Here is a 54964-nt window from a genome sequence, read left to right as displayed (position 1 = left end):
AAAGCCCGGACAACGGCGTCTCGCGCGCCCACCGCAATCCTGGCTCGATCTCCACGCACTGCGCCGCACTAATCTCCCGATACGCGATCCCAGCATCACGTAGCACCGCTAGCGCGGGCTGCGCCAACTCGACGTCATACTCGCTGCGAAATAGCTGCAGATACCCCTGACTGCGCCCGTAATCAAACGGATAGCGCCCACGAAACTCCTGCAGACAGGAGCGGCTGTAATAAGCAATCCTCTGCATGCGCTGCTTGTTCACGCGAAACCGCTCGAGGTCGCACTCACGCAACCAGCGCGCAATCCAACGCCATTGCGCAGGATCGAACGTCGGCCTGAAGATCAGCGGCGAGGTTGGCTTGAACAGGTATTTGAGCATCTTCGCCGGCATCCCCGGCGCCGCCCACGGCGTCACATAGCCCGGCGCAATCACGCCGGCATTGCCGAAACTGGTCTCGAGCGCCACATCGGGCTCGCGCTCGATCACCGTGACCTTGCACCCATGGCCTGCGAGATAAAAAGCAGTGGCGACGCCGATCACGCCTCCGCCAAGAACAATCGTTTTCATGTTTGTGGAATGCGCATCAGGATGCCGCGCCCGGATCTGCGGCTGCAGCGGCGAGCGCCTTACCCTTCGTCTCAGGCAGACACAGGGCCGCTGCAATCACGAGCAGATAGCCTGAGCCGGCAACAAGGCCCATCGCATTGACGAGCGTCATCGATTGCGAAAGCATGCCGACGAGAATCGGAAAGAACGAGCCGACGCCGCGTCCAAGGTTGTAGCAAAAGCCCTGACCCGAGCCACGAATCTCATTCGGATACAGCTCGGACAGATACGCGCCCACGCCGGCAAAAATCCCTTGCACCACCACGCCGAGTGGAAAGCCGAGCAGCAGCATCGTGCTATTGGTGATGGGCAACATGGTGTAGACCATGCCGAGCACGAACGAGCCGATCGCAAACAGGATGAACGACGCGCGCCGGCCGATCCTGTCGCACAGGATCGCCCCGACGATATACCCGGTGAACGAGCCGACGATCAGCACGATCAGATAGCCGCTGGTATTGAACACGGACAGATGCCGCACGGTCTTCAGATAGGTCGGCAGCCAGGTGGTGATCGCGTAGTAGCCGCCCAGCATGCCGCTGCATAGCGCGCTGCCGAGCAGCGTGGTCTTCAGATGCGGAAAGTAAAAGATCTGCAGGAAGTGAGACGTGTCGACACCGGTGTCGCGGGCACGGCGGGTAGCGAGAAAGATCTCCGGGTCGCTCACGTTACGGCGCACGTAGACGATCCACAGCGCCGGCAGGATGCCAACCCAGAAGCAGGCGCGCCAGGCCGTTTGCTCCGGTAACACGGCGAACGATACCCAGTAGACGATTGCCGCTGCGGCCCAGCCGAACGACCAGCTGCTCTGCACGGTGCCGACCGCCTTCGCACGATGCTGCGGCGAGCGGATCGTCTCGGCCATCATGACGGTCACCACCGACCATTCCCCGCCGAAGCCGATGCCCTGCAGCGTGCGCGTGGTCAGCAGTTGCCAGAACGAATGGGTGAAACCCGACAGGCAGGTGAAAAGCGCGAATGTGGCGATGGTCCATTGCAGCACACGTACGCGTCCGTAGCGATCGGAGAGAATGCCAGCGAGCCAGCCGCCGATCGCCGAGGAGATGAGCGAGCTGGTCGCGATCATCCCCGCTTCGCTCTTGGTCATACCCCAGGTAACGATCAGCGTCGGGATCAGAAACGAGTAGATCATGAAGTCAAACGCATCGACGGCATAACCGCCGAAGCCCGCGTAGAGCGTGCGGCGCTCGCGCGTCGTCAACTCCGTGAACCACTGAAATGACGCCATCCCGTCTCCTGAGCCCCTGATTCTGTTGCCTGCGGTTCGCGGTTGCACGCTGGTGCGCCCGTATTTTACGGTGCACAAAGGCGAGCGGACCAGTCCGGACAAAAAACCCGCACGGCGGGCGCAGGCATCTGGGCTGACGTTGTTTCAACTGGTCAGGAGTCAATTTCAGATCCTTACTGGTTCCTACTTTGTAACCCACCGGGTATTTCCCCCCGGTACACTGCGCCCCGGCGCTGTTGGTTTTACGCCGCCCATCCGTCCAACGGCGAAAGCGCCCCTTACCAATACACTCAATGGATTTCACTGCGAAAGTTCGCTTACGTGCGACCGGCCCGAGCAAGCCTCGTCCGCCCCAATGTGTACCGAATGGTGAGTTCGCGACGCGCCGTGGCTTCCTGAAAGGCTCGGCGAGCGTGCTGCTGATGTCAGGATTCGGAAGCGCATTGCTGTCGGCGTGCGGTGGCGGCGGTCTGTCGTCGGATGCGGCGGATGCGCCGCGGCTGGCGTCGGCGGACAACTTTCGCGATGTCGGCGGTGCAGCCGGCGACTATCAAACGGTGGACGGTCGCCAGGTGCGCCTTGGTGTGTTTTACCGCTCGAACACGTTGACCCTGAGCACGGCGGACAAGGCCGTGATCGACACGCTCAGGATTGCGAACGTCTACGATCTGCGCACGCCCGGCGAGGTTGCCCGGGCTCAGGACGTGATGCCTGCCGGCGCGGCTTATCAGAACATCAATGTGACGGGCGAGGCCGATGCGGTCGTCCCACCGGCAGACCTGTCGGGGAGCGCCATCGCCGTGATGCAGAGCGCAGAGCGTGCGTATGTCACCGGCACGGCTCAGCGGGCCGCGTATGGCGCACTGCTCACGCAACTGGCGAATAATCCGGGCGCACAACTGTTCCATTCCACAGCGGGTAAGGACCGCGCCGGTTGGGTTGCAGCGCTTCTGCTGAGCATTGCGAATGTGCCGCTCGACGTGATCGTGCAGGATTATCTTCTGACGAATACTTACTCGGCCGTCTCGATCAACGCGCAAATCGCTGCGGTTCAGGCGCAAAGCGGCGCGGCGACGGCCGCGCTCGACGCGCCACTGTTCAGCGTGCAGGAGAGCTTTTTACAGGCGGGCTTCGATCAGGTGCAGGCGAGCTACGGCACGATGTCGAGCTATCTGACCGTCGGACTCGGACTGTCTCAGACGACCATCGAGACGTTGCACGACCGGCTGGTCATCTAAACCGAAGGCACAAAAAAAGCGGCCCGCCCGGGCAACAGCTGGGCGGACCGAACAGGGGGCTATCGAGGAAGCCCGCGCTGACTATACGTGCGCGGCTTACCGTCGGGACCACCTGGTAAGTTCGTGTAAGTACGTACGGCCGCCGCAGATGCAGCTTTTATCGCCCCGACCGTACTAATGACAGCGGTGACATTGGCCTCAGACTTCGCCTTGGCTAATCGGCAACGCGATCCGCACGCACAAACCGCCCTGCGGATGGTTATAGACGTCGCAGCGTCCACCGCGATCGTGTGCGAGCCGCGCGACGATCGCCAGCCCCAGGCCACAGTGTCCTTCGCCTCCGCGCGCGGCATCGAGCCGCACAAACGGCTTCATTGCAGCGGCGATCCGATCGTCGGGAATCCCCTCCCCGTGATCGCGCACACTCACCACCCAGTGCCCGTTATCGCGTGCCGTCGAAATATCGACAGGGGGCGCGCCGTGTTCGAGTGCGTTGTCGACGAGGTTCGTCACGAGCCGGTCGAGCAGGGTGCGCGGCAGCGTGAACTGCGGGCCGGCGCGCAAGTCGAGATTGAACAGCGGGGCTTCGGCGGGATAGGCGTCGGCGTCTTCCGTTGGATCTCCGTGGCTCGCATGGTCCCCGTGGCCTGTGACGCCGCTCATCTCGGCGGCGCTGGCGGTCTCCGCGATATCCACGCTCGAAAACTGCTCGCGCAGGAAGGCTTCGACTTCGACGGGCTGACCGGCATCCGCAGACTGGCCGGCGAATTCGAGAAACTGCTGGACGATATTGGTCAGCGAGTCGACATCGCGGATCAACCCAGCCCGTTCGCTTTCCGCGACGAGCACGCTCGCCCGCAGCTTGAGCCGCGTTAGCGGCGCCTTCAGGTCGTGCGCGACACCGGCCAGCATCACCGCCTGATCGTCGCCGGCCTCGTTGAGGCGCCGCATCATGTCGTTGAATGAACCGATCAGGTCGCGCAGTTCGCGTGGCCCCTGCACATTCACCGGCTCGGGGCGCCCGCCTGCACCGAACGCACGCGCGGCGAGCGCGACCCGCGATAGCGGCCGCTGCATCTGCCACACGGCGAGCAGCGACAGAATCAGCGCGGCAACCAGCATCGACACCGTTTCGACGATAAAGCGCGGACGCGCCGGAATGTCGACAGGCACGACCACCCACATCGACTTGCCAGGATAGCGAATCCACAGACGCTGTGGCGTCGCATCGTCGACCTCGATCTGCGTGCCGACCGGCAAGCGGGCTCGCAAATGCTGGCTGAGTTCGACGAACTGCCGCGCGGTGGGCGGCTGCAAATGGATCGTGGAAGGCATGTTCCACGTCGGCACCAGATGCACGCGCATCGCCGGTGCGAGATCGGCGCCCTGCACGGGCTCGCCGTTGGCCGCCTGCAGCATCAAGAGAATGCCGCGTGCGAATCCGTCCACCTCGTGGTGAGGCGGCTGCATTACGATCAGTACGAACCAGCTGGCCTGAATTGCCAACAATACCGCCGTCGAGAGCAACGCCATTCTGCCGAATAGCGTGTTCAACGGGTTTTTCATGAAGCCGCCGCACCCTCGATCGAGAAGGGGGTTCCGTCCGCATCCGGCACGAACACATAACCCTTGCCGCGCACCGTCTGGACATAGCACGGGCTCGACGGGTCGTCTTCGATCACGCGGCGCAAGCGCCAGATCGGCACGTCGAGGCTGCGATCGCGAAACGCGAGGTTGTCGCGATGGACCAGATCGTGGATCAGCACGCGCGAGAGCACTTTGTACGGATTGTTGACGAAGATCTTCAGCAGCGCGAATTCACTGTCGCGCAGCGCGAGCCGTGTGCCCTCGCGCGACAGGGTGCGGGTCGCGAAGTCGAGTTCGAACGGCCCGAAGTGATACGGCTTGCGGGCTTCGGGCGCGCTGGTGGTCGAAGGTCCGCGCCGGCGCAACACCGTCTGGATGCGGGCCAGCAGTTCACGCGGATCGAACGGCTTCGTCAGATAGTCGTCCGCACCGAGTGACAGACCCACGATGCGGTCCGCCACGGTGCCGCGCGCTGTGACGAAGATCACCGGAATGTCGTCGCCGGCTGCGCGCAACGCAGTGAGCGCGCGCAGACCGTCGGTGTTCGGCATCATGATGTCGAGCACAACGACCGATGGCCGCTCTCTTTCGAGGCGGCGTTGCAAGTGCGTGCCGTCGTGGAGCACGGAAGCGTCGAACCCGTTCGATTGCAGAAAGCGGCAAAGCAGATCGCGTACGACCGGGTCGTCGTCGACGATAAGGACCTGTGGATTCATTTCGAAATTTTAGACCGACGCGTGTGGCAAACGGATCACTGTTTTCTTACCAACACTTACCTGCCGGCGCGCGGCGCTAGAGAAGTCCTTCCGGCCCTCTTGGAAAGCCTTGTCCGGCAAGGCAAGACGGTCGAAATACAGCGCTGGCACCGGCAATATTAATTGCGGATCGAGGGACGCATCAAGCCGGTTTTGCTTACCGTATTTCCTGAGTGGAAAGAATTGGCGCGCATTCGGAACCCCTCGTAAGAACCGTGGAAAAGCGCGCGTTCCTTCGTGCATCGTGAGTTCCTTCGCAGCGTGATGATTCGCTCTGTAGTCCATCGCCGCCGTGCTTCGTTGGCCTGAAGGTCAGTTCTCCCCTCAGTGTCCCCGATGTGCGGTAACCGAATCCGCACCCAAGTGATACGCGAGGTACATCATGACCGTCCAGAACAATCTCCGCCCCACCACCTTTCCGCCCGTGCAGCGCGAGCGGCCGACGCCGACCTCGGAGGGCGCGGCCAAACCCGAAGGGCTGCCGGCCGAACCCACGTCGCCGGCTCTGCCGGGCGGCCTGATCGGCAACAACGTCAACACGACCGCCTGACCTGACGAGGCTCACCGTGCCGACTCTCACTGTTTTCAAGCGGTGTGTGCGTGCCGCAAGCTGGCTGGCGCTGGGTGCGATGCTGCTGCCGCTCGACGGTTGCGGTGTCGCTGCGCTGCCGTGCCGCCTGACGGCCGCAACGCTGGATATCCTGCCGGCGGTGGGGCATGCCGCGGCCGAGCCGTTCAACGCATGCGCAGCGGCGATTGACTGAGCCATGAGCGCCCGACTGTCTACCCGTCAATGGCTCGGTACGCTGGCGCCGTTGGCGGTTTCGATGCTGCTGGGCCAGGCGGCACCTGCTGCGCATGCGGATCCCGCGGCGCGCGGTGTGGCTTCGTCGACGGCAGCGGTAGCGACAGCGTCAACTTCAGCCTCCGCGTCGAGGCACAGCGGCGGGGACGAGCACAAGCGTTCCATGGATGCGCCGTTCGCGTTTCGCGGCATTCCGCTTGGCATCACGCTCGACGAATTCCGCGCGGGTTCGACCGTGCGCGCGACACCCGTCGGCAGCGTGCCCGTTTGCGAGACAGACATGCTGGCCGAAGCGCTCGGCATGAGTCTGAAGACGAGCGAGAGCCTCACGGTGGCGTGTCGCTGGGCGCACCGGACGGCCGACCACTGGCAGGTCTCGCAGGCCGTGGTGGATGGCGCGCTGGCACAGGATCATGTGCTGCGGTTCGCGCGTGTCAACGGCCAGACAGCGCTGCGTCTGTACGAGATTTCGTTCGTCGTCGACGAGGTCACGGCCAGCGATCTGCGTGAGGCGCTGGCAAGCCGCTACGGAGCGCCGCAGCTCGTCACGAAGAACACGTCGGCAGCCGGCGGTGCGGTTCCTGTGTACCTATGGGAAAACGCCGTGAGCTCGATCACCTTGTGCTTTTTGCCGTCCACGCACAACGGCACGCTCACCTATCTGCTGAAAGATCCCGATGCGTGGGTGAAGTCGCTCGTACGCCAATGGCAGGCGAGCAGTCCCGAAGCGGGTTGAGGCGCGACACGCGTGTCGAGACCGAGTTGATTCATTTTTCTCCGGTGGAGGAACCTCTATGACCACCCTACGCCTCATCGCCGCGCTGACCGCAGCGCTGGGTATGGCCGCCTGTGCGAGCCACCAGGATTCGATCGTCGACACGCCGATGTTGCCGCCGCTCGTCAGCGCGCCGCTCAACATCAACACGCAAGGCGCGATTTATCAGGCTGGCTCGTCGCTCTTGCTCTACGAAACGCCGCGTGCGCAGCATGTGGGCGATGTGCTGACGATTCGTCTGTCCGAGTCTTATAACGGCAACAGCAGCGCCAATACAACGGCGAGCCGAACCAGCGACATTACTGCGACTGCTGCCGATCAATCGACCAGCGCGGCTGCACGGCTCGCGCGCCTGTTCAATATCGGCTCGGCGTCGACGGACTTCAAGGGAGCAGGCGCCATGACCGACACCAATGGGATGACCGGTACGCTGGCTGTGACGGTGATCGCAACGATGCCGACCGGCAATCTGATGGTGTCCGGTGAGAAGCTGATTGCGATGAACGGCAATCACGACCGCCTGAGGCTGTCCGGTATCGTCAATCCGAAGGACATCGAAGCCGGCAATTATGTTTCGTCAGGCAAGGTGGCGAATGCGAAGATCGAACAGGCAGGCCAGGGCATTGTGAGCGATTCGACGACCGTGGGCTGGCTGCAGCGGATGTTCCTGAGCGTGCTGACGTTCTGAGTCATTTCGTGAGACCGTTTGGCGATTTGCGCCAAACGGTCCAGGCGCGCCGCAGGCGTGAGCCCATGTAGCGCTTCTTTGGGACTTGCCTGTCGCAGTGTTACGCGTCGACGAACGGCTGCGCGGCCCGCTCCGCCGCGCCGATTTCTCCATCCGGCACGAACACGTAGCCGCGACCCCACACCGTCTGCACATAGCGCGGCTCGGACGGATCGACTTCGATCAGACGTCGCAGCCGCCAGATCGAGACATCGAGGCTGCGGTTACGATGCGCCTCGGTGTTGCCATGCAGCTTTTCCAGCAATTGCGCACGGGTGAGCACCGTCATCGCATGGGTGACGAACACCTTGAGCATCGCAAATTCGCTCGAGCGCAGCGGAATGCGTTCGCCGTCGCGGCGTAACTCGCGCGCTGGAAAATTCACCTCGAAACGGCCAAAGCGATACGGCGCGCGATTTTCCGGCGCACCGGGCGCGATCGTGCCGCGGCGGCGTAAGACCGTGCGGATACGCGCGACCAGCTCGCTCGGCTCGAACGGCTTGCCGAGATAATCGTCCGCGCCGAGCTCGAGTCCGATCACCCGGTCGATCACGTCGGCGCGCGCGGTCAGCAGGATCACAGGAATATCGTCGCCGGCCAGGCGCAGCGCGCGTAGCGCACTGATACCGTCCATCTCCGGCATCATGATGTCGAGCACGACCAGCGCGGGCCGCTCGTTCTCGAGCGCGCGTTGCAAGGCGATGCCATGCTCGAGAACGGTTACCGAGAAGCCGCGTCCTTGCAGATATTCGCGCACGATGTCGCGCACGACGGGGTCGTCGTCAACGACCAGAATGGATTGGTTCATTCGGCAATCTTAAGAGATACGCCGGAGCGCTGATAGCGCGCAATGCTTTCAAAACCTTTCCCGGGTAATTGGAAGCAATCGTCTGCGTGATTTTGCGGGCGCGGCGTGCGTCTTGCGGGTTTTGCAGATGCAGCGTGCGTTCTGCAGGGCGCGAGGGAACTCAGTTGACTTGCGACGTCTGAATGGTCCGCGGACGCAACTCGGTGCGATCGACCACCATCTTTTCGATCATGCCGTTGAGCTTGACGGATGCATTCGAGAAGCGGTCCATGCCGAGTTCGCCGGTCTGGTAGCGCGCGGTGACCAGAATCTGGCCTTGCTGCAGCAGCGTCAGATCGATCACAGAAAGATACTGCACCGGATTGTCGTTAAACGAGCGCTTGCCGTAATCGACCGAGGCGTTATAGACGAGCCGCGCCTCGCAGCTCGCCGGGGCGGTGCCCGGGTTGTAGACGGCCGAGCGGATGCCGCGCCGGTTCAGCGCGAGTTGCAAGGCCGGGACGAAATCGCCAACGGACACCAGCTGGTTCACTTCGATGCAGACTGTGCTGATGGCCGCGGGGTGACCGTTGACGAAGGTCGGCGACGAGTAGTTCGAAGCGATGGCATAGCCTGCCTGAATCACGGAACCGGTGGCGTCGGCCGCCGTGATCAGCGTCCAGGCGCAGCCGTTCAGCCCGACGCATAACACGGCGGCGGTCGCCGCCCATACGCATGACCGCCGCCCAGTGGACCATGACAGTCTGGCGGTCCGGCGAGGAAGCGGAAATAGCGGTGGGCGCGAGCCGTTCACGATGCGATACCTTGACGTGTCGGGTTGAAACGCGGGGGCGGCACGCTTAGCGTGCGACCCGCAGGCGCAACTCGTTGGACCCCTGCACGCTAGCCGTCACGTCGATGCGGCGCAGGCCGGCTGTCACGACGAAATGCTGGCGAGTCGGTGTGTTGAGGTCGTGCACGACGTTGGGAAAGCACGCGGCGATGTCCGCGCCGAGTTCTTCGAGCGGGTCCGTGACCACGCCGTCGGCTTGCCAGTGCGCGCGCCAGTGGCAATCGTAGCTGTGGCCGCTGGCGTGGCAGTCGCCGGCGCTGTCCACACCCGGCAGTTGTGCGGCGGGTTGGTCGTGGAGTTGCCGGAAGTCGGTGGCGGCGACGATGTGCGTCAGCGCCGGACAGACGTTGGCCGGCTCGGCGACCTGGGTCAACTGCGCGGCCTGAGCGCCGAGCGACAGCAACAGGGCTGCCGCACCGACCGGGATGGCGGGACGGGCGAGCGGCGAACGGCTCATCCGCGTGAATCGTTGGGTCAGGTGACGAAGACGGCGATCGAATGACATGAGCGGGAAGTCCGATAACGGTGAGTGGCGTGCGGCACCGGAGGGGGACCGGCCCGCACGACTATCCTCGCCGCAGCACGGCACTTTCAAAGCACGGAACAACCTGAGCGCTTCGCAAATGCTTTCGAACTGTTCTCGCGTATTTCAGAATGTTGCAGGGCGCGCCGATGCCGCAGTCGGCATCGGTGATGGGCGTTAAGTGTTCAATCGCGACCCGGTCTAACGCGACGCGGTCAATCGCGACCCGGTCAATCGCGACCCGGTCAAGTGACGCGTTGCCTAAGCGGCGACGGGTTCGCCCGCTCGCTCGACATCGAGCGTTTCTTCGTGGAACGCCGCGAGCGATTCACGGTGCGCGACGCTGACGATGGCGGCCTTCGGCAGACGCTCCGTGAAGAGATGGTAGAGCCGCGCTTCGTTGGCCGCGTCGAGCGCGCTGGTTGCCTCGTCGAGGAACAGGTAGTCGGGCTTGTGCAGCAGCACGCGCGCTGCTGCGAGACGCTGCTGTTCGCCCGGCGACATGATGCGGGCCCAGTGTCCCGATTCGTCGAGGCGGCCCACATAGTCGTCGAGGTGGCAGGTACGCAGCGCTTCGCGGCATTCGTCGTCGGTGTAGGTCTCGGCGGAGGACGGATAGGTAAGCGCCGCTTTCAACGTGCCGATCGGCATGTAGCTCTGCTGCGGGATGAACATCATGCGCGCATTGACCGGTGCATCGATCGAGCCGTCGCCGAATGGCCACAGTCCGGCAAGCGCACGCATCAAGGTGCTCTTGCCGGAACCCGACGGACCTCGCACGAGCCAGCGCGAACCTGGGTTAATCGTGATATTGCGGATCTGTGAGAGCGGGGTGCCGTTCGGCAACGCCAGCGAGAGGCCATCCGTGCTGAGCTTTTCTTCGTCGACGTAGTGCAGGTTGATGCCGCCATGTGCGGTAGCCGGCGAGATGGACTCTTTCAGATGCGACGCACGCATGACGCGCTTGAATTCCCGCAGACGATTCACCGTAGCGCGCCAATCGACGAGGCTGCCGTAACTGTTGATGAACCAGGAAAATGAATCGCTGACGGTGCCGAACGAGTTCTGGATCTGCATCAGCACGCCCATTGTGAACGCGCCGGTGAAGTACTTGGGCGAGGCGACAATGAGCGGAAAAATGTACGCGATGTTGCTGTAGAAACTGAGCACGAAGCTCAGGCGCTTCGTGTACTTCATCACGCGCCACCAGTTGTCGCGAATGCGTTGAAAGAAGTTTTGCGCGGTGGCCTCTTCGGTTTGCTCGCCATCGTAAAACGCGATCTGCTCCGAGTTCTCGCGCACCCGGATCAGCCCAAAGCGAAAATCTGCCTCAACCTTTTGCTGCTGGTAGGTGATCGAAACGAGCGGGTGGCCGAGCTTGTAGATCATGTACGAGCCGCCCAGCGCGTAGAGCGCGGCGACCCACACCATGTAGCCTGGAATGACGATCGGCATGCCACCCAGTGACACGGTCAATGCTCCAGCGAGGGACCAGAGGATGGTAACGAACGTAATGAGTGTGACGACCGTGGACAGCAGGTCGAGCGTCAGCGTGAGCGTGCTGGTCGCAAATGACTGCAAGTCGTCGCTGATCCGCTGGTCGGGGTTGTCAGCGAGGCGGTCGCGCTCAATCCGGTAGAAAGCGCCGTCGCCGAGCCACTCCTGGAGGTAGCGGGTCGTGAGCCATTGGCGCCACCGGAAGCCGAGCATCTGCCGCAAATAACGGCCGTAGACAAAGAGGACGATCAGCGCTGCCACAAGGCCGGCCCACACCAACATCAGGTGGGGAAAGTCCTTCACGCTCTTGTTTTGCAGCATATTGAAGAACTCGCCGCTCCAGGTATTGAACCTGACGCTGATCCACACGTTGACGAGGTTGATCACAATGATCGCAATCAGCAGCCCCCACGCGATCTTCCATTCCTCAGAGACCCAGTAGGGCTTGATCAGACTCCACGCGGAGACCTTGTCGTCCGGCTCGAGCGGGCTGGCAGGGGAAGTATTGGGTGTCATGACCATCCTGAAGAAATACTGGCTCATCTTGGACCGACCCGCTGCAAGCAAGCCTAGACAGGCTTGCCTATAGTGGATCGGTGCCACAGCGGAATTGCAAATAGCGGCCCGGGCCTCGAACCCGTCGTACGACCGCCCGATTCTGCCGCCGGCGGCTTAAGCGAAAATTAATCACCTGAGGCACTGGACCGCGGCCTCGCGCGACCGGCGTATGGTTGTCGCGTTTGACGCGAGAGCCCACGACAACGGCGCAGACTCCATCGCCGCATTGTGCCAGAGGCTCCGAGCGAGGCTACATGAATCGCCCAGGCCCGGCGGTCTCCCCGCCCGTGATCGCAGCAGCTCCATCGCCCCCGGTTTGCGGCCGCCGCGCCTTTTATGGTCTAATGACTCTCGACGAAACAGGGGTGCTTTGCGCGCGGGCCACACGCCGCAGCAAGGCTGAGAGAGACCCTTTGCACCCGATCCGGGTAATACCGGCGCGGGAAGTTTCCGGAAGTTAGCTTTTCTTCCATTCCCCGCCGGGCAGCGTCCGTCAATGGATGCGCTTTTTGCCCGGCCGGCCTCGCCCGCCGGTTTCGTCCTTGGGTACGTGCGCCTGTTGCCGTACGGAAAGGATACGATGACCGCTTATTCTTCAGTCTATTGCTTCGTTTGCCCCGTGACGCTCAAGGCCGCTCTGCGCGCGCCGGCAGGACGGCAATGAACGCGCTCGATCGCTCGCAACCGGATTTCGCCGTCATCGGCGGGGGACTGTGCGGCCGGCTGGTCGCGTGGCGCCTCGCCGGTGCGGGGCATCGCGTGGCGCTTTACGAGCGCGGCGATGCCGCCGGTTCGCAAGCCGCCGCGTGGGTGGCGGCCGCGATGCTCGCGCCGCTCGCCGAAGCCGCCAGCGCCGAATTGCTGATCACGCGTCTCGGCGCCGCCTCGCTCGATACCTGGCCGCAAGTACTGGCCGAACTGCCCGTACCGGTGTTCTTTCAACGCAATGGGACGCTGGTGGTCTGGCATCACGCCGATCGCACCGAAGCGCCGCTGTTCGAACGCCGGGTGCGTTCGAACGCGCCCGCCGATCTGCTGGATGGTGGCTTCGTCACGCTCTCGGGTGCGCAACTCGGCGCGACCGAGCCCGCGCTGGCTGGCCGTTTCGCGCAAGGCTGGCTGCTGCCGCATGAGGGACAACTCGATAATCGCCAGGTGTTGAGTGCACTCGCCGCAGGCCTCGCCGAGCGGCGCGTCGAAACGCACTGGAACACACCCGTGGACGATGGCGCATTACCGTCCGCCCGCGTGACGATTGATTGCCGCGGCCTCGGTGCCAAGACTGTTTTGCCGACCTTGCGCGGCATTCGTGGTGAGGTCGCCCGTGTTCACGCGCCCGGAATCAGGCTCACGCGCCCGGTGCGTCTGCTGCATCCGCGCTATCCGCTGTATATCGCACCGAAGCAGGACGATCTTTACGTGATCGGCGCAACCGAAGTGGAAGGCGAGGACATGTCGCCCGTCAGCGTGCGTTCCGCGCTGGAATTGCTGAGTGCAGCGTTCTCGGTCCACCCCGGCTTCGGCGAGGCGCGCATCCTCGAATTGAACTCGCAGTGCCGCCCGACCTTGCCGGACCACCGTCCGGCACTGGTCTGGGATGGCGCGCAGACCTTGCGCGTGAACGGCCTGTACCGGCACGGCTATATGATCGTGCCCGAAGTCGCCGACGAAGCCGTCCGTTTCGCCGCCGCGCTGCTCGACGGACGTATCGGCGATGCCGACGCTTTCGACGACTGGCGGCGCGACGCGCGCTGGAGCGAACTGTTCCAGCTTGCCCGGCTCGATCCGCAGAACCGCTCGCAGGTGCCGGCATGAGCGTTGCGACCATTGCAACATGGGCTGCCTCGCCAGCTGCCTACGCTATCGATTGAAACGTATCTGAACACCATGGACATTCATATCAATCAGAAGCCGTTGTCGCTGCCCGAGGGGGCGACCGTCGCCGACGCGCTCGCCGCTTTCGGCGCGCGTCCGCCGTTCGCGGTTGCGCTGAACGGCGACTTTGTGGCCCGTACCCAGCACGCCGCGCGCGCGCTGCAAGCGGGTGACAAGCTCGACGTCGTGCAACCGGTCGCCGGCGGCTAAAAACGGTGATTACCCGCGACCACATAGCCGAACAGGCAGGTCGCCGGGTATCGCCAGAGACAAGGATTTCCAGATGACTTCTCCCATTCCCGCCGACGCGCTCACGCTGTACGGCGAAACCTTCGCCAGCCGGGTGTTGCTCGGCACGTCACGCTATCCGTCGCTGCAGGCGCTGTCCGACTCGATCGATGCGGCGAAGCCTGGCATGATCACCGTCGCGCTGCGCCGGCAGATGAACGAAGGCGGTGCCGAAGCCGGCTTCTTCGATCTGCTCAAGCGCCACGGCGTGCCGCTATTGCCAAACACGGCCGGCTGCCAGAGCGTCGGCGAGGCGGTCACGACCGCCCACATGGCGCGTGAAGTCTTCGAAACCGACTGGATCAAGCTTGAACTGATCGGCGACGACTACACGTTGCAGCCCGATCCGGTCGGTCTGATCGAAGCGGCTGCGCGGCTCGTCAAAGACGGTTTCAAGGTGCTGCCGTACTGCACGGAAGATCTGGTGATCGGACGGCGTCTGCTCGATGCCGGCTGCGAGGCGTTGATGCCGTGGGGCGCGCCGATCGGCACCGGCAAGGGCGTGATCAATCCATACGGTCTGCGGGTGCTGCGTGACCGGTTGCCGGACGTGCCGCTGATCGTCGATGCGGGGCTCGGCGTACCGTCGCACGCCGCGCAGGTGATGGAGTGGGGCTTCGATGGTGTGCTGCTGAATACGGCGGTGTCGCAGGCGACCCACCCCGAAGCGATGGCCCGCGCGTTCGCGCTGGGCGTCGAGGCGGGCCGCCAGGCGTACCTCGCCGGGCCGATGGCTGAACGCGAAACGGCCCATGCGAGCACCCCGGTGGTCGGCATGCCGTTCTGGCATCAGGATGGGAGTTCGACATGAGTCAGACCACGCCGCAAACGAACTCGCAGACGAACATGCAAACGAATCCGCTCGCCGGCCGCGACGTCTTCTGGCCGCCCGCCGACGAACTGAGCGAAGCCGCCGAGCGCATCCGCGCGACGCTCGGCGATTGGCCGCCGACTCACGCGCCATGGCGGATTTGCCTTACCGCGCCTGACGACGCTAACGGCGGCGATCTGATCGTCGTCGCCGACGCCCAGCAGCACGGCGAGCAGGTGGCGCGCTGGCAGGTGCAGGGCGCGGGCGTGATCGAAGCCGCCGCGGGCCGGGCGACGCTGCATCTGGGCGGCGAGCGTTATCCGCTGGAAGGCCATCTTGCCGAAGACTGGATTCCCGCGCTGGCGGCGTTTCTGGATTGCGGTTTTGATCCGCACGACGCACTGGTGCTGGCGCTCGCCTGGCGCGACGGCGACGAAACCACCACCGCCGCCGACGCATGGCCGTGCGACCTGTCGCGCTTCCCGCGCGTCCTCGGATTGCCCGCAGCACCCGAGCAGCCGTTCGCACGCTGCCCGGATCGCCTCGGCCTCTATCCCGTGCTGCCAACCGCCGAGTGGGTCGAGCGGGTGGTCGGCTACGGTGTGAAGACGGTCCAGCTGCGCCGCAAAACTGCCGAGCCGGCCGAACTGGCGCAGGAAATCGCGCGCTGCGTCGCGGCCGGCCGCAAGTATGACGCTCAGGTGTTCATCAACGATCACTGGCAGGCCGCGCTCGAAGCCGGCGCGTACGGCGTCCATCTCGGCCAGGAAGACCTGCATCTTGCCGACCTCGGCAGTCTCGCCGCCGCGGGCGTGCGCCTTGGCCTGTCGACGCACGGCTACTACGAGATGCTGATCGCGCTGCACTTCCGGCCGAGTTACATCGCGCTCGGCGCGGTGTTCCCGACCACCACCAAAGTGATGCCGACCGCGCCGCAAGGCCTGAGGCGTCTCGCCCGCTACGTACGCCTGCTCGATGGCGTGGTGCCGCTCGTCGCGATCGGCGGAATCGACCAGCAGGTGCTGCCGCAAGTACTGGCGACCGGCGTCGGCTGCGCCGCCGTGGTGCGGGCTGTCACGGAGGCTGCGGACCCTGCTGTTGCGGTTTCTGCAATGCTCCAAGGGTTTACGCCATAATCGCGTGGTCCCCTGTTTATCGGGGACCGGGCGCGTCACGGCAACTTTTGCACGATGGCCCTATAATTCGCCGTTCCGTGCAAAAGGATTGTCAGCCTCGTGCCTTCCACCTCCGAGACCCTTCTCGAGCTTCGTGACGTCGACTTCGGTTACGGCGACCGGCTCGTCCTGTCGAACCTGAACCTGCGCTTCCAGCGCGGTCAGGTCGTGGCGGTCATGGGCGGCTCGGGATGCGGCAAGACCACCGTGCTGCGGCTGATCGGCGGCCTCGTGCGTGCATTGCGCGGACAGATCCTGTTCCACGGGCAGGACGTCGGCGCGCAAACGCGCGACGGCCTGTACGCATTGCGCCGCAAGATGGGCATGCTGTTTCAGTTCGGCGCCTTGTTCACCGACATGTCCGTGTTCGAAAACGTCGCCTTCACGCTGCGTGAGCACACGGACCTGCCGGAAGAACTGATCCGCGACCTGGTGCTGATGAAGCTCAACGCCGTCGGCTTGCGCGGCGCGCGCGATCTGTCGCCGTCCGAGATCTCCGGCGGCATGGCGCGGCGCGTGGCGCTCGCCCGGGCTATCGCGCTCGACCCCGAACTGATGATGTACGACGAGCCGTTCGCCGGTCTGGACCCCATTTCGCTTGGCATCACGGCAAACCTGATTCGCACGCTGAATCAGGCGCTCGGCGCGACCTCGATCCTGGTGACGCACGATGTGCCGGAATCGTTCGCGATTGCCGACTACGTGTATTTCCTCGCCAACGGCGGCGTTCACGCCGAGGGCACGCCTGACCAGTTGCGGGCCTCGACCGACCCCACCGTGCGCCAGTTCATCGACGGCGCGCCGGACGGCCCATTCAAATTCCACTATCCCAGCAACACGCCGCTTGCGGCAGATTTCGGCATCGGCGGGGGACAGGCATGATCAGTGCGATTGGACGTTCGGTGCTCGGCGGCCTCGAGACCGCCGGCTACGCCACGCGGCTCTTCTTCCGTCTGGTGCTCGAATTTTTCCCGTTGTTGCGCCGTCCGCGTCTTGTCACGAAGCAGATCCACTTCGTGGGCAATTATTCGCTCGTGATCATCGCGGTGTCGGGCCTGTTCGTCGGCTTCGTGCTCGGCTTGCAGGGCTATAACACGCTGAACCGCTATGGTTCCGAGCAGGCGCTCGGGCTGCTGGTGGCGCTGTCGCTCGTGCGCGAGCTGGGGCCGGTGGTCACGGCGCTGCTGTTCGCGGGGCGCGCCGGCACGTCGCTCACGGCCGAAATCGGTCTGATGAAAGCCGGCGAGCAATTGACGGCCATGGAAATGATGGCGGTCGATCCGATCAAGGTCGTGGTCGCGCCGCGCCTGTGGGCGGGCATTATCTCGATGCCGATTCTAGCGGCCATCTTCAGCGCGGTCGGGATCGGCGGCGGCTATGTGGTGGGCGTGCTGATGATCGGGGTCGATGCCGGCTCGTTCTGGTCGCAGATGCAGGGCGGCGTCGACGTGTGGGCTGACGTCGGTAACGGGGTGATCAAGAGTATTGTGTTCGGCTTTGCGGTGACGTTCATCGCGCTCTTCCAGGGTTACGAAGCCAAACCGACCCCGGAAGGCGTGTCACGTGCGACGACCAAGACGGTCGTGTACGGTTCGCTTGCTGTGCTGGGCCTCGATTTCCTGCTGACTGCATTGATGTTCAGCTAAAACCGCGCGACGCGCTTTCTGCCGCGGGCATCAGCTTGCCCGCGCCGCGGGGTCGGCGTGGCCGGCGCGATGGATTCTCTTTGGGATGACGATGAAAAAGACTGCTCTCGACTTCTGGGTCGGCCTGTTTGTGGTGCTGGGTTTCGTAGCGCTGCTGTTCCTGGCGTTGAAGGCCGGCAACATGAGCTCGTTGTCGTTTCAGGCAACCTACCCTGTCAAACTCAAGTTCGACAATATCGGCGGACTGAAGGCGCGCGCGCCGGTGAAGAGTGCGGGCGTGACTGTCGGCCGCGTCGACTCGATCAACTTCGACACGAATTCGTATCAAGCTTTGGTCACAATCGATCTCGACAAGCAATACCAGTTTCCGAAGGACACCTCCGCCAAGATCCTGACTTCTGGCCTGCTCGGTGAGCAGTACATCGGTCTCGAACCGGGTGGCGATAGCGAGATGTTGAAGGCAGGCGACACGATCTCGATGACGCAGTCGGCCATCGTGCTCGAAAACCTGATTGGACAATTCCTCTATAGCAAGGCGGCAGACTCAGGCGCTGCCAAGCCGGGCGCACCCGCTGCAGCCCCCGCACCGGCGGCACCGGCGCCGGCTGTGCCCGCTTCGGGCGCGTCGGGTCAATAAGGAGAACAAGAATGCAGACCATGCGCGTCCGTATCACCACGCTGGCGTTCGGCGCGGCGCTGCTCGCCGGCTGTGCGACGGTCCAGACTCCGACCAAGGGCGATCCGCTCGAGGGCGTGAACCGTACGATTTTCAAGTTCAATGACAAGATCGACCAGTACGCGCTGAAGCCGGTTGCGAAGGGCTATGTGTACATCACGCCGCAGCCGGTGCGCGACAGCGTGACGAACTTCTTCTCGAACATCGGCGACGTCTACATTGCGGCCAACAATCTGCTGCAGTTGAAGATTACCGACGGTGTCGAGGACATCATGCGGATCGTCATCAACACCACCTTCGGTGTCGGCGGCCTGTTCGACGTGGCGACGCTCGCGAAGCTGCCCAAGCACGAGAACGACTTCGGCCTCACGCTCGGTCACTATGGCGTGCCGTCGGGACCGTACCTGGTGCTGCCGCTATTCGGGCCGAGCACGGTGCGCGATGGGTTCGGCTCAATAGCCGAATACTTCGTCAACCCGTTGACTTATATTCACCCGGACGGCCTGAGCTGGGCGCTGTACGGGATCAACATCGTCAACACGCGGGCGAACCTGCTGAACGCGAGCGATGTGCTGGAAGGCGCGGCGCTCGACAAGTATTCGTTCGTGCGTAATGCATACCTGCAGCGCCGTAATTATCTGTTGACCCAGGGTAAGGGTGGCGGCAACGCGGCGCTGCCGGATTACGGCGACAATGCACCGCTGCCGAAATACGACGACGTCGATGGCGGCGCGGCCGCCGCTGCCGGGGCCGCTTCGGCGCCGGGCGCGGCTTCCGCGACAGCGGCCACGCCTGCGCAGGCAGGTGCCGGAGCGCCGCAGGGCGCCTCGGGCGCCACCGCCGCGACTGCGACGCCGGCCTCTGACACGGCCGCGTCACCGCCGATCGATATGAATGGTGGCCCGGAGAACGATCAGGTCCCTGCCGACCAGGTCGTGCCGCCGCGGCTTACTTTCCCGTCGTTCAGATTGCGTTGAGGATGCGGCAGTAACACCTGGAAACGACTCTGTCAGGTTGCGCGTGGATCGTGGATGAACTCGCGTGCTATTGTCGGCTCCAAGGTTTGCCGCACTATTCTTCTTGCTAGGCTTAATATGAAAAAATTCTTCCTCGTTCCGTTTTTTGCTGCGTTGTTTTCGTTTGGTAGCGCAGCTTATGCGCAAGCGGTCGATAGCAGCGCACCCGATGCGCTGATCAAGACCGTCACCCAGCAGGTGGTCGACGCTGTCCGCAGCGACAAGTCGATCCAGCAGGGCGACATTTCGCACATCACCCAGCTCGTCAACGAGAAGATCCTGCCGTACACGGACTTCCGCCGCACGACGCAACTGGCCATGGGTCGCAACTGGCGTACCGCCACGCCGGAGCAGCAAAACGCCGTGGTCGAGCAGTTCAAGATGCTGCTGATCCGTACGTATTCGGGCGCGCTCGCGCAGGTCAAAGACCAGCAGATCCAGTACAAGCCGTTTCGCATGAATCCGGACGACACCGATACGGTGGTGCGCTCGGTGGTGATGAACAACGGCTCGCCGGTGGAACTCGACTATCGTCTGTACAAAACGCAGGACGGCTGGCGCGTGTATGACATCAACGTGCTTGGCGCATGGCTGATCCAGGCGTATCAGCAGCAGTTCAATGAGCAGATCCAGCAACACGGCGTCGACGGGCTGATCCAGTTCCTCACGCAGCGCAACCAGCAACTCGCCGCAGGCAAGCAGTCGTGAGCACAGCGGTGAACGCCGAGGTCCGCTCAGTGGCGGGCCGTTTCGAAACCGGCGCCACGTTGACCCACGCGAGCGCGAAGGCCGCGCTCGCGGCGGGGCTGCAACGTATCGCAGCGGGTGCGAACGGTGTCGATTGCGCGCCGCTTGCGCAGTTCGACTCGTCGGCGCTCGCCGTGCTGATCGCGTGGCAGCGGGCCGCCCAGGCACGCGGCGCCGCGCTCGAAATCGTCAACCTGCCCGCTGGTCTCGCCAGCCTGGCCCACGTCTACGGCGTCGACACCATTATCTCGGCGCGACATTGACGCTCAACTGACGCTTCCCGCGTCACCTCCCAATTCCCCAGGCGAGGTCGGGGCTCCCGACTTTGCCCTATAATCAACCGTTTTTTGCGGCTCGGCCCCGGTTTCAAGCCGGCCCCAATTCCGGTCATTCCAGCATTTGCGCACCTTTCAGGCGCCGCCATATAAAGCGGCCCACAGTCATGCCAGCCATAGAAATTCGTAACGTCAAGAAGCGCTACAAAGATCTTCAGGCGCTCAAGGGCGTCAGCCTCACGGTGGAAGAAGGCGAGTTTTTCGGACTGCTCGGTCCGAACGGCGCGGGTAAGACGACGCTCATCAGCATCCTCGCGGGCCTCGCGCGCGCCGACGAAGGCAGCATCGCCGTGCGCGGCCACGACGTGGTCGACGAATTTCGCGAAGCTCGCCGGGCACTCGGCGTTGTGCCGCAGGAACTCGTGTTCGACCCGTTCTTCACGGTGCGCGAGACCTTGCGCATCCAGTCCGGCTACTACGGCCTGCGCAAAAACGACGCGTGGATCGACGAAGTGATGGCCAACCTCGATCTCACCGAAAAGGCCGACGCCAACATGCGCGCGCTGTCGGGGGGGATGAAGCGACGCGTGCTGGTCGCGCAGGCGCTGGTGCATCGGCCGCCGGTCATCGTGCTCGACGAGCCGACCGCGGGCGTCGACGTTGAGCTGCGTCAAACCCTGTGGAAATTCATCTCGCGACTGAATCGCGAGGGTCACACGATCGTCCTGACCACGCACTATCTGGAAGAGGCGGAGTCGCTGTGCGACCGCATCGCCATGCTGCGGCGCGGCGAAGTGGTGGCGCTCGAACGCACCAGCGCGCTGCTGCAGCGCTTTGCCGGCATGCAACTGTTCCTGCGTTTCGCCCAAGGCGTGCTGCCGGTGGAGCTGCGGCCACTCGAAGTCGACTCCGACCCGGGCAACGGCAATGGCCGCCAGCATCTGCTGCGTCTGTCGAGCTACGACGAGGTCGAGCCGATTCTCGCGCAATGCCGCAACGCGGGTTGTACATTCGAAGAAATCGAGGTCCGCAAAGCCGACCTCGAAGATGTGTTCGTTCAGGTGATGAACGGTCCGGAAGTGATCGAGGGGCTTGCATGAGCAGCTACAGCAGTGGATTCGGTACGCTGTTTTATAAGGAAATCCTGCGTTTCTGGAAGGTCGCGTTTCAGACGGTTCTCGCTCCGGTCATCACCGCGCTCCTGTATCTGACGATTTTCGGACACGCGTTGCGCGGCCACGTGCAGGTCTATCCGGGTGTCGAGTACACCAGTTTCCTGATTCCGGGCCTCGTGATGATGAGCGTGTTGCAGAACGCGTTCGCCAACAGTTCGTCGTCGCTAATCCAGTCGAAAATCACCGGCAACCTGGTGTTCGTGCTACTGCCGCCGCTATCCCACTATGAGATGTACTTCGCGTATGTGCTGGCTTCGGTGGTGCGCGGACTCGCGGTCGGGTTCGGGGTGTTTATCGTCACGATCTGGTTTGTGCCGGTGAGCTTTAGCGCGCCGCTCATGATCGTGGCGTTCGCCGTGCTCGGTGCGGGGATTCTCGGCACGCTCGGCCTGATTGCCGGCATCTGGGCCGAGAAGTTCGACCAGCTCGCCGCCTTCCAGAATTTCCTGATCATGCCGCTCACGTTCCTGTCGGGCGTGTTCTACTCGACGCACACGTTGCCGCCAGTGTGGCGCGAGGTGTCGCGGCTTAATCCCTTTTTCTACATGATCGACGGCTTTCGCTATGGTTTCTTCGGGGTTTCGGATATCGATCCGCTCGTGAGCCTGGGCATCGTCGCCGGTTTCTTTGTGGTGCTGGCCGTGGTGGCAATGCGCATGCTCGCCTCCGGCTTCAAGCTGCGCCACTGACGAGGAGCATTCCCCATGTTGCCGACTCCCGAACAGGTCAAGCAATACATCGCGGTTGGACTCGCCTGCGAGCATCTCGAAGTGGAAGGCGACGGTCAGCATTTCTTTGCGACCATCGTATCTCCGAGCTTCGAAGGCAAGCGGCTGATCCAACGCCATCAACTCGTGTATGCGGCGCTCGGCGACCGCATGCGCGAAGAAATCCACGCGCTCAGCATGAAGACGCTGACGCCCGCCGAATGGCAAAACGCGTAATCTGGAACGTTAGTGCGAATTACACAAGACAGGCGTGAGGCCGGCAGCGGCGCCGCCGCAGCAAGCAAAGCAGCCCTGGTAGCAAGCCGGGAAGATCAGGAAACGACAGGTATGGACAAACTCGTCATTGAAGGCGGCCAGCGGCTGGCCGGTGAGATCGTCGTGTCGGGGGCGAAGAACGCCGCCTTGCCGATCCTGTGCGCCGGCCTGCTGAGCGCGGAGCCGGTTCATCTCGAGAACGTGCCCGACCTGCAGGACGTGCGCACCACGCTCAAGCTGCTCAACCAGATGGGTGTGCGTAGCGAAGCGAACGCGGGGCGCGTGTCGCTCGACGCCTCGAAGGTGGATAACCTCGTCGCGCCGTATGAGCTGGTGAAGACCATGCGCGCTTCGATCCTCGTGCTCGGACCGCTGCTCGCGCGCTTCGGCGAGGCGAAGGTGTCGCTGCCGGGCGGTTGCGCCATCGGCGCGCGGCCGGTCGATCAGCATATCAAGGGTCTGCAGGCGATGGGCGCGGAGATCACGATCGAGCATGGCTTTATCGAAGCTCGCGCGAAGCGTCTGAAGGGCACGCGTATCGTGACCGACATGATCACCGTCACCGGCACCGAGAATCTGCTGATGGCAGCGGTGCTGGCTGAAGGTGAGACCGTGATTGAGAACGCCGCGCGTGAGCCGGAAGTGGGCGACCTCGCGCACCTGCTGGTTGAGATGGGCGCGAAGATCGACGGCATCGGCACGGACCGTCTGGTGATCCAGGGCGTCGACAAGCTGCACGGCGCGAAGCACACGGTGATTCCGGACCGTATCGAAGCCGGCACGTTCCTGTGCGCGGTGGCCGCGGCCGGTGGCGACGTGATCCTGCGCCATGTGCGTCCGCTGATTCTCGAAGCCGTGACGGAAAAGCTGCGCGAAGCCGGCGTGACGATTGAAGAAGGCGACGACTGGATGCGCGTGCGCATGGACCAGCGCCCGCTTGCAGTCGGCGTGCGTACCTCCGAGTACCCGGCGTTCCCGACGGACATGCAGGCGCAGTTCATGGCGCTCAATACGGTCGCCAGTGGCACCGCGCAAGTGGTCGAAACGATCTTCGAAAACCGCTTCATGCACGTGCAGGAGTTGAACCGCCTCGGCGCGAGCATCACGATCGACGGCAACACTGCGCTCGTGAACGGCGTCGACAAACTGTCGGGCGCCAAGGTCATGGCCACAGACCTGCGCGCTTCGGCGAGCCTCGTGATCGCCGGCCTGTGCGCCGACGGTGAGACGCTGATTGACCGCATCTATCACCTGGACCGTGGCTACGACCGCATGGAGTCGAAGCTGACGGCAGTCGGCGCGAAAGTGCGCCGTATTGCAGGGAGCCAGGCATGAGTTCGGCGCCGCAGACCTCGTCATCCCCGGCGGTGAGCGCGCCGCTGACGCTTGCGCTGTCGAAAGGGCGTATCTTCGAAGAGACGTTGCCGCTGCTGGCAGCGGCCGGCGTGCAGGTGGCCGAAGATCCGGAAACCTCGCGCAAGCTGATTCTGCCGACCACGGACGCCAATCTGCGCGTGATCATTGTGCGTGCGACGGACGTCCCCACTTACGTGGAATACGGCGCGGCCGACTTCGGTGTAGCGGGTAAAGACGTGCTGCTTGAGCATGGCGGCAGCGGCCTGTATCAGCCCATTGACCTCGACATCGCGCGTTGCCGGATGTCGGTGGCCGTGGCGGCGGGCTTCGATTACGAGAACGCGGTGCGGCAGGGTGCGCGTTTGCGGGTGGCTACCAAATATGTGGAAACCGCGCGCCAGCATTTTGCTGCGAAGGGTGTGCACGTCGACCTGATCAAGCTGTACGGCTCGATGGAACTCGCGCCGCTGGTTGGCCTCGCCGATGCGATCGTCGACCTGGTCAGCTCGGGCGGCACCTTGCGCGCAAACAATCTTGTCGAGGTGGAAGAGATCATGCAGATCTCGTCGCGCCTCGTCGTGAACCAGGCGGCGCTCAAGCTCAAGCGCGCCGCGCTGCGGCCGTTCCTCGACGCGTTCGAACGCGCGTCGCGGCGCGCCGATGCGCCGGCCTGACGACGCCTGCCGATGCCTGATTCTGCCTGACGCGCCTCGAAGGGCCTAAGGCGCGCCTTACCGAAACGGATACCAGCATGTCTATCAAGATTCGCAAACTCGACTCCAGCGCTCCTGAATTCCAGAAGGCGCTGCACGCGGTGCTCGCGTTCGAGGCGAGCGAGGATGAAGCGATCGAGCAATCGGTCGTGCAGATTCTGGCCGACGTGAAGGCGCGCGGCGACGCCGCAGTGCTCGAGTACACCAACCGCTTCGACCGTCTCAAGGCGTCGAGCGTGGCGGAGTTCGAATTGCCGATGTCGGAACTCGAAGCCGCGCTGGAAGGGCTCGACCCGCGCCGCCGTGCTGCGCTCGAGGCCGCTGCCGGACGCGTACGCGGGTATCACGAGAAGCAGAAGATCGAATGCGGCAGCCATAGCTGGCAATACACGGAGTCGGACGGCACCGTGCTGGGTCAGAAGGTCACGCCGCTGGATCGCGCCGGCATCTACGTGCCGGGTGGCAAGGCGGCGTATCCGTCGTCGGTGTTGATGAACTCGATTCCGGCGCGGGTGGCCGGTGTGCGCGAAATCGTCATGGTGGTGCCGACTCCGGACGGCGTGAAGAATCCGCTGGTACTGGCAGCGGCGCTGCTGGGCGGGGTTGACCGCGTGTTCACCATCGGTGGCGCGCAGGCTGTCGGCGCGCTCGCTTATGGCACGGCCACTGTGCCCGCGGTCGACAAGATCTGCGGTCCGGGCAACGCGTATGTCGCCTCGGCCAAGCGTCGCGTGTTCGGCACGGTCGGCATCGACATGATCGCTGGCCCGTCCGAAATCCTGGTGCTGTGCGACGGCACCACCGATCCGCGCTGGGTCGCCATGGACCTGTTCTCGCAGGCCGAGCACGACGAGCTCGCGCAATCGATTCTGCTGTGTCCGGACGACGCCTTTATCGCCCGCGTGCACGACGCGATCAATGAATTGCTGCCCACCATGCCGCGCCGCGACGTGATCCAGGCTTCGCTGGAAGGACGCGGCGCGCTGATCAAGGTGCGCGACATGGCCGAAGCCTGCGCGATCGCCAACGACATCGCACCGGAACACCTCGAAATCTCCGCGCTCGACCCGCATCAATGGGGCAAGCTGATCCGCCATGCCGGCGCGATCTTCCTTGGCCGCTACACGAGCGAAAGCCTCGGCGATTACTGCGCGGGCCCGAATCACGTGCTGCCTACGTCGCGCACCGCACGGTTCTCGTCGCCGCTCGGCGTCTATGATTTCTTCAAGCGCTCTAGCGTGATCGAAGTCAGTGCGGAAGGTGCGCAGACCCTGGGTGAGATCGCGGCTGAACTGGCGTATGGTGAAGGACTGCCCGCGCATGCCCGCAGCGCCGAGTACCGGATGAAGCAGAACGGCTGAGCGCGTCGGGTATCACAGTCAGGCTTTATCCAGCTGGCTGCTTAACAGAACATTGACCAACCGGGGCGGCGCTTGCGCCGCCCTTGTATGACCTGCCCCGAGTCGGCCGGTCCGCCCATCCATGACGACACCTCAAGACATCATTCGCCGCGACGTGCTCGCAATGACGAGCTATCCGGTTCCGGACGCCACGGGCTTCGTGAAGCTCGACGCCATGGAGAACCCGTTCTCCTTGCCGGCGCCGCTCGCGGCCCAGCTCGGCGAGCGTCTGTCCGGCGTCGCGCTGAACCGCTATCCGGCGCCGCGCCCGGAAGCGCTGCTCGCCAAGATCAAGCGGGTGATGGACGTGCCGGCAAACTGCGAAGTTCTGCTTGGCAACGGCTCGGATGAACTGATCAGCATGATCTCGATGGCCTGCGCGCAGCCGGGCGCGAAAGTGCTCGCACCGGTGCCGGGCTTCGTGATGTATCAGCTGTCGGCCAGGCTGGCGAATCTGGACTTCGTCGGTGTGCCGCTAAAGGCGGATTTCACGCTCGACACTGAGGCAATGCTTGCGGCAATCGCCGAGCATCAACCGGCCATCGTCTATCTGGCCTATCCGAACAACCCGACCGGCACGCTGTACGACGACGCGGACATGGAGCGCATCATCGCCGCCGCGGACAAGAGCCTCGTGGTGATCGACGAGGCCTATCAGCCGTTCGCGCAGCAAAGCTGGCTGCCGCGCGCCGATACGTTCGACAACGTGGTCGTGATGCGCACGGTTTCGAAGCTCGGCCTCGCTGGCATTCGCCTCGGCTATCTGGTCGGACGTGCGGCCTGGCTCACCGAGTTCGATAAAGTGCGGCCTCCTTACAACGTTAATGTGCTGACCCAGGCGACCGCCGATTTCCTGCTCGACCATCTCGACGTGCTCGATGCGCAGGCCGCGCAACTGCGCGAGGAGCGCACGAAACTGGCGCACGCCGTGGCCGAACTGCCGGGCGCGGAGGTCTTCCCGAGCGCGGGCAACTTCCTGCTGGTGAGGGTCCCCGATGCATCCGTTATGTTCGACACGCTGCTGACTGCACGGGTTTTGATCAAAAACGTGAGTAAAATGCATCCATTGCTGGCGAATTGCGTACGCCTGACGGTCGGTTCCCCTGAGGAAAATGCGCAACTGCTGGCCGCACTGAAACTCGTGCTGCATTAAACGGCGTGCCGTTACGCCGCGTACCGCATGGCGGGCGCGGCATTCGGCGTTCCCCCCAACTCCCTTTCTTTCATAGTCAGATTCGAGGAATTACCATGCGCCAGGCGGAAGTCGTTCGCGACACTAGCGAAACGCAGATCCGTATCAAGATCAATCTGGATGGCACCGGCAAGCAGAAGCTCGCCACCGGTGTGCCGTTCCTTGACCACATGCTCGACCAGATCGCGCGGCATGGATTGATCGACCTCGACATCGAGGCGCATGGCGATACGCATATCGACGACCACCATACGGTCGAAGACGTCGGCATCACGCTGGGGCAGGCAGTCGCGAAGGCGGTCGGCGACAAGAAGGGCATTCGTCGCTACGGTCATTCTTACGTGCCGCTCGACGAAGCGCTGTCGCGTGTCGTGATCGATTTTTCCGGCCGGCCGGGTCTCGAATTCCATGTGCCGTTTACGCGTGCGCGCATCGGTACGTTCGACGTCGATCTGTCCATCGAATTCTTCCGCGGCTTTGTGAACCATGCCGGCGTGACGCTCCATATCGACAACCTGCGCGGCCTGAACGCCCATCACCAGATGGAGACGGTGTTCAAGGCGTTCGGACGAGCCCTGCGCATGGCGGTGGAACTGGATGATCGCGCGGCGGGGCAGATTCCGTCGACCAAGGGCAGCCTGTAAGCATCCCAGATCTGTGGCCCCTGCGCGTGCGACTCCTTTCAGAGCGTAAAACCTGAGGCGGCCGGGCGTTTCCTGGCGCAGACTTACCGGATCGGGCTTGCGCTTTGCGACAGGTATCCTCAAGTCGTTCACCTCGTCCGTTAAGCGAGGCGTTACTGTCTAACTTGAAATGAAAACTTCGATTGCGATTGTGGATTACGGAATGGGCAACCTGCGTTCGGTCGCCCAGGCGTTGAGGAAGGCTGCGCCGGACGCGGACGTGGCGATCGTCGACCGGCCGGAAGCGATCCGCGCGGCTGACCGTGTCGTGCTTCCCGGTCAGGGCGCAATGCCGGATTGCATGCGCTGTCTCGGCGAATCGGGTCTGCAGGAAGCGGTGATTGAAGCGTCGCGCAGCAAGCCTTTGATGGGCGTGTGCGTGGGCGAGCAGATGCTGTTCGACTGGAGCGCCGAGGGCGATACCCGTGGCCTCGGCCTGCTACCCGGCAAGGTGCTGCGCTTCGATCTGGAAGGCCAGTTGCAGGACGACGGTTCACGCTTCAAGGTGCCGCAGATGGGCTGGAACCGGGTCAGGCAGGCCGTGCCGCACCCGCTGTGGGACGGGGTTGCGGATAACAGCTTCTTCTACTTCGTGCACAGCTACTACGTAGCGCCGGACAACGCGGCCCATACCTCGGGCGAAACCGTGTACGGCGTGCCCTTCACCTCGGCAGTGGCGCGGGACAATATCTTCGCGACGCAATTTCACCCGGAGAAGAGTGCCGAAGCGGGACTGCGTGTGTATCGAAACTTCGTGCACTGGAACCCGTGAGCGCCTACCGTCTAATAGCCGGTTCTGCCGGGCGCGGTTTGCCCTATGCCGGCCCGGCGTTCGAAACCGCGTTCCCGAGCCCGATACACATGCGCCGGGGTACTGAAAGAGTTGTACTAAACTAGCGAAACGGTACCGGAGCGGGCTTATCCCGCCTGCCCGGCGCCGGCCGACTTTAAACCTTCTTCCCTGACAACACCCGATTGCTATGCTGCTGATTCCCGCCATCGACCTGAAAGATGGTCAGTGTGTACGCCTTAAACAGGGCGACATGGACCAGGCGACGATTTTTTCCGAGGAACCGGCGGCTATGGCCCGACATTGGGTCGACCGCGGCGCCCGGCGCCTGCATCTCGTCGACCTCAACGGAGCGTTCGCCGGTAAGCCGAAGAACGAAGACGCGATCCGCGCGATCATCGAGGAGGTCGGTGGTGAGATTCCCGTCCAGCTGGGCGGTGGGATCCGCGACCTGAACACGATCGAGCGCTATCTGGACGACGGTCTGTCTTATGTGATCATCGGTACGGCGGCGGTGAAGAATCCCGGCTTCCTGCAGGACGCCTGCACGGCGTTCGGCGGCCATATCATCGTGGGTCTCGACGCGAAAGACGGCAAGGTCGCCACCGACGGCTGGAGCAAGCTGACCGGTCACGAAGTCGCCGATCTCGCGCGCAAGTTCGAGGACTACGGCTGCGAGTCGATCATCTATACCGATATCGGCCGGGACGGCATGCTCCAGGGCATCAACATCGACGCGACGGTGCGTCTGGCGCGCGCGGTGAAGATTCCGGTAATCGCGAGCGGCGGCCTGTCGAATCTCGCCGACATCGAAGCGCTGTGCGAAGTCGAAGTCGAAGGCATCGAAGGCGTGATCTGCGGACGCGCCATCTATTCGGGCGACCTCGATTTCACGGCGGCACAGACCCTCGCCGACAAGCTGCGCGAGTCGGACGACGCCTAAGCGGCGGCCCGCGCGTCTGCTAGCGCTGGGCTAGTGGGCTCTGCGCGGCAACACGCGCCGGCATTGCGCCGCTCGCCTCGGAGCGGCCTCATCAGCGGTATTGGCAAGAATTTGCACGATCATGGCTCTAGCTAAACGCATCATCCCCTGTCTGGACGTCACGGCTGGCCGCGTGGTCAAGGGCGTCAACTTCGTCGAACTACGCGATGCGGGCGACCCGGTCGAAATTGCCCGCCGCTACGACGAGCAGGGCGCCGACGAACTCACCTTCCTCGACATCACCGCCACTTCGGACCAGCGCGACCTGATCCTGCCGATCATCGAAGCCGTTGCCTCGCAGGTGTTCATTCCGCTGACGGTCGGCGGCGGCGTGCGTGCGGTCGAAGACGTGCGGCGCCTGCTCAACGCGGGCGCGGACAAGATCAGCATGAACTCGTCGGCGGTGTCGAATCCGCAGCTGGTGCGCGATGCGACCGACAAATACGGCTCGCAATGCATCGTGGTGGCGATCGACGCCAAGCGCGTCTCCGCCGAAGGCGAACCTCCACGCTGGGAAGTCTTCACGCACGGCGGGCGCAAGGCGACCGGACTGGAAGCGGTTGAATGGGCGCGCAAGATGGCCGAACTCGGCGCCGGCGAAATCCTGCTCACCAGCATGGACCGTGACGGCACCAAGAGCGGCTTCGATCTGGCGCTCACGCGTGCCGTGTCGGACGCCGTGCCGATTCCGGTGATTGCCTCGGGCGGCGTCGGCTCGCTGCAGCATCTGGCCGACGGCATCAAGGACGGTCACGCGGACGCCGTGCTGGCCGCCAGCATCTTCCACTACGGCGAACACACGGTCGGCGAAGCCAAGCGCTTCATGGCCGGTCAGGGCATTTCGGTGAGGTTGTGACGTGGTGAATCCTACGGCTGTGGATTGGCTCGACAAGGTGAAGTGGGACGCGAACGGCCTCGTGCCGGTGATCGCCCAGGAAGCCTCGAGCAACGACGTGCTGATGTTTGCATGGATGAACCGCGAGGCGCTCGCCAAGACGGTCGAGACCGGTCGCGCGGTGTACTTCTCGCGCTCGCGCCAGCGCCTGTGGTTCAAGGGCGAAGAGTCCGGTCACGTGCAGCATGTGCACGAAGTGCGGCTCGATTGCGATGAAGACGTCGTGCTGCTGAAGGTCGAACAGGTGTCGGGCATTGCCTGCCACACCGGCCGCCACTCGTGCTTTTTCCAGAAATTCGAAGGGACGGTCGACGACGGCGATTGGGTCGCGGTTGAACCCGTCCTGAAAGACCCCGAACACATCTACAAATGACGCAAAACTCGCAATCGACGAACGATACACTGCTGCGCCTCGCGGCGGTCATCGACAGCCGCAAGGGCGGCGATCCAGACGTCTCGTATGTGTCGCGCCTGTTTCACAAGGGCGACGACGCGGTTTTGAAGAAGATCGGCGAAGAAGCGACCGAGGTCGTGCTTGCCGCCAAGGACGTGCGCCAGGGTGGCGCGCCCACCGCGCTGGTCGGCGAAGTGGCCGACCTGTGGTTCCATTGTCTGGTGATGCTGTCGCATTTCGATCTGAGCCCGGCGGATGTGCTCGCCGAACTCGAGCGCCGCGAAGGCATGTCGGGCATCGAAGAGAAAGCGTTGCGCAAGAGCCGCGACCGCGAGGAGAACGGCGACTGAAAGGCCGCTGGACGCCAACCTCACGTCAACTGAACGCCAACCCGGTAACAGGAAGGAGGACGCAAGCATGGAACAGTCGCAAGGCGGATATCCGCCGCCCACGTACCGCAATGCCCTCGAATCCGAACGCGAGCGCAGCGCCCGCACGCTGACGCACGTGCTGTATGCGCTGTATGCGGTCTACTGGCTGACCGGCGGCATCTCGGTGCTGATCGCCATAATCATCAATTACGTCAAGCGGCCCGATGTGATCGGTACGCCGTACGAAGCGCACTTTCAGTGGCAAATGCGCACCTTCTGGTGGTGCATGCTCGGCTATCTGATCGGTGGCCTGCTGTTTTTCGTCGTGATCGGAATTCCTATCCTGTGGGCTGTCGGGATCTGGATGTTGTACCGTATCATCAAGGGCTGGCTGTATCTGTACGATAACAAGCCGCTAGTGAATCCGCGGGCGTGGTTCTGACCTTCGGTCTGGCCGCCCCGTCTGTTTGCGCCTCAGGACATCCATGAGCCACGATTCAAACTGCCTTTTCTGCAAGATCGCCGCGGGCGAGATTCCGTCCACCAAAGTCCACGAGGACGAAGAATTCGTCGCTTTTCGCGACATTCGCCCCGCCGCCGAGACCCACGTGCTGGTGATTCCGCGCAAGCACATCGAAACGCTCTCGAACTGCACCGAAAGCGATGCACCGCTGCTTGGTAGAATGCTTATATTGGTGGCGCGTCTGGCGCAGCAGCTCGGCGTGGCCTATACGGGCGGCGAAACCGGCTTTCGCACGGTAATCAATACCGGGCCGGGCGGCGGGCAGGAGGTGTACCACCTGCACGCGCATATCCTCGCGGGGCCGCGTCCCTGGCAACGCATGGGGTGAGGTAAGCGCCGCAGCGATTGCTCCATGAACGTGGCCATCCGGCCGGGTTCCGCTGGCGCCCTGGCTGGTGCATCATGTCGCACGATTGGGCGAACGTTTTCTGCTGCAATGTAATGAGGGCGTCGTGATTCGCCGTAGACAATCATGCCCAGTGCCGCTGGGGGAATCTGAAGCAGCGGCGGCAACGTATAGATGAGGCGTACGCGTCTCGATTCGGGCCGTAAGGCGCACAGGGCCGCCGCGCGCAAACGCGATGCCGGCGAAGTCGGGGTTAAGGAGAGAAGTCATGGGTTCGTTTAGTATTTGGCACTGGCTGATTGTTCTGCTGATCGTTGCACTGGTGTTCGGCACGAAGAAGCTGCGCAATATCGGCACCGATCTGGGTGGCGCTGTGAAGGGCTTCAAGGAAGGCATGAAAGAAGCGGAGACACCGGGCGACCCGGCGCAGCGCGAATTGCCGCGCGAAACGGTCGACGTCGACGCAAAAGAAAAGACGCCGCGTTCGAGCGATTACCGCTAAGCCGCGGCCCAACCGCGCACTGACGGGAACCACCCTCCATGCTGGACCTCGGTCTAACCAAGATGGCGCTGATCGGCGTCGTCGCACTGGTCGTACTCGGGCCGGAGCGGCTGCCGCGCGTCGCCCGCACCGCGGGGGCGCTGTTCGGCCGCGCACAACGTTATATCAATGACGTGAAGGCCGAAGTCACGCGCGAAATCGAACTCGACGAATTACGGCGCATGAAGACCGAGTTCGAGACCGCGGCGAGCAATGTGGAAACCAAGGTTCACGACACGATGCGCAAGCACGAATCCGAACTGAACGACGCGTGGGGTTCAGGCTCATCGGTGAGCCCCAGCATTGCCGGCGGCTCGCTCGAAAGCGCGGCGGGCAATTCGACCGTCTCCACCTCCTGGCATAGCACGCCGGCCGCAGCGCTGAAGCGCAAGAACTGGCGCGTCAAGCAGACGGCAATGCCCACCTGGTACAAGCGCGCCACCACCCGCCGCACGCGCGTGCAGTCGGGCGCGGCGCGCGTGGCGCGTCATACACCGGTGAGCCTGCGCCGCCCGACGCGTTTCTTCTGATGACTCTGGCGATAATCTCCTACCGAGGGCCGGCGTGAGCGACCCCCAGCTAAATCAAACCGAAGGCACTGAAGAGACCTTCATTTCTCACCTCGTTGAACTGCGCGACCGCATCATCCGCGCCGGCATTGCCGTCATCGTGGTATTTATTGGGCTTGTCTACTGGGCGCCGGACATCTTCAGGCTGCTCGCACGGCCTTTGATGGTGAATTTGCCGAAGGACGGCAAACTGATCGTCACCGACGTCACGGGCTCCTTCTTCGTGCCGATGAAGGTGACCATGATGGTTGCACTCGTCATCGCGCTGCCGGTCGTGCTGTATCAGATCTGGGCGTTCGTGGCGCCGGGGCTCTATCAGCATGAAAAGAAACTGGTCGTGCCGCTGGTGGGCAGCAGCTACATCCTGTTTCTGTGCGGCATGGCGTTCGCGTACTTCGTGGTGTTTCCGACCATCTTCCGAGTGATGGCGCACTATAACGCGCCGCTCGGCGCGGCGATGAACACGGACATCGACAACTATCTGAGTTTCGTGTTGACCATGTTCATTGCGTTCGGGGTGACCTTCGAGGTCCCGATCGTCGTGGTGCTGCTGGTCCGAATGGGCCTTCTGACGGTCAAGAAGCTGCGTCAGATCCGTCCGTATGTGATCGTCGGGGCGTTCATCGTCTCCGCCGTCGTCACGCCGCCTGACGTGTTCTCGCAGCTTATTCTCGCGTTGCCTTTGATCATCCTGTACGAGGTGGGCATCATCGCGGCGCGGCTGATTGTCGGCAAGCAGGTCGAGGTGCCCGACGAAGAGGGGCAGGCGTCAGGCTGAACGTGTGAGAGTGAGCGTTCTGGACGGCTTCCAATGCGGCGCTAGCATGTCGCGTAGCCGCAGCAGATGAAGACCGTTTGCAGATGCAAAGAGGGCAGCCGCTAATCGGACTGCCCTCTTTGTTTTGCGAGCGGCCAATGATGGCCAGGCGCTTTCCTTTCGCTCAACCGCCGTCGTCGTTCTGATCGTCGCCGTCGTCGACGGGCTGCTTGGGCGGCGGAGGCCGCTTGCCGATCATCACATCGAGATCCATTTCGTGGTTCTTGCGCACCAGATGGATCTTCGCGTTCGACCCCGGCTTGATCTGCGCGATCAGGTTCAGCAGACGGGTCGTGTCGGTGATGTCCTGGCCGTCCACGCTCACCAGAATGTCGCCCGGTTTGATGCCGGCGCGGTCTGCCGGCCCGTTCTTCAGCACGCCGGCCACAATCGCCCCGGACTTCTGCTCGAGCCCGAACGACTCGGCAATCTCAGGCGTCACGTCCTGCGGCTCCACGCCGATCCAGCCCCGCGTGACCGAGCCAGTCGTGATGATGCTCTCCAGCACGCTGCGCGCGGTCGACACCGGAATCGCAAAGCCGATCCCGAGCGAGCCGCCCGAGCGCGAGTAAATCGCCGTATTGATGCCCAGCAGATTGCCGTTGACGTCCACCAGCGCGCCGCCAGAGTTGCCGGGATTGATCGCCGCATCGGTCTGGATGAAGTTTTCGAAGGTATTGATGCCGAGGTGATTGCGGCCAAGGGCGCTGACAATCCCCATGGTCACCGTCTGACCCACGCCAAACGGATTGCCGATGGCCAGCACCACATCGCCCACGCGCGTCTGGTCCATGCGGCCGAGTGTGATGGTGGGCAGGTTGGTCAGGCTCACCTTGAGCACCGCCAGATCCGTCTCCGGATCGACGCCGATCACCTTGGCGGTGGTTGTGCGGCCGTCGGCGAGCGCGATTTCGATCTGATCCGCACCGTCGACGACGTGCTGGTTCGTTAGAATGTAACCTTCCGAACTCACTATGACACCCGAGCCGAGATTGGCTGCGGGTTGTTCCTGCTGCTTGCCGTTGTTCTTGTTGCCGAAGAAATAGCGAAACAGCGGATCTTTCGCCCGGGGATCGGGCGGCAAAGACCCGTCCTTGCTGGAGAACACGTTGACGACCGCGGGGGATGCCTTCTGCGCGGCGTCGGCATAAGAAGCTTGTGCGGGACCGCTGCTACCGATGCCAGGCGCCACTTCCCGCAGTGCGACGATCGGCTCGGAAAGTTGCTTGCCGAATTGCCCTTGTCGCTGCAGCCATTGCGGTTTGAGGGTGGCGATGATGAACATCAACGCCAACAGCACGGTCACCGCTTGGGCAAAGAACAGCCAAAAGCGTCTAAGCATCTGAAGATTAGAGGATTATATGGATCGGATCGAACTTGAATTGTATCTGAACAAAGTCCTTGAAACCGCGCGCTTCAAGGACTACTGCCCGAATGGTCTGCAGGTGGAAGGGCGTCGCCGGGTCAACAGGATCGCGACCGGCGTGACCGCTTCGCTGGCCTTTCTGGAAGCGGCGCTCGACTGGGGCGCGGACGCGGTGCTCGTCCACCACGGCTACTTCTGGCGCAACGAGCCGCCGCAGATCACCGGCCGCAAATATGGACGCCTGAAGCTGCTGCTGGCCAATGACCTGAACCTGTTCGCTTACCATCTGCCGCTCGACGATCACCCCGAGTTCGGCAACAACGCGCAGCTCGGTGCGAAGATGGGCTGGATCGGCGAGTCGCGCTTCGGCGAGAACGACCTCGGCTGGATGACCACGCTGCCTATGCCGGTCACCCTCGCGCACTTTACCGCGGAGGTCGAGGAGACGCTCGGCCGCACGCCGCTCGTGTTCGGCGACCCGGACGTCGAACTGCGGCGCGTCGCCTGGTGTACCGGAGCGGCGCAAGGCTACTTCGACGCCGCGATCGAGGCCGGCGCCGACGTCTACCTGACCGGTGAAGTCTCCGAACCCTGTATGCATACCGCAGCGGAAAGCGGTGTGGCTTTTCTGGCGGCGGGCCATCACGCCACCGAACGTTTCGGCGTTCAGGCACTCGGTTCGCATCTGGCGGAATCCTTCGATATTGAACACCTGTTTATCGATATCCCTAATCCGGTCTGATTACTGAACTAAAAAGCACGAAATACACAGGGTCCACTTAAAACGGGCAACAAAAAAGTTTGTTATTAGTCCGGGGAAACCCTTGGATATCAAAGACTTCGCACGGTTTTTGGCATTCGGGCCTTGTAAATGGCGACTCCATTCGAGCAAACTAGCGTCGGTAGAAGAGACGTGAAGGAAAAATCCAACTCAGAAGTGGGGCGTGTGATGCGAGACAAAGAAGATGAGCTCGTCGATGGCGGCCGGCGTACCTGGCTGATAGCGACGACCGTAGCAGGTGGCATAGGAGGTGTTGCCACTGTTGTACCCTTTGTTGGTTCGTTTGCACCATCTGAAAAAGCCAAGGCCGCCGGCGCGCCGGTCGAGGCCGACATTAGCAATCTGAAGCCCGGCGAGATGATGACCGTCGCCTGGCGCGGCAAGCCCGTCTGGATCCTGAACCGCACCGACCGGATGCTCGCCGACGTCCAGAAAGCCGATAACGAAGTCGCCGATCCCCATACCGAAAAGCCCTTCTCGATGCCGTTGCCGGAGTATTGCAACAACGAATTCCGTTCGCGGCCCGATCACAAGAACCTGTTAGTTACGGTTGCCGTGTGCACCCATCTGGGCTGCACGCCGACTCCGCGTTTTCAGGAAGGCGCACAGCCGAATCTTCCTGACGACTGGCCGGGCGGCTTCCTGTGCCCGTGCCACGGCTCGACCTATGACCTGGCCGGCCGCGTCTTCAAGAACAAACCTGCACCGCAGAACCTGGACATCCCGCCCTACATGTTCACGTCAGCTACCCAGCTCGTGATCGGCAAGGACGAGAAAGGAGAAGCGTAAATGGCGATCGATCACGAAGTGGAGACGACCGGGCTGGTCGGCTGGATCGACCGCCGCTTTCCGATGACGGCGACGTGGAAGAAACACGTCTCCGAGTACTACGCGCCGAAGAATTTCAACTTCTGGTATTTCTTCGGCTCGCTGGCGCTGCTGGTGCTGGTCAATCAGATCGTCACCGGCATTTTCCTCACCATGAACTACAAGCCCGACTCGACGCTCGCGTTCGCGTCGGTCGAGTACATCATGCGCGAGGTGCCGTGGGGCTGGCTGATCCGCTACATGCATTCGACGGGCGCCTCGATGTTCTTCGTCGTGGTGTACCTGCACATGTTCCGCGGGCTGATGTACGGCTCGTACCGCAAGCCGCGCGAACTGGTGTGGATCTTCGGCTGCGCGATCTTCCTGTGCCTGATGGCCGAGGCATTCTTCGGCTACCTGCTGCCGTGGGGCCAGATGTCGTTCTGGGGCGCACAGGTGATCGTGAACCTGTTCTCGGCGATTCCGTTTATCGGGCCGGATCTGTCGTTGTGGATTCGCGGCGACTACGTCGTCTCGGACGTCACGCTGAACCGCTTCTTCGCGTTTCACGTGATCGCGATTCCGCTGGTGCTGATCGGCCTGGTGGTCGCCCACCTGGTGGCGCTGCACGAAGTGGGCTCGAACAACCCGGACGGCGTGGAGATCAAGGCGAAGAAGGACGCGAACGGTATTCCGCTCGACGGCATCCCGTTCCATCCGTACTACTCCGTGCACGACTTCATGGGCGTTACCGTGTTCCTGCTGATCTTCGCGGCGATCATTTTCTTCGCGCCGGAGATGGGCGGCTACTTCCTCGAGTCGAACAACTTCGTTCCGGCCAACCCGCTGCAGACACCGCCTGAGATCGCGCCGGTGTGGTACTTCACGGCGTTCTATGCGATGCTGCGCGCCACCACGGATCCGTTCAAGATCGTTCTGATGATCGTGATCGCGCTGCTCGGGCTGTTCGCGCTGGTGCGGGCCCGCGGCAAATGGAAGGTGGGGCTGCCGGTGCTAGCCGTGCTGGTGATTCTGGCCATGTACTTCACCCAGTCGAAGTTCTGGGGCGTGGTGGTGATGGGCGGCGCAGTGATTTCGCTGTTCTTCCTGCCGTGGCTCGACCGCTCGCCGGTGAAGTCGATCCGCTACCGGCCGTTCTTCCATAAGGTGTTTTACGGGATCTTCGTGCTGGTGTTTCTGACGTTGGCGTTCCTCGGAACCAAACCACCGTCGCCCGCCGCGACCCTGATCGCGCAGATCTGCGCGCTGGTCTATTTCGCGTTTTTCCTTGGCATGCCGTTCTGGACGCGGCTTGGAACCTTCAAGCAGCCACCTGAACGGGTGCGGTTCAAGCCTCACTAATCGCAGGCCAAGGAGACACGAAGATGAGAAAAATGCTTTCGAGGTTTGCGGCGATCGGGGCCGCATCGCTGACACTTGCGCTCGCGCTGCTGGCAGCGCCGGCTTACGCGGACGAATTCCCGCTCGACCGCGCGCCCGATAACGCGGAGAATTTTGCTTCTTTGCAGCATGGCGCCAAATTGTTTGTAAACTACTGCCTGAATTGCCACAGCGCGAATCTGGTGCGCTACAGCGCATTGACCAGTTTGGGCATTTCACCGCAGGAAATTCAGACAAACCTGCTTTTCACCACCGATAAGATCGGTAACACGATGTCCGTGGCAATGAAGCCTGACGACGCGAAATCGTGGTTCGGCACGGCACCGCCGGATTTGTCGGTGGAGGCGCGGGCGCGGGGCCGGGACTGGCTATATACGTATCTGCGCAGTTTTTATCGCGACGATACGCGGCCAACCGGCTGGAACAATCTGGTGTATGAAAACGTGAGCATGCCCAACGTGTTGTGGCAGCTTCAAGGGCAACGCACGGCGAAGTTCGACGATGTCGTCGACGAAAGGAGCGGGGAAACAGTCCATAAATTCGTCGGCTACCAGCAGGTCACGCCGGGTACGTTATCGGCGGTAGATTATGATTCGGATGTGGCCGACCTCGTGTCGTACCTGTCCTGGATGTCCGAACCGACGCAGCAAACCCGCCACCGGCTTGGTGTGTGGGTGCTGCTGTTCCTCGGCGTCCTGAGCTTTTTCGCATGGCGATTGAACGCTGCGTACTGGAAAGATATCAAATAATCACGCCATAACTGGCGTGGGGCCAGTGCAAGGAAAAACCTGTTGGACGGTTTTTCCGCGTGCTGGCCCTTCAGCTTTTTGAGGAAACGTAAACATGATGGTTCTGTATTCCGGCACAACTTGCCCATTCTCCCAGCGCTGCCGGCTGGTGTTGTTTGAGAAAGGCATGGACTTCGAGATCCGCGACGTCGACCTGTTTAACAAACCGGAAGACATCGCTGTGATGAATCCGTATGGTCAAGTGCCGATCCTCGTCGAACGGGACCTGATTCTGTACGAATCGAACATCATCAACGAGTACATCGACGAACGCTTCCCGCATCCGCAACTGATGCCGGCCGACCCGGTGCAACGCGCCCGCGCGCGCCTGTTCCTGCTCAACTTCGAGAAGGAACTGTTCGTGCACGTCGGCACGCTCGAAAACGAGAAGGGCAAGGCTGCCGAGAAAAATCACGAGAAAGCACGTCTTGCGATCCGCGATCGCCTGACGCAGCTCGCGCCGATTTTCCTGAAGAACAAGTACATGCTGGGCGAAGAATTCTCGATGCTCGACGTGGCGATCGCCCCGCTCCTGTGGCGTCTGGATCACTACGGCATCGAACTGTCGAAGAACGCCGCGCCGCTGATGAAGTACGCGGAACGGATCTTCAGCCGTCCGGCCTATATCGAAGCGCTGACGCCGTCGGAAAAGGTGATGCGTCGTTGAGTTTGGCTTGAGGGTGAGGGCGCCGCGTGCGGATCGTCATGGTGAGTTAGCGCCAATGCGATCCGGGCGCGGCGCCTTGCCCAGTAAGAGGACTGTTGATGCAAGAGATTTCCACGAAGCCTTACCTGCTGCGTGCGCTATACGAGTGGTGCACGGATAACGGCTATACGCCCCACATCGCGGTACGGGTCGACAATCAGACGCGGGTGCCTCGCCAGTTCGTGCGGGACAACGAAATCGTGTTGAACATCAGTTTCGAGGCCACCAGCCAGTTACAGATGGGCAACGAGTGGGTCGAGTTCAGCGCGCGCTTTTCAGGCAAGTCGCACAAGATCGAAGTACCGGTTGCCAATGTGCTGGCGATCTACGCGCGTGAGAATGGCCAGGGAATGGCGTTCCCGGTCGATTCGGCGGGTGGCGAGGCGACGGATTCCGGCGCTGATGCTGATGAAACGGAAGAGCTGGAGTCGCCGGGGAAAGCGGCAGATAGCAGCGCACGAGGCCCTCGGGCGGTCGAGTCCGAACCGGCACCGCAGGCGAAGGCCGAAGAGACCGACGATGACGACACGCCGCGTCCCGATGACGATGGATCGAAGGGCGGCGGTCGCGGTCACCTGAAGGTCGTCAAGTGAAGTGAAATGAATTACCGCCGTGGGCGTATCCAGCAAGCCGGTCATGCTGGATACGCCCACAGCTTCCTCAGGCCAGTTCTCGGCCACCCGTTTCTTCGAGCATCGAAACGGCGACAAGCGAAACGATCACGCAAGCAATCATGTACCAGGCTGGGGCAAGCGTATTGCCCGTTGCCTTGATCAGCCACGCCACCACCAGCTGGGCCGTCCCGCCGAACACCGACACGGCGACCGCATAGGCGCTGGCCAGATATCCGGCGCGCACATGCTTCGGGAAGTTCTCGGGCATCAGCGCATATGCCGGCGCCGATCCCATCGTGTAGAAAATCATCAGGAGCACGATCAGGCCGAACACAACGGGCAGCGACGGAAAGTGGTTCATCAGCCAGAAGGCCGGGTAGAGCAACGCGATCAACATGACCCGGCCAATGATGGTGAGCGGCTTGCGGCGCTGCATCTTGTCGGAGAGCAGGCCCCACAGCGGGCACAAGGTCAGCGAAGAACAAGCCGCGCCGATCGACACCAGCATGGAAAGCTTCGGCGGCAGTCCGAGATACTGGATCGAGTAGGTGGGGACGTAGTACATCAGGACGTAGGTTGCGACAGTCATGCCCATGATCGCGAATACGGTCAGAAACCATTTGCGCACGAGTCCCGGTTCGATGCTCGCGCCTTTTGCCTTGGCGGCCGAAGGTGGCTCTTCGACGATATGCCGGCGCAGATAAACGCCCACCGGCATGATCAGGACGCCGAGCAAAAACGGCACGCGCCATCCCCAGTCGAGCAGCTGGGTGCTGCTGAGTTGGTAGTTGAGCAACGCGGCCATGCCGGAACCGAGCAGCGCGGCCGCGCCCTGGCTAGCCAGTTGCCAGCTTGCCCGGAAGCCGCGGCCCTTGGCTGAACCGGTCTCCAGCAAGGTCGCCGTCGCGGCGCCGAACTCACCGCCCTGGGCGAAGCCCTGCAACAGCCGGGCGAACACGATCAACGCGGGGGCGGCGAGACCGATCGTTGCGTAGCCGGGTGCGAGGCCGATCATCGCGGACCCCACCGCCATCAGGAAGATGGTCAACGTGAGCGCGGCGCGGCGTCCGTGTTTGTCTGCGTAGTGCCCGAGCACGAAGCCGCCCACCGGCCGCGCAACAAAGCCGATCGCGAATGCCGACAGCGCAAGCAACGTCGAGACGACCGGATCGTGTGCGGGGAAGAAGAGCTTGGCGATCGTTAGCGCAAAGAAGCTGTAGACGGTGAAGTCGAAAAATTCGAGCAGATTGCCGATGACCGCAGCCACGACGATCTTGCCTTGCGACACAGGTGTGGAAATGGGTGGCACGGCGGACGTCCCGACGGGTTTGGCTGACATGGTGATTTACCTGCGCTCAGTGTTTGTGCACGGCCGCGGTTCCGGCCAGGAATCGCTCGACGAGCCGCGTCCAGTAAGCCGCGCCCACCGTGAGGTTATCGTCGTTGAAGTCGTATGAGGCGTTGTGCAGCATCGGCGCGCCTTCCCCGTTGCCCAGGCGCAGGAAACAGCCCGGCTTTTCCTGCAGGTAGTAGGCGAAGTCCTCACTGCCCGCGATAGGGCCGAAACCGTCGACCACACGAGCCTCGCCCACCAGTTCGCGCGCGACCTGCAGGGCAAGCTCGGTCTCCGGCGCGCTATTGACGACGACCGGGTAGCCCGGCACATAGTCGACTTCGATACGGGCGCCGTAAGCGTCTGCATGCGCTTGCGCGAGCGCGCGGATGCGCGTCTCGAGCAGCTTGCGGACCTCGGCGTCGAACGAGCGCACGCTGATCTGCAGACGCGCTGTTTCGGGGATCACGTTCGCCGCGTGCCCTGCATTGAAGGCACCGACCGTGACCACGGCGGCCTGCATCGGATCGACGCTGCGTGACACGACAGTCTGCAGCGCGAACACGAGTGCAGCGCCAATCACGACCGGGTCGACCGCCAACTGAGGCCGCGCTGCATGGCCGCCGCGCCCGTGAATCACCATCTCGACCGTGTCGCACGCCGCCATGAACGGACCGCTGCGGAACATGAAGGTCCCGGTCGGATAACCAGGATGATTGTGCAAGCCGAAGATCGCGTCGCACGGAAAGCGCTCGAACAGGCCGTCTTCGATCATGCGTTTGGCGCCGCTGTCCGCGCCGATTTCTTCGGCGGGTTGAAACACCAGATGCACCGTGCCGTCGAAGCGGCGCGTGCGGGCCAGATGACGGGCTGCGCCGAGCAGCATCGTCGTATGGCCATCGTGGCCGCATGCGTGCATCCGGCCTGGCTCGCTGCTGGCGTAGGGCAGGCCGGTCTCCTCGTTGATCGGCAGAGCGTCCATATCGGCGCGTACGGCTACCGCGCGCGAACCCGTACCGGCCTTGAGCGTCGCCACCATGCCCGTGCCGCCGAGACCGCGCGTGACGGCATAGCCCCAGCTTTCCAGGCTCTGTGCAACGAAGTCCGAGGTCTTGAACTCCTGATAGGCCAGTTCCGGGTGGCGATGAAGATGGTGGCGGATACCGCTCAGTTCTTCGCGCAGATCGTGGGTGTCGTCGAGGGAACAGAAAGTCGCAATGTCTGCCATGGTTTTTAGCTTGCCCGTTAGTGAGGGATGAAGGCAGTATTTCGCCGCAAAAAGGCCCGATCAATGACGTTTTACGGTCGATAATGTTGACTTCAATGTCAACGGATGAAGCCATGTCGAGCGACACCGAAACGCTGCCGGATGCCGTGCTCAGCACTCGCAGTCTGCGCTATCTCCACGAAATCGAGGTGCACGGCGGCGTGCGGGCGGCCGCGGACGCTTTGTCCATCAACGGTTCGGTTATCAGCCGCCAGGTGGCGCAGCTTGAGCGTGTGCATGGGGTGGCGTTGCTCGAACGGCGCGGCCGGCGCGTGACGCTCACGGAGATTGGCCACAGCCTGGTCGAGCATTTCCGCGAAAGCGCGCGGCGCGATGCCGAGATGCTGGCGCAACTGGAGGACTACCGGGGTTTGCGGCGGGGACGGCTCGAGATCGGCATTGGCGAGGGTTTCGTGGAGAAGCTGCTTGCCACAGTGCTCGAGGCATTCAGCCTGCAGTTCCCGGACATTGTGGTGGACCTGTGTGCCGGGTCCACCTCGGAGATCATCGCGATGGTTCGTAATGACGAGGTGGATCTTGGTCTATGCGCGGGCGGCGGCAGCGATCCGGCCATTCGGGCGCGAACTTTCCGCGCCGCGCCTTTGTGCGCGCTCGTCAGTCCGCAGCATGCGCTGGCGGGCGAGCGGCGAATCCGCATCGAACAACTGGCCGGTCAGCGGCTGATCTTCATGCAGGCGCGCTTTGGCGTTCAGCAGTATCTCGACTCCCTGATCCGCGCGGAGCGGCTGAATCTGACGCCGGCTTATCGCTGCGACCTGTTTTCGGCGGCGCAGGCAATCGCTGCGGCGGGGCTGGGCGTGGCGTTTATGTCGACGGATGCGGCGCGGCAGTATCTGGACGCCGGGAAACTCGTCGCGCTCGAGATCGATCATCCGATCGCGCGCGAGTTTGGCAGTCAGGTGATACGGCGGGTAGGGCGGCGGCTGTCTCCCGCTGCCGAATTTCTCTGGACGCAGCTTGTCAAGGCGATGCAGCGGCACGGGGCGGCCGCGGGAGCGAAGGCTGGCTGACGCAGCCGGTTTTGAGACGAACTGCCGACGCGCCATTTCGGCCGCAAAAGCCAAAACAAAACGGGCTACGCAAACATCGCGTAGCCCGTCGTCTTATCTGGTGCCCCCTGTCTGATTCGAACAGACCACCTCATGATTACAAGTCAAGTGCTCTACCAAATGAGCTAAGGGGGCGAAAGCAGCGCGCTATTATAAGCCAAGAAGAAGCATACTGCTACCAGGCGCGCCGCATCCCGCCGGTCCATCAGTTACCATGTACGTCTATCCGATGTCCCTGTCATATCGGATTCCCACCTTTCTCAATGACCCAACACCCTACGCCGCACCCCACCGAACCCCCGACCATCACCTGGCCCGAGGCCGACGGCCCGCGCTCCGCGCGCTGGCGCTCCGAAGCAGCGGTGCCACCGCCCAGGCGCGTCGTCGTCGCAGATGACCGCACCACCGCTGACACCGCCTATCGCCTCGCATGCGAAGGTACAGCGCTTCTGTGGCAAGGCGATTTCCAGAACGCCCGCCAGCTTTTGCAGGCGGTGACGCGCCGCGTCGAACGCAAGCCGCGCAAGCAGGCTGAGACGCTGATCGACGCCTTTAATTTTCACCGCCAGGCGCAGTCGCAACGTGCGCGTACGCTCGGCATGCTGCTGATTCCGCTCGACGCCAGCTACGCCATTCCCCTGCGCCGTGCGCCAGAAGTGGCGCTTGCCTGTGCGGAGACGTATGGTCCGTCGACTGATGAGCCGTCGGTGGTTTCGCTGCGCGAACTGCTGGGTCTGATCGGCGCTCACGAATGGCGCAAGAAGGGCGTGGAGATTGCGCTGCTTGGCGAGCGCATTCATCCGCACTACGGCGTGTTTTCGCCGGTGCGTGGTGAGTACATCGATCTGGTTGCGCGTACGCCGTTGCCTTCACTGAACAAGGCCTTCGACATCGGCACGGGCACGGGTGTGCTCGCTGCGCTGCTGGCCAAACGCGGTGTGAAGAAGATCGTCGCCACGGATCAGGACCCGCGGGCGCTGGCGTGTGCGCGCGAGAATCTCACACGTCTCGGTTATACCCAGCAGGTTGAAGTGGTTGAGGCCGATCTGTTCCCCGAAGGCCGTGCGCCGCTCGTGGTCTGTAACCCGCCGTGGGTGCCGGCGCGGCCGGCGTCGCCGATCGAATACGCAATCTACGACAACGACAGCCGTATGCTGCTCGGCTTCCTGAACGGGCTGGCGGACCATCTGTCGCCCGGTGGGGAGGGCTGGTTGATCCTGTCGGATTTCGCTGAACATCTTGGTCTGCGCACGCGCGAGTTTTTGCTCGAGGCGATCGACACGGCTGGGCTTACGGTGATCGGTCGGGAAGATATTCGGCCTCGGCATCCGAAGTCGTCGGATGAGACCGATCCGCTGCACGCCGCACGCGTGGCAGAAGTGACGTCGCTGTGGCGGTTGAAGGCGCGCTAGGGGCCGACAATCCGCGAGCGAACAGGGGGCGGCGAAGGGTGCCTTGGTTCAGCGTCTGGTGCCAGCCAGATAAGCCAGCGCCCCGCGTCCCGCGGCCAAACCGCTTGCGAAGCACGCGGTCAGCAGGTACCCGCCGGTCGGCGCTTCCCAGTCGAGCATTTCACCGGCGCAGAACGCCCCCGGCACATGCCCGATCATCAGACGCGCATCCAGTGCCTCAAACGGCACACCTCCCGCGCTGCTGATGGCTTCCTCAATCGGCCGTGGGCGTACGAGTTTCAGCGGCAGTGCCTTGATCGTCCGAGCGAGCAGCGCCGTGTCGGCAAACGCCTCTTTCGACAGCGCTTCATGCAGCAGGCCGAGTTTGACTCCGCCCAGGCCGATGCGGCTCTGGAGATGGGTCGACATCGAGCGTGAGCCGCGCGGGCGGGTGACTTCGTCGAGCACGCGTTGCGCGGTGAGTGCGGGAGCGAGATCGAGCATGATCGTCACCTCGCCATCCGTCAGGATCCGCTCGCGGACCGCTGCCGACAGCGCGTACACCAGACTCCCCTCAATACCCGTTTCGGTGACGACGAACTCGCCTTGCCGATGCTGGGCGTTGCCGTCTGTGTCGATCAATGTGATTGACACGGGCTTCACTGGCTGTCCCGCGAAACGCTCGCGGAAGTAGTCGCTCCAGTTTGCATCGAAGCCGCAGTTGGCGGGGAGGAGGGGTGCAACGGGCACATCGCGCGCCGTCATCAACGGCACCCATGCGGCATCTGAGCCGAGGCGCGGCCAGCTTCCGCCACCCAGCGCGAATATCACGGCGTCCGCGCGCACCTGCTGCTCGCCCGTGGGCGTCATGAAGAGAAGCGTTTGCTGCGGGGAGTTCCCGCGTTCTTCAGTGTTCCGTGTGCCCTCGTCACCTGCGCCGTTCGAGGCATCCCATCCCACCCATTTATGCCGCATGTGAAACCGCACGCCCGATTCCCTCAGGCGATGCAGCCAGGCGCGAAGCATCGGCGCCGCTTTCATATCGGTAGGAAACACGCGGCCTGAACTGCCGACGAACGTTTCGACGCCCAACTTATGAAGCCACGCGCGCAACGCGTCCGGCCCGAACATGTCCAGTAGCGCTGCGATCTGTTCACGCCGTGCGCCGTAGCGTCCGAGGAACGCCTCAAGCGGCTCGGAATGCGTGATGTTCATCCCGCCTTTGCCTGCCATCAGGAACTTGCGTCCCACCGACGGCATCGCATCGTACACATCGACCTGCACGCCTCCCGAAGCTAATGCCTCGGCGGCCATCAGCCCGGCGGGGCCGCCGCCAATCACGGCGACGCGAGCGGAATCGGTCAGGTTGGACATGGGGTGCATTCGGATGAGAGCGTGAGGGAGAAAACGGTGCGCGCGGCCAGCTTGCCACGTCTGGCCGCGCAAAGCCCTCTATTTTCACACCGCGAGTCGCTTGCGGGCAAACCCGCGGCGACTTCGTGTCCAGAGCCCTCTCGTGCTCGACCTAGACCGGCGAGCGCGCGGTCTCGGCATCGTGATGCCCATCGTGCCTGGTGGGCAGCGGCTCGACCCGGTCCACAATCACCAGATAGCTAAACGCGCCCAAAAAGCAGAATCCACCTGCGACGATCAGCGGAATCGTGAATGAGCCTTTGGTCAACGCGACCATCACGCCGGTAAACGTGGTGATGACGATCCCGGCCAGGTTCGAGGCGAAATTCTGAATGCCGCTGAGCGACGCAACATGGTTCGGCGTGGGGGCGACATCCGCGGGCAGCGACCAGATACTCGCGGCGGCAAACGCGAGACTGCCGTACGCGACGCCGAAGCACGCTAGCATCAGATAGATATTCGAGGTGAAGGCCGACAGCGTGATCACCGACGACATCAGCATGCCGCCCACCATGCACGTCTTGCGCGATGCGGTGAGGCTCCAGCCGCGCCGGTAGAGCGCGTCGGAAACATAACCGCCCAGCCAGCCGCTGGGAATCGACATCAATGCCGGAATCGTCCCGAGCGTGCCCAGCGATTTTAGCGAGAAGCCGCGCGTCTGCACGAGATAGCTCGGAAACCACGTGATGAAGAAATAGATCACGAAGTTCAGGCAGAAGAAGCCCAGCATCATGCCCCACACCGTGCGATGGCGGAACAGCGACGCCCAGCTCGCGTGCGGTTCGCCGGTGCGTGGCTGACGCTGTGGCTGGACGTCAGTGGGGCCGGTCATGTCGCCGTGGGCGGGGCTGCGGTAGATCACCAGCCAGCCGACGATCCACACCGCGCCAAGCAGGCCCGTGATGACGAACGAGGCCTTCCAGCCCGCGGTGCTGATGATCAACGCAACGAGCGGAATCGACAGTGCAGAACCGACTCGCGAGCCGCTATCGAAGATGCTGGTGGCGATTGCCCGCTGCGCTGGCTTGAACCACTGCGCGACCAGCTTGGCGCAGGACGGATACGCACCCGCCTCGCCGATGCCGAGCATCAGCCGGCAGCCGAACATCGCACTGACGCTGCCCGCTACCGACGTGGCGGCCGTGAACACCGACCACCAGCCCACTGCCAGCGGCAGCGCGATGCGGGCGCCGACCCGGTCGACAAACCAGCCGAACGGCATCTGCATGAACGCATACGTCCAGAAGAAACCACTGAGGATGAGACCCATCTGGGCCGGCCCGATGCCGAGCGCCTTTTCGATCTGCGGCGCGGCGACCGCGAGATTCGCTCGATCGACGTAGTTCACCGCAATGGCCAGAAAGCACAGAAAGATCACAACCCAACGCATTTTTCTCATAACAACGTCTCCTCCGTGAGGGGCGGCATCCGTCGTGTAGATCCTGCAGCTCCGCTGCGATGCCGTGCTGGCGGCGCTTCTGTCGTGTGCGTCCCGCTCTGCAGGCGGAACTGCGTGTGCAGTTGCCGATAATGGAGGCGCTTGCAAAACTGGTCAAGCAACCTCTCGGGCGCGCGTCAGGCTGGGACGCATGCGCGGGCACTGCGAAAGCAATGCCGGTGGAGGGCTACGCTTGATGTTTGAGCGAATGATGAGGAAGAGAACCGGCGACCCATAGAAGGTGGCGTTCAAGGAGCATGACGCGATTCGCGAAGCGCGCGAAGCTCGCATTTCGTTGCGGACATTGCTGCTGCGTCGCAGCATTTCTGAAGCAGGTGTGGGTGCGCTTTCGGACCGGCTAAAGCGTCAAGCAAAGGGCCGCCGCGCCTTATCGCTGCGCAATGCGGCCCTTGAAAGCGTGTCGATGCCTTTGCTCTTCGGTTTATCTGTACCGCGCCGGGCGTCTCACCCCGGATACTCCTCGTCGACCTTCAGCCCGGCGAGCTTGAAAATCACCCGCAGCGTCTGCGGCTTGATATCGCGCCGGGACGCGAGCGTGGTCATCACGAAGTCGAGCACCTTTGCGTACTTGAGCATCGTCAGACAGGTTTCCATGTCGACGGTGCCATCACGCATCAACTCGGCGAGGCGCAGCATCTCAACCGAAATGTCACGCGCCATTTCGAGTTCGATCTGCTGTTTCTCGGACCAGGTTGGCGTTGCCAATAGTTTGGTCAACATTTCCTGGAATTTCTGTTCGGCGTTGCCGTTGGGTATCGTATCCATTGCCGCCTCAATATCGTCTGAGCGCGCTTCCGGTTAACATCGCGGCGCACTGCAGGTTACGTAACGTCCGGACCAGTGTTCCGGTCCGACCTCCCCACACGTGTACGGTTCGCCTGATCGATCTGGCAGCCGGTAGTGTGTCGTTGTTCTAAATGCGGCCTGCCACGGGGCTTGGGCTGCATGCTTCGCTTTCTACGCGTTTCGCGTCCTGTCTAGTGCGCTTCCTGCCCCCTTTTCAGAGCAGGAAGTGTTCCAGGAATACGCGTTTCGCGCACGCTTGGCGGCCTTGAATCGGTAGATCTGCCGCGGTTTGGGTAAACTGGCAGCAACTTCTCTCTTTTTCCGTCGCCTGTCGCACGTTCGCCGTGTAATCGATGATGGTCCGTACGATGTCCAGCAAAACTCACGAAATTCGTCCCAACCAATCTGTCGAACTGCTAAAGGAACTGCACATCCTCACGCGCGACGGCAAAATGAATCAGGACAGCCGTCGCAAGCTGAAACAGGTCTATCACCTGTTCCAGTTCATCGAGCCGTTGCTGAAAGATCTGAAAGAAACCCAGGGTGACCTGACCCTCGTCGATCACGGTGCGGGGAAGTCCTACCTTGGTTTTATCCTGTATGACCTGTTTTTCAAGGAGCATCGGGATAATTCGCACATCTACGGCATTGAAACGCGTGAAGAACTCGTGACGAGTTCGGAGGCGCTGGCTACGCGGCTCGGCTTCAAGGGCATGTCGTTCCTGAATCTGTCGGTGGCCGAATCAATTTCGTCGGACCGGTTGCCGCCGCAGATCGATATCGTTACGGCGCTGCACGCGTGCAACACGGCGACCGACGATGCGATTCGCTTCGCGCTGGAAAAGCATGCGAAGTACATCGTGGTGGTGCCCTGCTGTCAGGCCGAAGTAGCGGGAGTGCTGCGTCAGAACAAGAGCAAGTCGCTCGGCAACGCCTTGACGGAAATCTGGCGCCATCCGCTGCATACGCGGGAGTTCGGCAGCCAGATCACTAACGTGCTGCGCTGTCTGCAGCTCGAGGCGCACGGCTATCAGGTGAGCGTGACCGAACTCGTGGGCTGGGAGCATTCGATGAAGAACGAACTGATCATCGCCCAGTACAAGGACTTGCCGCGCCGCCGTCCAACGGAGCGGCTCAATGAGGTGATGGAAACGCTCGGGCTGGCGGAGTTGCGCGAGCGGTTTTTTGTGGAGGCGTGAGCGGGACTTGAGGGGCGGAAGGGGTGCGAAACCGCGTCGCGTGTTCGCTGCCTGTTTGCCGCTTACTCGCCATTCACTGCTGACTTGCGGCTTATCTGCGGCAGGTTTGCCGTTCACTCACCTGCCGGCTCGCTCATCCATTTTTCCCAGCCGGCCAGCCCAAGCCGGCGCAGGGTTTCCTGATTGCGCTCGTAGATCGCTTCGGCGTCGGGAAACGCCTCCACCGCACGTTCGATGCTCGCCTCGCGCAGCAGGTGCAGGACCGGATAGGGTGCGCGGTTCGTATAGTTCTCGATGTCGTCAGCTTCGCTTCCTTCGAACTGGTACTGCGGGTGAAAACTCGCAATCTGCAGTTCGCCTGCGAGGCGCAACTGCTTGAGCATCCGGTCCGCGAAAAACAGACAGTCGTTGTATTCGAGGAAATCGGCGAGTGCTTGCGGAAAGATCAGTAGCGTCGTGTCGATTTCGGCGGGATCGGCCTCAACGAGCGTCTTCAATTCCACTTCAAGATCGATCAGGACCCCTTCGAGATCCGTCGCTTCGCTGATCGCGTAGCGAATCTGGTTCTTGACGTGCACGGCCTTGGCGAACGGACAGAGGTTCAGGCCAATAACGGCTCGGGTCAGCCAGTGACGGGTGGCGGCGAGGATGACGTCGTGGGAATCGAAGGAGGAAGACGGCGACATGGCAGAGCGGCGGGCGGAAAGCCTCATTTTACCGGCCGCGGTGACCGCGGTGATTGTGGTCCGCGCCTTCTGACGCGTGCTTACAGCTTCGCGGCGGGCGTCGCACAAGCTGCGGCAATCAACTGCGCCGCCACTCGCGGCGCGGCCTGAATCGGCCCGCAGCCCGGGCCGTAGGTCTGGCTTGCCGCATACACCCCTTCGATCAGCAGTCCTAGCCCATTGGCAAGTGCTTCAGGGTCGTCGGCGCCGGCCTCGACGGCAAGCTCAGTAATGCGCGCCATCAGACGCGTCTTGTTGCCGGCGACAAATTGCCGGGCAGCATGCGATGCATCCGGAAACTCCACCGCGACATTCACAAACGGACACCCGCGATAATCTTCGGCCGATGCGCGCACGACCAGATCTTCGAAGTACTGCAAAAGCTGCCTGGCCGGTTCGCCGGGATGCTGCGCGAAGCTCTTCTCGACGTAGCTGAAAAACCGCGTATCCTGGCGCTCCAGGTAGCCCAGCACCAGGTCGTCCTTCGACGAAAACTGGCGGTATAGACTCATCTTGTTGACGCCGGCCCGCTCGACGATGGCGTCGACCCCCACCGCCCGCACACCCTCCCGATAGAACAGTTCGCCGGCGGCTTTCAGCAGATGCTCCTGCGCCTGCGGCCCTGCAGTCTGCGTGCGGGTGCGACGGACGGACTTGGCCGGTGCTGATGCAGCGCTCTGGGACATGGTGGCCCTACGTTCGGTAATGGATAGCTTGACATGTTACCGACCGGTCACTAGTATCGCAACACCATTGTGACTGATCTGTCACAAGTCCTTTACAAAACGCGTAACAAAACACGAGCCGGCTGCGTTCGACGAACGGCGAGCCGACTGGAGATCCGATGAACTGGGCAGCGAGAATGATTGGCGGGCGCTTCCATTACGGTTGGTTGACCGTGGCGGTGGTGTTTCTGGTGTTGCTGGCTGCGGCGGGTACGCGCGCCACGCCAAGCGTGATGATGGTGCCGCTCGAGCATCAGTTCGGCTGGAGCCGGGCGACCATTTCGCTGGCGATTTCGGTGAATATCGCGCTGTACGGCCTGATGGGGCCATTTGCGGCGGCGGCGATGCAACGTTTCGGCGTGCGCCCAACCGTGCTGATCGCGCTCGCCACGTTGGCGAGCGGTGTGGCGCTGTCGTCGCTGATGACGCATCCGTGGCAGATGATCCTGATCTGGGGCGTGATGGTGGGCGGGTCGACCGGCGTGGCGGCGCTGTCCTTGTCCGCTACGGTGGTGAACCGCTGGTTCACGACGCATCGCGGACTCGTGATGGGCATCCTCACCGCCAGTTCGGCCACCGGCCAACTGGTGTTCCTGCCGCTACTCGCGGCGATTGCCGAGCATCATGGCTGGCGCCCGGTGGTCTGGGTGGTGGCGGGCGCGGCGGCGATCGTGCTGCCGCTGGTGGCTTTCCTGTTGCCCGAGCGTCCGGCCGATCTGACGCTGCGCCCGTTCGGCGAACCGGCCGACTCGCCCATCAACACCCAACTGTCGAAGCAGAATCCACTGGCAATCGCTTTCGGCACGCTCGCGATGGCAAGCAAGACGCGCGATTTCTGGCTGCTGTTTTTCAGCTTCTTTATTTGCGGGGCGAGTACCAACGGCTACGTCGGCACCCACCTGATCGCCATGTGCGGTGACTATGGCCTCTCCGAAGTGCAGGGCGCGTCGCTGCTCGCCGCCATGGGCATCTTCGATCTGTTCGGTACGACGCTGTCGGGCTGGCTGTCGGATCGCTTCAATAGCCGGGTGCTGCTGTTCTGGTATTACGGGCTGCGCGGATTGTCGTTGATGTATTTGCCGCATGCTTTCGGCATCGACTTTTTTGGCTTGCCGCTGTTCGCGGTTTTCTATGGACTCGACTGGATCGCGACCGTGCCGCCCACCGTGCGTCTTGCCACCGATGTCTACGGCAAGGAAGCAGCGCCGGTCGTGTTCGGCTGGGTGGTGGCCGGCCACCAGCTCGGCGCGGCGTTCGCGGCGCTGGGCGCGGGCATGCTGCGCTCGAGCCTCGGCACTTACACGGTGGCGTCGATGATATCGGGTGGCTTGTGCCTCGTCGCCTCGGTGATCGTGCTGCGCATCAACCGCGGTGAGCGGACAGCGTCGCCGCAGCCGGTGTAGGTGTTGGGGCCACCGCGTTCTCGAATACGTTTTATCAGTCCGTTTTGAAGCGCTCATGGCGAAGCCCGGTTATTCTATGTGCCCCGGGCAGCCGCCCGTCGATCATGAATTTCGACTGAGAGAAGCGCATGACCAACAAACCCGCCCCAACCGCAGTTCCCATTCACGAACTGATTGCAGGTCGCTGGAGTCCGCGCGCCTATTCGAGCGAGCCGATCAGCCGTGAGCACCTGCATGCGGTTCTTGAAGCGGCCCGCTGGGCGCCTTCGTCGTACAACGGCCAACCGTGGCGTTTCATTGTGTTCGATCGCAGCAGCGACGAAGTCTCGTTCAAGCGTGCCTTCGCCACGCTGGTGCCGTTCAATCAGGGCTGGAATGCGCCGGCGCCGGTGCTGATCGCCGTGACCACGCATACGCTCACCAACAAGGGTGAAGTGAACCGTTGCGCTCCGTACGATGCGGGCGCGGCCGCGATGGCGCTGGTATTGCAGGCTCACGCGCTAGGTCTCGCTGCGCACCAGATGAGCGGTTTCGACGTCAATGCATTCCGCAAGGCGTTTGCGATCCCCGACGACGTCGAGGTGATCGCGATGATTTCGCTTGGCCACTTCGGCGAAGTCGAGAAGCTCGACCCGGTGCTGCGCGAGCGGGAGAAGTCGGTACGCACGCGTTTTCCGCTGGGCGAGATCGCATATAGCGGTGCATGGAAGAAGGCGTTCTAAGACGCTGGAGAATTGCTCGGAAAGACAGGAAACGCGCGGTCCGCAAGACCGCGCGTTTTTTCATTCGGACACAGTTTCGCTCGACTCGCCGCTCACGCGGTATAGATCGCGCTCCTTGCCTTGCAGCCAACGCGGCGGCCGGCCGCGTCCCGACCAGAGTGCGCCGCTTACCGGGTCCTGATAGAGCGCCGGGCCTTGCTGCGGGGGCGCGCGCCGGCTTGCGCGCGCAGGCAATACATCGCGTGTGGTGAGCCGGTACTCGCACATCAACCGGCGAATTTGCGCGATGACGGCTCGCCTCTCCGCTGCACGCGCAGCGGCAATATCGGCTTCGAGCTGGAGGCGCTGCCTGAGCAGCTCCTGGTAAGACACCATCGGACGGTCCTTTAAGTGCGAAAGAATGATTGCGGTCGACCCGCGGCATTCAATGCTGCCGTTGAGGCCACCGCGTGCCGTTGAAGGAAAAAGCACCAGCGCGCGTGGCGCGCTGGTGAAGCAGGACCGGCCTCTGCTGGTCGGGGAACCGCGAGGGAGACAAGCCGGTCCTGGAGCGATCGTTGAGCCAGCGCGGACTCAGCGAGCGCATGGTTGAACAGTATCTGTAATGGTGGATCGCGAATACTGGCGAGACCGGCAATGCACTGTCCTTATGTGCGGGACAGTGGGTGTTCGTGTTGCACGGCAACGCGCTCACTCGTTGTCTGTCAACGCCGACAACGGAGTGGCAACGTTTTCGAGCGACTTGCGCTCCGCATCGACGCCCCAGATTGCGGCCACCACCGCTGCGCCGATCATCAGTGCCGAGCCG

Annotated in this window: 63 protein-coding genes, 1 tRNA gene and 1 riboswitch (2 of these 65 only partly in view); of the genes, 44 read left to right on the top strand and 20 right to left on the bottom strand. The window is 62.8% G+C overall.

From position 1 onward, the window contains the following. Both P3T24_RS33150 and P3T24_RS33145 read right to left on the bottom strand, forming a co-directional pair. Positions 1-568 carry the 5' end (the start) of a D-amino acid dehydrogenase gene (locus P3T24_RS33150; RefSeq protein ID WP_429441025.1) on the bottom strand. Its footprint begins 698 nt before the window's first position, so 568 of the gene's 1266 nt are visible here — the first part of the coding sequence; the start codon lies at positions 566-568; its stop codon lies off the left edge, out of view. A 16-nt stretch (positions 569-584) separates the two neighbouring features. Continuing rightward, the gene (locus P3T24_RS33145) at positions 585-1856 is read right to left on the bottom strand and encodes an MFS transporter (protein ID WP_074262667.1); all 1272 of its coding nucleotides are present in this window, start codon (positions 1854-1856) and stop codon (positions 585-587) included. 293 nt (positions 1857-2149) lie between these two features. Between P3T24_RS33145 and P3T24_RS33140 the strand changes: the two genes are divergently transcribed. Beyond that, positions 2150-3094 (top strand): tyrosine-protein phosphatase, encoded by a 945-nt coding sequence (locus tag P3T24_RS33140; RefSeq protein WP_429441023.1) that lies wholly within the window; start codon positions 2150-2152, stop codon positions 3092-3094. Between the two features lie 198 nt (positions 3095-3292). On the opposite strand, the gene P3T24_RS33135 is transcribed toward P3T24_RS33140, so the two are convergent. Genes P3T24_RS33135 through P3T24_RS33125 form a run of 3 tightly spaced genes read right to left on the bottom strand, consistent with a single transcriptional unit; the run spans position 3293 to position 5679 of the window. Further along, positions 3293-4660 (bottom strand): ATP-binding protein, encoded by a 1368-nt coding sequence (locus P3T24_RS33135; protein ID WP_074262665.1) that lies wholly within the window; start codon positions 4658-4660, stop codon positions 3293-3295. Continuing rightward, positions 4657-5397 (bottom strand): response regulator, encoded by a 741-nt coding sequence (locus P3T24_RS33130; protein ID WP_074262664.1) that lies wholly within the window; start codon positions 5395-5397, stop codon positions 4657-4659. The genes P3T24_RS33135 and P3T24_RS33130 overlap by 4 nt, the downstream gene beginning before the upstream one ends. 9 nt (positions 5398-5406) lie before the next feature. Next, the gene (locus P3T24_RS33125) at positions 5407-5679 is read right to left on the bottom strand and encodes a hypothetical protein (RefSeq protein WP_429441021.1); all 273 of its coding nucleotides are present in this window, start codon (positions 5677-5679) and stop codon (positions 5407-5409) included. A gap of 139 nt (positions 5680-5818) precedes the next feature. On the opposite strand from P3T24_RS33125, the gene P3T24_RS33120 reads away from it, so the two are divergent. From P3T24_RS33120 to P3T24_RS33105, 4 genes are read left to right on the top strand one after another with little or no spacing between them, the layout of a single operon-like run. Beyond that, positions 5819-5986, top strand: a complete 168-nt coding sequence (locus P3T24_RS33120) for a hypothetical protein (protein WP_167379359.1) — start codon at positions 5819-5821, stop codon at positions 5984-5986. A 16-nt stretch (positions 5987-6002) separates the two neighbouring features. Continuing rightward, positions 6003-6200, top strand: a complete 198-nt coding sequence (locus P3T24_RS33115) for a DUF6726 family protein (protein WP_074262662.1) — start codon at positions 6003-6005, stop codon at positions 6198-6200. Positions 6201-6203: 3 nt separating this feature from the next. Then, entirely contained in the window at positions 6204-6977 is a 774-nt protein-coding gene (locus P3T24_RS33110) for a hypothetical protein (protein ID WP_429411447.1), read from the top strand. Between the two features lie 58 nt (positions 6978-7035). Next, positions 7036-7704: a flagellar basal body L-ring protein FlgH gene (locus P3T24_RS33105; protein WP_074262660.1), complete on the top strand. Its 669-nt coding sequence runs from the start codon at positions 7036-7038 to the stop codon at positions 7702-7704. A 100-nt stretch (positions 7705-7804) separates the two neighbouring features. On the opposite strand, the gene P3T24_RS33100 is transcribed toward P3T24_RS33105, so the two are convergent. The 4 genes from P3T24_RS33100 to P3T24_RS33085 all read right to left on the bottom strand — a co-directional run bounded on the left by P3T24_RS33100 (position 7805) and on the right by P3T24_RS33085 (position 11919). After that, positions 7805-8551: a response regulator gene (locus tag P3T24_RS33100; protein WP_074262659.1), complete on the bottom strand. Its 747-nt coding sequence runs from the start codon at positions 8549-8551 to the stop codon at positions 7805-7807. Positions 8552-8711: 160 nt separating this feature from the next. Then, positions 8712-9242, bottom strand: coding sequence for a hypothetical protein (locus tag P3T24_RS33095; RefSeq protein WP_143787436.1), 531 nt, complete (start codon positions 9240-9242; stop codon positions 8712-8714). Positions 9243-9390: 148 nt separating this feature from the next. Then, positions 9391-9888, bottom strand: a complete 498-nt coding sequence (locus tag P3T24_RS33090; RefSeq protein ID WP_074262658.1) for a hypothetical protein — start codon at positions 9886-9888, stop codon at positions 9391-9393. A gap of 279 nt (positions 9889-10167) precedes the next feature. Next, complete coding sequence (locus P3T24_RS33085; protein WP_429441019.1) at positions 10168-11919, bottom strand: ABC transporter ATP-binding protein/permease; 1752 nt, start codon at positions 11917-11919, stop codon at positions 10168-10170. 393 nt (positions 11920-12312) lie between these two features. Continuing rightward, positions 12313-12424: riboswitch (TPP riboswitch) on the top strand. Positions 12425-12621: 197 nt separating this feature from the next. Between P3T24_RS33085 and P3T24_RS33080 the strand changes: the two genes are divergently transcribed. From P3T24_RS33080 to tatC, 28 genes are all read left to right on the top strand, one after another. After that, a complete protein-coding gene (locus P3T24_RS33080; RefSeq protein ID WP_429441017.1) occupies positions 12622-13776 on the top strand; it encodes an FAD-dependent oxidoreductase in 1155 nt (384 codons plus the stop codon). Between the two features lie 72 nt (positions 13777-13848). Then, positions 13849-14046 carry a sulfur carrier protein ThiS gene (gene thiS / locus P3T24_RS33075; RefSeq protein WP_074265857.1) on the top strand — a complete coding sequence of 66 codons (198 nt, stop codon included), beginning with the start codon at positions 13849-13851 and terminating at the stop codon, positions 14044-14046. Between the two features lie 73 nt (positions 14047-14119). After that, the gene (locus P3T24_RS33070) at positions 14120-14935 is read left to right on the top strand and encodes a thiazole synthase (RefSeq protein WP_429441016.1); all 816 of its coding nucleotides are present in this window, start codon (positions 14120-14122) and stop codon (positions 14933-14935) included. Next, positions 14932-16071, top strand: coding sequence for a thiamine phosphate synthase (gene thiE / locus P3T24_RS33065; RefSeq protein WP_429441014.1), 1140 nt, complete (start codon positions 14932-14934; stop codon positions 16069-16071). Before P3T24_RS33070 ends, thiE begins: the two co-directional genes overlap by 4 nt. Before the next feature lie 99 nt (positions 16072-16170). Beyond that, a complete protein-coding gene (locus P3T24_RS33060; protein ID WP_074262654.1) occupies positions 16171-16992 on the top strand; it encodes an ABC transporter ATP-binding protein in 822 nt (273 codons plus the stop codon). Next, entirely contained in the window at positions 16989-17756 is a 768-nt protein-coding gene (gene mlaE / locus P3T24_RS33055; protein WP_074262653.1) for a lipid asymmetry maintenance ABC transporter permease subunit MlaE, read from the top strand. Before P3T24_RS33060 ends, mlaE begins: the two co-directional genes overlap by 4 nt. Positions 17757-17847: 91 nt before the next feature. Beyond that, positions 17848-18393: an outer membrane lipid asymmetry maintenance protein MlaD gene (mlaD, locus tag P3T24_RS33050; RefSeq protein WP_074265855.1), complete on the top strand. Its 546-nt coding sequence runs from the start codon at positions 17848-17850 to the stop codon at positions 18391-18393. Between the two features lie 11 nt (positions 18394-18404). Beyond that, positions 18405-19409 (top strand): MlaA family lipoprotein, encoded by a 1005-nt coding sequence (locus P3T24_RS33045; protein WP_074262652.1) that lies wholly within the window; start codon positions 18405-18407, stop codon positions 19407-19409. Between the two features lie 117 nt (positions 19410-19526). Further along, positions 19527-20156, top strand: a complete 630-nt coding sequence (locus tag P3T24_RS33040; protein WP_074262651.1) for an MlaC/ttg2D family ABC transporter substrate-binding protein — start codon at positions 19527-19529, stop codon at positions 20154-20156. Beyond that, positions 20153-20458, top strand: a complete 306-nt coding sequence (locus tag P3T24_RS33035) for an STAS domain-containing protein (protein WP_429441012.1) — start codon at positions 20153-20155, stop codon at positions 20456-20458. Before P3T24_RS33040 ends, P3T24_RS33035 begins: the two co-directional genes overlap by 4 nt. A gap of 179 nt (positions 20459-20637) precedes the next feature. Continuing rightward, positions 20638-21570: an ABC transporter ATP-binding protein gene (locus tag P3T24_RS33030; protein WP_074262650.1), complete on the top strand. Its 933-nt coding sequence runs from the start codon at positions 20638-20640 to the stop codon at positions 21568-21570. Next, positions 21567-22334: an ABC transporter permease gene (locus P3T24_RS33025; RefSeq protein ID WP_074262649.1), complete on the top strand. Its 768-nt coding sequence runs from the start codon at positions 21567-21569 to the stop codon at positions 22332-22334. The genes P3T24_RS33030 and P3T24_RS33025 overlap by 4 nt, the downstream gene beginning before the upstream one ends. Before the next feature lie 15 nt (positions 22335-22349). Then, the gene (locus P3T24_RS33020; protein ID WP_074262648.1) at positions 22350-22589 is read left to right on the top strand and encodes a BolA family protein; all 240 of its coding nucleotides are present in this window, start codon (positions 22350-22352) and stop codon (positions 22587-22589) included. A gap of 75 nt (positions 22590-22664) precedes the next feature. Next, positions 22665-23963: a UDP-N-acetylglucosamine 1-carboxyvinyltransferase gene (murA, locus tag P3T24_RS33015; RefSeq protein ID WP_429441056.1), complete on the top strand. Its 1299-nt coding sequence runs from the start codon at positions 22665-22667 to the stop codon at positions 23961-23963. Then, positions 23960-24658 (top strand): ATP phosphoribosyltransferase, encoded by a 699-nt coding sequence (hisG, locus tag P3T24_RS33010; protein ID WP_074262646.1) that lies wholly within the window; start codon positions 23960-23962, stop codon positions 24656-24658. Before murA ends, hisG begins: the two co-directional genes overlap by 4 nt. A 77-nt stretch (positions 24659-24735) precedes the next feature. Beyond that, a complete protein-coding gene (gene hisD, locus P3T24_RS33005) occupies positions 24736-26058 on the top strand; it encodes a histidinol dehydrogenase (protein WP_429289360.1) in 1323 nt (440 codons plus the stop codon). A 121-nt stretch (positions 26059-26179) separates the two neighbouring features. Beyond that, the gene (hisC, locus tag P3T24_RS33000; RefSeq protein ID WP_429289359.1) at positions 26180-27250 is read left to right on the top strand and encodes a histidinol-phosphate transaminase; all 1071 of its coding nucleotides are present in this window, start codon (positions 26180-26182) and stop codon (positions 27248-27250) included. A gap of 95 nt (positions 27251-27345) precedes the next feature. Continuing rightward, entirely contained in the window at positions 27346-27933 is a 588-nt protein-coding gene (hisB, locus tag P3T24_RS32995; protein ID WP_074262644.1) for an imidazoleglycerol-phosphate dehydratase HisB, read from the top strand. Positions 27934-28102: 169 nt separating this feature from the next. Beyond that, positions 28103-28744, top strand: coding sequence for an imidazole glycerol phosphate synthase subunit HisH (gene hisH / locus P3T24_RS32990; protein ID WP_074262643.1), 642 nt, complete (start codon positions 28103-28105; stop codon positions 28742-28744). 208 nt (positions 28745-28952) lie between these two features. Then, a complete protein-coding gene (gene hisA, locus P3T24_RS32985; RefSeq protein ID WP_074262642.1) occupies positions 28953-29705 on the top strand; it encodes a 1-(5-phosphoribosyl)-5-[(5-phosphoribosylamino)methylideneamino]imidazole-4-carboxamide isomerase in 753 nt (250 codons plus the stop codon). A 121-nt stretch (positions 29706-29826) separates the two neighbouring features. Further along, positions 29827-30600: an imidazole glycerol phosphate synthase subunit HisF gene (gene hisF, locus P3T24_RS32980; protein ID WP_429411428.1), complete on the top strand. Its 774-nt coding sequence runs from the start codon at positions 29827-29829 to the stop codon at positions 30598-30600. A 1-nt stretch (position 30601) separates the two neighbouring features. Next, the gene (hisI, locus tag P3T24_RS32975) at positions 30602-31012 is read left to right on the top strand and encodes a phosphoribosyl-AMP cyclohydrolase (protein ID WP_171991746.1); all 411 of its coding nucleotides are present in this window, start codon (positions 30602-30604) and stop codon (positions 31010-31012) included. Further along, positions 31009-31383 (top strand): phosphoribosyl-ATP diphosphatase, encoded by a 375-nt coding sequence (locus tag P3T24_RS32970; RefSeq protein WP_429441010.1) that lies wholly within the window; start codon positions 31009-31011, stop codon positions 31381-31383. The genes hisI and P3T24_RS32970 overlap by 4 nt, the downstream gene beginning before the upstream one ends. Positions 31384-31450: 67 nt before the next feature. Next, a complete protein-coding gene (locus tag P3T24_RS32965) occupies positions 31451-31846 on the top strand; it encodes a DUF4870 family protein (protein WP_429441009.1) in 396 nt (131 codons plus the stop codon). Positions 31847-31889: 43 nt separating this feature from the next. Next, positions 31890-32255 (top strand): histidine triad nucleotide-binding protein, encoded by a 366-nt coding sequence (locus P3T24_RS32960; protein WP_074262638.1) that lies wholly within the window; start codon positions 31890-31892, stop codon positions 32253-32255. A gap of 286 nt (positions 32256-32541) precedes the next feature. Continuing rightward, on the top strand, positions 32542-32775 hold the full coding sequence (gene tatA / locus P3T24_RS32955) for a Sec-independent protein translocase subunit TatA (RefSeq protein ID WP_074262637.1): 234 nt from the start codon (positions 32542-32544) through the stop codon (positions 32773-32775). A gap of 38 nt (positions 32776-32813) precedes the next feature. Then, positions 32814-33344 carry a Sec-independent protein translocase protein TatB gene (gene tatB, locus P3T24_RS32950; RefSeq protein WP_429441008.1) on the top strand — a complete coding sequence of 177 codons (531 nt, stop codon included), beginning with the start codon at positions 32814-32816 and terminating at the stop codon, positions 33342-33344. Between the two features lie 34 nt (positions 33345-33378). After that, positions 33379-34161 (top strand): twin-arginine translocase subunit TatC, encoded by a 783-nt coding sequence (gene tatC / locus P3T24_RS32945; RefSeq protein ID WP_074262635.1) that lies wholly within the window; start codon positions 33379-33381, stop codon positions 34159-34161. A gap of 163 nt (positions 34162-34324) precedes the next feature. On the opposite strand, the gene P3T24_RS32940 is transcribed toward tatC, so the two are convergent. Next, positions 34325-35542: a Do family serine endopeptidase gene (locus P3T24_RS32940; RefSeq protein ID WP_074262634.1), complete on the bottom strand. Its 1218-nt coding sequence runs from the start codon at positions 35540-35542 to the stop codon at positions 34325-34327. Positions 35543-35561: 19 nt separating this feature from the next. Between P3T24_RS32940 and P3T24_RS32935 the strand changes: the two genes are divergently transcribed. From P3T24_RS32935 to P3T24_RS32910, 6 genes are all read left to right on the top strand, one after another. Further along, on the top strand, positions 35562-36308 hold the full coding sequence (locus tag P3T24_RS32935) for a Nif3-like dinuclear metal center hexameric protein (RefSeq protein WP_074262633.1): 747 nt from the start codon (positions 35562-35564) through the stop codon (positions 36306-36308). A 207-nt stretch (positions 36309-36515) separates the two neighbouring features. Further along, positions 36516-37136, top strand: coding sequence for a ubiquinol-cytochrome c reductase iron-sulfur subunit (gene petA / locus P3T24_RS32930; protein ID WP_429441055.1), 621 nt, complete (start codon positions 36516-36518; stop codon positions 37134-37136). Next, complete coding sequence (locus P3T24_RS32925; protein WP_074262631.1) at positions 37137-38516, top strand: cytochrome b; 1380 nt, start codon at positions 37137-37139, stop codon at positions 38514-38516. A gap of 23 nt (positions 38517-38539) precedes the next feature. After that, positions 38540-39304 carry a cytochrome c1 gene (locus tag P3T24_RS32920; protein WP_074262630.1) on the top strand — a complete coding sequence of 255 codons (765 nt, stop codon included), beginning with the start codon at positions 38540-38542 and terminating at the stop codon, positions 39302-39304. Positions 39305-39398: 94 nt separating this feature from the next. Then, a complete protein-coding gene (locus P3T24_RS32915) occupies positions 39399-40010 on the top strand; it encodes a glutathione S-transferase N-terminal domain-containing protein (protein ID WP_006052302.1) in 612 nt (203 codons plus the stop codon). 98 nt (positions 40011-40108) lie between these two features. Beyond that, on the top strand, positions 40109-40642 hold the full coding sequence (locus P3T24_RS32910; protein WP_429289354.1) for a ClpXP protease specificity-enhancing factor: 534 nt from the start codon (positions 40109-40111) through the stop codon (positions 40640-40642). A 67-nt stretch (positions 40643-40709) separates the two neighbouring features. Here the strand turns inward: P3T24_RS32910 and P3T24_RS32905 are convergent, their stop codons facing one another. Both P3T24_RS32905 and P3T24_RS32900 read right to left on the bottom strand, forming a co-directional pair. Next, positions 40710-42002 (bottom strand): MFS transporter, encoded by a 1293-nt coding sequence (locus P3T24_RS32905; protein ID WP_429289353.1) that lies wholly within the window; start codon positions 42000-42002, stop codon positions 40710-40712. Between the two features lie 16 nt (positions 42003-42018). Then, positions 42019-43224 carry a M20 aminoacylase family protein gene (locus P3T24_RS32900; protein ID WP_429441006.1) on the bottom strand — a complete coding sequence of 402 codons (1206 nt, stop codon included), beginning with the start codon at positions 43222-43224 and terminating at the stop codon, positions 42019-42021. A gap of 113 nt (positions 43225-43337) precedes the next feature. On the opposite strand from P3T24_RS32900, the gene P3T24_RS32895 reads away from it, so the two are divergent. Then, positions 43338-44294, top strand: a complete 957-nt coding sequence (locus P3T24_RS32895; RefSeq protein WP_429441004.1) for a LysR family transcriptional regulator — start codon at positions 43338-43340, stop codon at positions 44292-44294. A gap of 98 nt (positions 44295-44392) precedes the next feature. Here P3T24_RS32895 and P3T24_RS32890 read toward each other — a convergent pair. Continuing rightward, positions 44393-44468: transfer RNA gene (locus tag P3T24_RS32890), tRNA-Thr, on the bottom strand. Positions 44469-44596: 128 nt separating this feature from the next. On the opposite strand from P3T24_RS32890, the gene P3T24_RS32885 reads away from it, so the two are divergent. After that, positions 44597-45745: a methyltransferase gene (locus P3T24_RS32885; RefSeq protein ID WP_429441002.1), complete on the top strand. Its 1149-nt coding sequence runs from the start codon at positions 44597-44599 to the stop codon at positions 45743-45745. 48 nt (positions 45746-45793) lie between these two features. On the opposite strand, the gene P3T24_RS32880 is transcribed toward P3T24_RS32885, so the two are convergent. From P3T24_RS32880 to P3T24_RS32870, 3 genes are all read right to left on the bottom strand, one after another. Then, complete coding sequence (locus P3T24_RS32880; protein WP_429441001.1) at positions 45794-47098, bottom strand: TIGR03862 family flavoprotein; 1305 nt, start codon at positions 47096-47098, stop codon at positions 45794-45796. 151 nt (positions 47099-47249) lie between these two features. Beyond that, positions 47250-48536, bottom strand: coding sequence for an MFS transporter (locus tag P3T24_RS32875; protein WP_429441000.1), 1287 nt, complete (start codon positions 48534-48536; stop codon positions 47250-47252). Positions 48537-49040: 504 nt separating this feature from the next. After that, positions 49041-49361: a DNA-binding protein gene (locus P3T24_RS32870; RefSeq protein ID WP_074262622.1), complete on the bottom strand. Its 321-nt coding sequence runs from the start codon at positions 49359-49361 to the stop codon at positions 49041-49043. Between the two features lie 389 nt (positions 49362-49750). Between P3T24_RS32870 and P3T24_RS32865 the strand changes: the two genes are divergently transcribed. Beyond that, on the top strand, positions 49751-50581 hold the full coding sequence (locus P3T24_RS32865) for a class I SAM-dependent methyltransferase (RefSeq protein ID WP_429440999.1): 831 nt from the start codon (positions 49751-49753) through the stop codon (positions 50579-50581). A gap of 113 nt (positions 50582-50694) precedes the next feature. On the opposite strand, the gene P3T24_RS32860 is transcribed toward P3T24_RS32865, so the two are convergent. Further along, positions 50695-51267: a DUF1415 domain-containing protein gene (locus P3T24_RS32860; RefSeq protein ID WP_429440998.1), complete on the bottom strand. Its 573-nt coding sequence runs from the start codon at positions 51265-51267 to the stop codon at positions 50695-50697. Positions 51268-51347: 80 nt separating this feature from the next. Next, complete coding sequence (locus tag P3T24_RS32855; RefSeq protein ID WP_429440997.1) at positions 51348-51992, bottom strand: TetR/AcrR family transcriptional regulator; 645 nt, start codon at positions 51990-51992, stop codon at positions 51348-51350. Between the two features lie 158 nt (positions 51993-52150). On the opposite strand from P3T24_RS32855, the gene P3T24_RS32850 reads away from it, so the two are divergent. Together P3T24_RS32850 and P3T24_RS32845 are read left to right on the top strand one after the other, a co-directional pair. Further along, positions 52151-53434 carry an MFS transporter gene (locus P3T24_RS32850; RefSeq protein WP_074262618.1) on the top strand — a complete coding sequence of 428 codons (1284 nt, stop codon included), beginning with the start codon at positions 52151-52153 and terminating at the stop codon, positions 53432-53434. Between the two features lie 128 nt (positions 53435-53562). Then, positions 53563-54156, top strand: coding sequence for a nitroreductase family protein (locus tag P3T24_RS32845; protein ID WP_429289345.1), 594 nt, complete (start codon positions 53563-53565; stop codon positions 54154-54156). Between the two features lie 60 nt (positions 54157-54216). Here the strand turns inward: P3T24_RS32845 and P3T24_RS32840 are convergent, their stop codons facing one another. Together P3T24_RS32840 and P3T24_RS32835 are read right to left on the bottom strand one after the other, a co-directional pair. Beyond that, positions 54217-54531 (bottom strand): H-NS family nucleoid-associated regulatory protein, encoded by a 315-nt coding sequence (locus tag P3T24_RS32840; RefSeq protein ID WP_429440995.1) that lies wholly within the window; start codon positions 54529-54531, stop codon positions 54217-54219. A gap of 315 nt (positions 54532-54846) precedes the next feature. Further along, positions 54847-54964: the 3' end of an MFS transporter gene (locus P3T24_RS32835; RefSeq protein WP_429440994.1), read on the bottom strand. The gene runs 1355 nt beyond the window's last position; 118 of the gene's 1473 nt are visible here — the last part of the coding sequence; its start codon lies beyond the right edge, outside the window — the gene reads right to left on this strand; it ends in the stop codon at positions 54847-54849.

The sequence above is a fragment of the Paraburkholderia sp. GAS33 genome (assembly GCF_050436645.1).
Lineage (GTDB): Bacteria > Pseudomonadota > Gammaproteobacteria > Burkholderiales > Burkholderiaceae > Paraburkholderia > Paraburkholderia phenazinium_B.
Note: the sequence above shows the minus strand (reverse complement) of the source record. Positions and strands in the feature narration are given on the sequence as shown.

Coding starts and splice junctions, on each gene's coding strand:
- hisG (WP_074262646.1), top strand. CDS start 23,960: ATGAGTTCGGCGCCGCAGACCTCGTCATCCCCGGCGGTGAGCGCGCCG.
- P3T24_RS32925 (WP_074262631.1), top strand. CDS start 37,137: ATGGCGATCGATCACGAAGTGGAGACGACCGGGCTGGTCGGCTGGATC.
- hisH (WP_074262643.1), top strand. CDS start 28,103: ATGAAAACTTCGATTGCGATTGTGGATTACGGAATGGGCAACCTGCGT.
- P3T24_RS32860 (WP_429440998.1), bottom strand. CDS start 51,267: ATGTCGCCGTCTTCCTCCTTCGATTCCCACGACGTCATCCTCGCCGCC.
- P3T24_RS32865 (WP_429440999.1), top strand. CDS start 49,751: ATGTCCAGCAAAACTCACGAAATTCGTCCCAACCAATCTGTCGAACTG.
- P3T24_RS32935 (WP_074262633.1), top strand. CDS start 35,562: ATGGATCGGATCGAACTTGAATTGTATCTGAACAAAGTCCTTGAAACC.
- P3T24_RS33040 (WP_074262651.1), top strand. CDS start 19,527: ATGAAAAAATTCTTCCTCGTTCCGTTTTTTGCTGCGTTGTTTTCGTTT.
- P3T24_RS33085 (WP_429441019.1), bottom strand. CDS start 11,919: ATGACACCCAATACTTCCCCTGCCAGCCCGCTCGAGCCGGACGACAAG.
- P3T24_RS33020 (WP_074262648.1), top strand. CDS start 22,350: ATGTTGCCGACTCCCGAACAGGTCAAGCAATACATCGCGGTTGGACTC.
- P3T24_RS33145 (WP_074262667.1), bottom strand. CDS start 1,856: ATGGCGTCATTTCAGTGGTTCACGGAGTTGACGACGCGCGAGCGCCGC.
- P3T24_RS32870 (WP_074262622.1), bottom strand. CDS start 49,361: ATGGATACGATACCCAACGGCAACGCCGAACAGAAATTCCAGGAAATG.
- hisB (WP_074262644.1), top strand. CDS start 27,346: ATGCGCCAGGCGGAAGTCGTTCGCGACACTAGCGAAACGCAGATCCGT.
- P3T24_RS33120 (WP_167379359.1), top strand. CDS start 5,819: ATGACCGTCCAGAACAATCTCCGCCCCACCACCTTTCCGCCCGTGCAG.
- P3T24_RS33100 (WP_074262659.1), bottom strand. CDS start 8,551: ATGAACCAATCCATTCTGGTCGTTGACGACGACCCCGTCGTGCGCGAC.
- P3T24_RS32840 (WP_429440995.1), bottom strand. CDS start 54,531: ATGGTGTCTTACCAGGAGCTGCTCAGGCAGCGCCTCCAGCTCGAAGCC.
- P3T24_RS32880 (WP_429441001.1), bottom strand. CDS start 47,098: ATGTCCAACCTGACCGATTCCGCTCGCGTCGCCGTGATTGGCGGCGGC.
- P3T24_RS33130 (WP_074262664.1), bottom strand. CDS start 5,397: ATGAATCCACAGGTCCTTATCGTCGACGACGACCCGGTCGTACGCGAT.
- P3T24_RS33070 (WP_429441016.1), top strand. CDS start 14,120: ATGACTTCTCCCATTCCCGCCGACGCGCTCACGCTGTACGGCGAAACC.
- hisC (WP_429289359.1), top strand. CDS start 26,180: ATGACGACACCTCAAGACATCATTCGCCGCGACGTGCTCGCAATGACG.
- P3T24_RS32900 (WP_429441006.1), bottom strand. CDS start 43,224: ATGGCAGACATTGCGACTTTCTGTTCCCTCGACGACACCCACGATCTG.
- P3T24_RS32895 (WP_429441004.1), top strand. CDS start 43,338: ATGTCGAGCGACACCGAAACGCTGCCGGATGCCGTGCTCAGCACTCGC.
- P3T24_RS33080 (WP_429441017.1), top strand. CDS start 12,622: ATGAACGCGCTCGATCGCTCGCAACCGGATTTCGCCGTCATCGGCGGG.
- thiS (WP_074265857.1), top strand. CDS start 13,849: ATGGACATTCATATCAATCAGAAGCCGTTGTCGCTGCCCGAGGGGGCG.
- P3T24_RS32905 (WP_429289353.1), bottom strand. CDS start 42,002: ATGTCAGCCAAACCCGTCGGGACGTCCGCCGTGCCACCCATTTCCACA.
- P3T24_RS32965 (WP_429441009.1), top strand. CDS start 31,451: ATGGAACAGTCGCAAGGCGGATATCCGCCGCCCACGTACCGCAATGCC.
- hisD (WP_429289360.1), top strand. CDS start 24,736: ATGTCTATCAAGATTCGCAAACTCGACTCCAGCGCTCCTGAATTCCAG.
- P3T24_RS32960 (WP_074262638.1), top strand. CDS start 31,890: ATGAGCCACGATTCAAACTGCCTTTTCTGCAAGATCGCCGCGGGCGAG.
- P3T24_RS32940 (WP_074262634.1), bottom strand. CDS start 35,542: ATGCTTAGACGCTTTTGGCTGTTCTTTGCCCAAGCGGTGACCGTGCTG.
- hisF (WP_429411428.1), top strand. CDS start 29,827: ATGGCTCTAGCTAAACGCATCATCCCCTGTCTGGACGTCACGGCTGGC.
- P3T24_RS32915 (WP_006052302.1), top strand. CDS start 39,399: ATGATGGTTCTGTATTCCGGCACAACTTGCCCATTCTCCCAGCGCTGC.
- P3T24_RS32845 (WP_429289345.1), top strand. CDS start 53,563: ATGACCAACAAACCCGCCCCAACCGCAGTTCCCATTCACGAACTGATT.
- P3T24_RS32970 (WP_429441010.1), top strand. CDS start 31,009: ATGACGCAAAACTCGCAATCGACGAACGATACACTGCTGCGCCTCGCG.
- P3T24_RS33135 (WP_074262665.1), bottom strand. CDS start 4,660: ATGAAAAACCCGTTGAACACGCTATTCGGCAGAATGGCGTTGCTCTCG.
- P3T24_RS32920 (WP_074262630.1), top strand. CDS start 38,540: ATGAGAAAAATGCTTTCGAGGTTTGCGGCGATCGGGGCCGCATCGCTG.
- P3T24_RS33025 (WP_074262649.1), top strand. CDS start 21,567: ATGAGCAGCTACAGCAGTGGATTCGGTACGCTGTTTTATAAGGAAATC.
- petA (WP_429441055.1), top strand. CDS start 36,516: ATGCGAGACAAAGAAGATGAGCTCGTCGATGGCGGCCGGCGTACCTGG.
- P3T24_RS33110 (WP_429411447.1), top strand. CDS start 6,204: ATGAGCGCCCGACTGTCTACCCGTCAATGGCTCGGTACGCTGGCGCCG.
- mlaD (WP_074265855.1), top strand. CDS start 17,848: ATGAAAAAGACTGCTCTCGACTTCTGGGTCGGCCTGTTTGTGGTGCTG.
- mlaE (WP_074262653.1), top strand. CDS start 16,989: ATGATCAGTGCGATTGGACGTTCGGTGCTCGGCGGCCTCGAGACCGCC.
- tatB (WP_429441008.1), top strand. CDS start 32,814: ATGCTGGACCTCGGTCTAACCAAGATGGCGCTGATCGGCGTCGTCGCA.
- P3T24_RS33030 (WP_074262650.1), top strand. CDS start 20,638: ATGCCAGCCATAGAAATTCGTAACGTCAAGAAGCGCTACAAAGATCTT.
- tatA (WP_074262637.1), top strand. CDS start 32,542: ATGGGTTCGTTTAGTATTTGGCACTGGCTGATTGTTCTGCTGATCGTT.
- P3T24_RS32850 (WP_074262618.1), top strand. CDS start 52,151: ATGAACTGGGCAGCGAGAATGATTGGCGGGCGCTTCCATTACGGTTGG.
- P3T24_RS33125 (WP_429441021.1), bottom strand. CDS start 5,679: ATGCACGAAGGAACGCGCGCTTTTCCACGGTTCTTACGAGGGGTTCCG.
- hisA (WP_074262642.1), top strand. CDS start 28,953: ATGCTGCTGATTCCCGCCATCGACCTGAAAGATGGTCAGTGTGTACGC.
- P3T24_RS32855 (WP_429440997.1), bottom strand. CDS start 51,992: ATGTCCCAGAGCGCTGCATCAGCACCGGCCAAGTCCGTCCGTCGCACC.
- P3T24_RS33090 (WP_074262658.1), bottom strand. CDS start 9,888: ATGTCATTCGATCGCCGTCTTCGTCACCTGACCCAACGATTCACGCGG.
- P3T24_RS32910 (WP_429289354.1), top strand. CDS start 40,109: ATGCAAGAGATTTCCACGAAGCCTTACCTGCTGCGTGCGCTATACGAG.
- thiE (WP_429441014.1), top strand. CDS start 14,932: ATGAGTCAGACCACGCCGCAAACGAACTCGCAGACGAACATGCAAACG.
- P3T24_RS33045 (WP_074262652.1), top strand. CDS start 18,405: ATGCAGACCATGCGCGTCCGTATCACCACGCTGGCGTTCGGCGCGGCG.
- P3T24_RS32875 (WP_429441000.1), bottom strand. CDS start 48,536: ATGAGAAAAATGCGTTGGGTTGTGATCTTTCTGTGCTTTCTGGCCATT.
- P3T24_RS33105 (WP_074262660.1), top strand. CDS start 7,036: ATGACCACCCTACGCCTCATCGCCGCGCTGACCGCAGCGCTGGGTATG.
- P3T24_RS32885 (WP_429441002.1), top strand. CDS start 44,597: ATGACCCAACACCCTACGCCGCACCCCACCGAACCCCCGACCATCACC.
- P3T24_RS33140 (WP_429441023.1), top strand. CDS start 2,150: ATGGATTTCACTGCGAAAGTTCGCTTACGTGCGACCGGCCCGAGCAAG.